Source organism: Bacillus sp. Brlt_9 (genome assembly GCF_051948935.1).
In the GTDB taxonomy this organism is placed as follows: domain Bacteria; phylum Bacillota; class Bacilli; order Bacillales; family Bacillaceae_G; genus Bacillus_A.
Window position 1 is genome coordinate 1 of sequence record NZ_JAYJLO010000015.1, and the last position, 55,578, is coordinate 55,578.

General features: G+C 36.6%; 66 protein-coding genes (1 of these 66 only partly in view). 39 read left to right on the top strand and 27 right to left on the bottom strand.

Annotated features, from left to right (window positions below; genetic code table 11):
• Positions 1-99: 99 nt before the first annotated feature.
• Both VF726_RS29150 and glpX read right to left on the bottom strand, forming a co-directional pair.
• On the bottom strand, positions 100-366 hold the full coding sequence (locus VF726_RS29150; protein WP_000392613.1) for a DUF3055 domain-containing protein: 267 nt from the start codon (positions 364-366) through the stop codon (positions 100-102).
• A 16-nt stretch (positions 367-382) separates the two neighbouring features.
• On the bottom strand, positions 383-1,354 hold the full coding sequence (gene glpX / locus VF726_RS29155) for a class II fructose-bisphosphatase (protein ID WP_000439090.1): 972 nt from the start codon (positions 1,352-1,354) through the stop codon (positions 383-385).
• A 147-nt stretch (positions 1,355-1,501) separates the two neighbouring features.
• On the opposite strand from glpX, the gene VF726_RS29160 reads away from it, so the two are divergent.
• The 4 genes from VF726_RS29160 to VF726_RS29175 all read left to right on the top strand — a co-directional run bounded on the left by VF726_RS29160 (position 1,502) and on the right by VF726_RS29175 (position 4,175).
• Positions 1,502-1,942 (top strand): DUF86 domain-containing protein, encoded by a 441-nt coding sequence (locus tag VF726_RS29160; protein ID WP_000274001.1) that lies wholly within the window; start codon positions 1,502-1,504, stop codon positions 1,940-1,942.
• A 79-nt stretch (positions 1,943-2,021) separates the two neighbouring features.
• Complete coding sequence (locus VF726_RS29165; RefSeq protein WP_000503346.1) at positions 2,022-2,654, top strand: helix-turn-helix transcriptional regulator; 633 nt, start codon at positions 2,022-2,024, stop codon at positions 2,652-2,654.
• Between the two features lie 109 nt (positions 2,655-2,763).
• Complete coding sequence (locus VF726_RS29170; protein WP_440173742.1) at positions 2,764-3,528, top strand: TIGR01457 family HAD-type hydrolase; 765 nt, start codon at positions 2,764-2,766, stop codon at positions 3,526-3,528.
• 116 nt (positions 3,529-3,644) lie between these two features.
• Complete coding sequence (locus tag VF726_RS29175) at positions 3,645-4,175, top strand: iron ABC transporter substrate-binding protein (RefSeq protein WP_440173744.1); 531 nt, start codon at positions 3,645-3,647, stop codon at positions 4,173-4,175.
• A 33-nt stretch (positions 4,176-4,208) separates the two neighbouring features.
• Here the strand turns inward: VF726_RS29175 and VF726_RS29180 are convergent, their stop codons facing one another.
• The gene (locus VF726_RS29180) at positions 4,209-4,790 is read right to left on the bottom strand and encodes an NAD(P)H-dependent oxidoreductase (protein WP_440173746.1); all 582 of its coding nucleotides are present in this window, start codon (positions 4,788-4,790) and stop codon (positions 4,209-4,211) included.
• 196 nt (positions 4,791-4,986) lie between these two features.
• On the opposite strand from VF726_RS29180, the gene VF726_RS29185 reads away from it, so the two are divergent.
• The 3 genes from VF726_RS29185 (at position 4,987) to VF726_RS29195 (ending at position 9,316) form a co-directional block, all read left to right on the top strand.
• Positions 4,987-5,775: an ABC transporter ATP-binding protein gene (locus VF726_RS29185; RefSeq protein ID WP_098662892.1), complete on the top strand. Its 789-nt coding sequence runs from the start codon at positions 4,987-4,989 to the stop codon at positions 5,773-5,775.
• Positions 5,759-8,332 carry an FtsX-like permease family protein gene (locus tag VF726_RS29190; RefSeq protein WP_440173747.1) on the top strand — a complete coding sequence of 858 codons (2,574 nt, stop codon included), beginning with the start codon at positions 5,759-5,761 and terminating at the stop codon, positions 8,330-8,332. Before VF726_RS29185 ends, VF726_RS29190 begins: the two co-directional genes overlap by 17 nt.
• A gap of 504 nt (positions 8,333-8,836) precedes the next feature.
• Entirely contained in the window at positions 8,837-9,316 is a 480-nt protein-coding gene (locus tag VF726_RS29195) for a GNAT family N-acetyltransferase (protein ID WP_440173749.1), read from the top strand.
• 23 nt (positions 9,317-9,339) lie between these two features.
• Here VF726_RS29195 and VF726_RS29200 read toward each other — a convergent pair whose 3' ends face one another.
• Complete coding sequence (locus VF726_RS29200; protein WP_087959426.1) at positions 9,340-9,831, bottom strand: phosphatidylglycerophosphatase A family protein; 492 nt, start codon at positions 9,829-9,831, stop codon at positions 9,340-9,342.
• A gap of 120 nt (positions 9,832-9,951) precedes the next feature.
• On the opposite strand from VF726_RS29200, the gene yutH reads away from it, so the two are divergent.
• A complete protein-coding gene (gene yutH, locus VF726_RS29205; protein WP_440173751.1) occupies positions 9,952-10,953 on the top strand; it encodes a spore coat putative kinase YutH in 1,002 nt (333 codons plus the stop codon).
• Between the two features lie 59 nt (positions 10,954-11,012).
• On the opposite strand, the gene VF726_RS29210 is transcribed toward yutH, so the two are convergent.
• Both VF726_RS29210 and VF726_RS29215 read right to left on the bottom strand, forming a co-directional pair.
• Entirely contained in the window at positions 11,013-11,228 is a 216-nt protein-coding gene (locus VF726_RS29210; RefSeq protein ID WP_001125487.1) for a hypothetical protein, read from the bottom strand.
• A gap of 436 nt (positions 11,229-11,664) precedes the next feature.
• Complete coding sequence (locus tag VF726_RS29215; protein ID WP_000431159.1) at positions 11,665-11,901, bottom strand: NifU family protein; 237 nt, start codon at positions 11,899-11,901, stop codon at positions 11,665-11,667.
• Between the two features lie 206 nt (positions 11,902-12,107).
• On the opposite strand from VF726_RS29215, the gene VF726_RS29220 reads away from it, so the two are divergent.
• From VF726_RS29220 to VF726_RS29240, 5 genes are all read left to right on the top strand, one after another.
• Positions 12,108-12,416 carry a YuzD family protein gene (locus tag VF726_RS29220; protein ID WP_426831345.1) on the top strand — a complete coding sequence of 103 codons (309 nt, stop codon included), beginning with the start codon at positions 12,108-12,110 and terminating at the stop codon, positions 12,414-12,416.
• Positions 12,385-13,263, top strand: a complete 879-nt coding sequence (locus VF726_RS29225) for a nucleotidyltransferase domain-containing protein (protein WP_440173753.1) — start codon at positions 12,385-12,387, stop codon at positions 13,261-13,263. The genes VF726_RS29220 and VF726_RS29225 overlap by 32 nt, the downstream gene beginning before the upstream one ends.
• Positions 13,264-13,361: 98 nt before the next feature.
• Positions 13,362-14,039, top strand: a complete 678-nt coding sequence (locus VF726_RS29230; RefSeq protein WP_440173754.1) for a lysostaphin resistance A-like protein — start codon at positions 13,362-13,364, stop codon at positions 14,037-14,039.
• Between the two features lie 64 nt (positions 14,040-14,103).
• On the top strand, positions 14,104-14,772 hold the full coding sequence (locus VF726_RS29235; protein ID WP_440173755.1) for a hypothetical protein: 669 nt from the start codon (positions 14,104-14,106) through the stop codon (positions 14,770-14,772).
• A 12-nt stretch (positions 14,773-14,784) separates the two neighbouring features.
• On the top strand, positions 14,785-15,588 hold the full coding sequence (locus tag VF726_RS29240; protein ID WP_440173756.1) for a leucine-rich repeat domain-containing protein: 804 nt from the start codon (positions 14,785-14,787) through the stop codon (positions 15,586-15,588).
• A gap of 2 nt (positions 15,589-15,590) precedes the next feature.
• On the opposite strand, the gene VF726_RS29245 is transcribed toward VF726_RS29240, so the two are convergent.
• Positions 15,591-16,199 (bottom strand): DUF4304 domain-containing protein, encoded by a 609-nt coding sequence (locus tag VF726_RS29245; protein WP_440173758.1) that lies wholly within the window; start codon positions 16,197-16,199, stop codon positions 15,591-15,593.
• A 24-nt stretch (positions 16,200-16,223) separates the two neighbouring features.
• Complete coding sequence (locus VF726_RS29250; protein ID WP_440173759.1) at positions 16,224-16,694, bottom strand: SMI1/KNR4 family protein; 471 nt, start codon at positions 16,692-16,694, stop codon at positions 16,224-16,226.
• Between the two features lie 86 nt (positions 16,695-16,780).
• On the opposite strand from VF726_RS29250, the gene VF726_RS29255 reads away from it, so the two are divergent.
• From VF726_RS29255 to phnA, 3 genes are all read left to right on the top strand, one after another.
• Positions 16,781-18,451 carry an outer membrane protein assembly factor BamB family protein gene (locus VF726_RS29255; RefSeq protein WP_440173761.1) on the top strand — a complete coding sequence of 557 codons (1,671 nt, stop codon included), beginning with the start codon at positions 16,781-16,783 and terminating at the stop codon, positions 18,449-18,451.
• Between the two features lie 225 nt (positions 18,452-18,676).
• Positions 18,677-19,459, top strand: a complete 783-nt coding sequence (locus VF726_RS29260) for a DUF2628 domain-containing protein (RefSeq protein ID WP_440173762.1) — start codon at positions 18,677-18,679, stop codon at positions 19,457-19,459.
• 235 nt (positions 19,460-19,694) lie between these two features.
• Positions 19,695-20,036 (top strand): alkylphosphonate utilization operon protein PhnA, encoded by a 342-nt coding sequence (phnA, locus tag VF726_RS29265; RefSeq protein ID WP_000212737.1) that lies wholly within the window; start codon positions 19,695-19,697, stop codon positions 20,034-20,036.
• Positions 20,037-20,251: 215 nt separating this feature from the next.
• Here the strand turns inward: phnA and VF726_RS29270 are convergent, their stop codons facing one another.
• The 4 genes from VF726_RS29270 to VF726_RS29285 form a co-directional block, all read right to left on the bottom strand.
• Positions 20,252-21,049, bottom strand: a complete 798-nt coding sequence (locus VF726_RS29270) for an ABC transporter permease (protein WP_440173765.1) — start codon at positions 21,047-21,049, stop codon at positions 20,252-20,254.
• Positions 21,033-21,692, bottom strand: coding sequence for an ABC transporter ATP-binding protein (locus VF726_RS29275; RefSeq protein ID WP_440173767.1), 660 nt, complete (start codon positions 21,690-21,692; stop codon positions 21,033-21,035). The genes VF726_RS29270 and VF726_RS29275 overlap by 17 nt, the downstream gene beginning before the upstream one ends.
• Positions 21,693-21,746: 54 nt before the next feature.
• Positions 21,747-21,920: an aspartyl-phosphate phosphatase Spo0E family protein gene (locus tag VF726_RS29280; RefSeq protein ID WP_073526319.1), complete on the bottom strand. Its 174-nt coding sequence runs from the start codon at positions 21,918-21,920 to the stop codon at positions 21,747-21,749.
• A 230-nt stretch (positions 21,921-22,150) separates the two neighbouring features.
• Complete coding sequence (locus tag VF726_RS29285) at positions 22,151-23,221, bottom strand: NAD(P)/FAD-dependent oxidoreductase (RefSeq protein WP_151626892.1); 1,071 nt, start codon at positions 23,219-23,221, stop codon at positions 22,151-22,153.
• Positions 23,222-23,571: 350 nt separating this feature from the next.
• On the opposite strand from VF726_RS29285, the gene VF726_RS29290 reads away from it, so the two are divergent.
• The 3 genes from VF726_RS29290 to VF726_RS29300 all read left to right on the top strand — a co-directional run bounded on the left by VF726_RS29290 (position 23,572) and on the right by VF726_RS29300 (position 25,318).
• Complete coding sequence (locus VF726_RS29290; protein WP_000595025.1) at positions 23,572-23,811, top strand: YuzB family protein; 240 nt, start codon at positions 23,572-23,574, stop codon at positions 23,809-23,811.
• 245 nt (positions 23,812-24,056) lie between these two features.
• The gene (dapF, locus tag VF726_RS29295) at positions 24,057-24,923 is read left to right on the top strand and encodes a diaminopimelate epimerase (protein ID WP_000077403.1); all 867 of its coding nucleotides are present in this window, start codon (positions 24,057-24,059) and stop codon (positions 24,921-24,923) included.
• Between the two features lie 41 nt (positions 24,924-24,964).
• Positions 24,965-25,318 carry a HesB/IscA family protein gene (locus tag VF726_RS29300; protein WP_000573830.1) on the top strand — a complete coding sequence of 118 codons (354 nt, stop codon included), beginning with the start codon at positions 24,965-24,967 and terminating at the stop codon, positions 25,316-25,318.
• A gap of 106 nt (positions 25,319-25,424) precedes the next feature.
• Here the strand turns inward: VF726_RS29300 and VF726_RS29305 are convergent, their stop codons facing one another.
• Positions 25,425-25,988: a GNAT family N-acetyltransferase gene (locus VF726_RS29305; RefSeq protein ID WP_440173770.1), complete on the bottom strand. Its 564-nt coding sequence runs from the start codon at positions 25,986-25,988 to the stop codon at positions 25,425-25,427.
• Positions 25,989-26,161: 173 nt separating this feature from the next.
• On the opposite strand from VF726_RS29305, the gene VF726_RS29310 reads away from it, so the two are divergent.
• The 4 genes from VF726_RS29310 to VF726_RS29325 all read left to right on the top strand — a co-directional run bounded on the left by VF726_RS29310 (position 26,162) and on the right by VF726_RS29325 (position 27,950).
• Entirely contained in the window at positions 26,162-26,350 is a 189-nt protein-coding gene (locus VF726_RS29310) for a hypothetical protein (protein WP_440173772.1), read from the top strand.
• 173 nt (positions 26,351-26,523) lie between these two features.
• Positions 26,524-26,865, top strand: a complete 342-nt coding sequence (locus VF726_RS29315) for a hypothetical protein (RefSeq protein WP_440173773.1) — start codon at positions 26,524-26,526, stop codon at positions 26,863-26,865.
• Positions 26,852-27,490, top strand: coding sequence for an O-methyltransferase (locus VF726_RS29320; protein ID WP_440173775.1), 639 nt, complete (start codon positions 26,852-26,854; stop codon positions 27,488-27,490). Before VF726_RS29315 ends, VF726_RS29320 begins: the two co-directional genes overlap by 14 nt.
• A 106-nt stretch (positions 27,491-27,596) precedes the next feature.
• Complete coding sequence (locus VF726_RS29325) at positions 27,597-27,950, top strand: YxeA family protein (RefSeq protein ID WP_440026122.1); 354 nt, start codon at positions 27,597-27,599, stop codon at positions 27,948-27,950.
• Between the two features lie 27 nt (positions 27,951-27,977).
• Here the strand turns inward: VF726_RS29325 and VF726_RS29330 are convergent, their stop codons facing one another.
• On the bottom strand, positions 27,978-28,439 hold the full coding sequence (locus VF726_RS29330; RefSeq protein ID WP_440173777.1) for a DUF523 domain-containing protein: 462 nt from the start codon (positions 28,437-28,439) through the stop codon (positions 27,978-27,980).
• A gap of 81 nt (positions 28,440-28,520) precedes the next feature.
• On the opposite strand from VF726_RS29330, the gene VF726_RS29335 reads away from it, so the two are divergent.
• A complete protein-coding gene (locus tag VF726_RS29335) occupies positions 28,521-29,402 on the top strand; it encodes a helix-turn-helix domain-containing protein (protein WP_440173779.1) in 882 nt (293 codons plus the stop codon).
• 17 nt (positions 29,403-29,419) lie between these two features.
• Here the strand turns inward: VF726_RS29335 and VF726_RS29340 are convergent, their stop codons facing one another.
• From VF726_RS29340 to VF726_RS29350, 3 genes are all read right to left on the bottom strand, one after another.
• The gene (locus VF726_RS29340; RefSeq protein ID WP_097817476.1) at positions 29,420-30,667 is read right to left on the bottom strand and encodes an MFS transporter; all 1,248 of its coding nucleotides are present in this window, start codon (positions 30,665-30,667) and stop codon (positions 29,420-29,422) included.
• A gap of 175 nt (positions 30,668-30,842) precedes the next feature.
• Positions 30,843-31,319: a GyrI-like domain-containing protein gene (locus tag VF726_RS29345; protein WP_440173780.1), complete on the bottom strand. Its 477-nt coding sequence runs from the start codon at positions 31,317-31,319 to the stop codon at positions 30,843-30,845.
• Positions 31,320-31,445: 126 nt separating this feature from the next.
• Positions 31,446-32,435 (bottom strand): NAD(P)/FAD-dependent oxidoreductase, encoded by a 990-nt coding sequence (locus VF726_RS29350; protein ID WP_166688319.1) that lies wholly within the window; start codon positions 32,433-32,435, stop codon positions 31,446-31,448.
• Positions 32,436-32,898: 463 nt separating this feature from the next.
• On the opposite strand from VF726_RS29350, the gene VF726_RS29355 reads away from it, so the two are divergent.
• The 5 genes from VF726_RS29355 to pepA all read left to right on the top strand — a co-directional run bounded on the left by VF726_RS29355 (position 32,899) and on the right by pepA (position 37,378).
• The gene (locus tag VF726_RS29355) at positions 32,899-34,107 is read left to right on the top strand and encodes an NAD(P)/FAD-dependent oxidoreductase (protein ID WP_440173783.1); all 1,209 of its coding nucleotides are present in this window, start codon (positions 32,899-32,901) and stop codon (positions 34,105-34,107) included.
• Between the two features lie 124 nt (positions 34,108-34,231).
• The gene (locus VF726_RS29360) at positions 34,232-34,738 is read left to right on the top strand and encodes an NUDIX hydrolase (protein WP_440173784.1); all 507 of its coding nucleotides are present in this window, start codon (positions 34,232-34,234) and stop codon (positions 34,736-34,738) included.
• On the top strand, positions 34,735-35,052 hold the full coding sequence (locus VF726_RS29365; RefSeq protein ID WP_000027015.1) for a YuiB family protein: 318 nt from the start codon (positions 34,735-34,737) through the stop codon (positions 35,050-35,052). Before VF726_RS29360 ends, VF726_RS29365 begins: the two co-directional genes overlap by 4 nt.
• A gap of 86 nt (positions 35,053-35,138) precedes the next feature.
• Complete coding sequence (locus VF726_RS29370) at positions 35,139-35,765, top strand: 3D domain-containing protein (protein WP_140386927.1); 627 nt, start codon at positions 35,139-35,141, stop codon at positions 35,763-35,765.
• 128 nt (positions 35,766-35,893) lie between these two features.
• Positions 35,894-37,378: a cytosol aminopeptidase gene (gene pepA / locus VF726_RS29375; protein WP_440173786.1), complete on the top strand. Its 1,485-nt coding sequence runs from the start codon at positions 35,894-35,896 to the stop codon at positions 37,376-37,378.
• 92 nt (positions 37,379-37,470) lie between these two features.
• Here pepA and cdaS read toward each other — a convergent pair whose 3' ends face one another.
• Complete coding sequence (gene cdaS, locus VF726_RS29380) at positions 37,471-38,076, bottom strand: sporulation-specific diadenylate cyclase CdaS (protein ID WP_105989947.1); 606 nt, start codon at positions 38,074-38,076, stop codon at positions 37,471-37,473.
• 143 nt (positions 38,077-38,219) lie between these two features.
• Between cdaS and VF726_RS29385 the strand changes: the two genes are divergently transcribed.
• Together VF726_RS29385 and galU are read left to right on the top strand one after the other, a co-directional pair.
• Complete coding sequence (locus VF726_RS29385; RefSeq protein WP_440173787.1) at positions 38,220-39,944, top strand: phospho-sugar mutase; 1,725 nt, start codon at positions 38,220-38,222, stop codon at positions 39,942-39,944.
• A gap of 108 nt (positions 39,945-40,052) precedes the next feature.
• Positions 40,053-40,940 (top strand): UTP--glucose-1-phosphate uridylyltransferase GalU, encoded by an 888-nt coding sequence (galU, locus tag VF726_RS29390; protein WP_000832653.1) that lies wholly within the window; start codon positions 40,053-40,055, stop codon positions 40,938-40,940.
• Positions 40,941-40,981: 41 nt separating this feature from the next.
• Here the strand turns inward: galU and VF726_RS29395 are convergent, their stop codons facing one another.
• Positions 40,982-41,575, bottom strand: a complete 594-nt coding sequence (locus VF726_RS29395; RefSeq protein ID WP_440173789.1) for a biotin transporter BioY — start codon at positions 41,573-41,575, stop codon at positions 40,982-40,984.
• A 50-nt stretch (positions 41,576-41,625) separates the two neighbouring features.
• Entirely contained in the window at positions 41,626-42,369 is a 744-nt protein-coding gene (locus VF726_RS29400; protein ID WP_440173791.1) for a DUF3298 and DUF4163 domain-containing protein, read from the bottom strand.
• 95 nt (positions 42,370-42,464) lie between these two features.
• Between VF726_RS29400 and VF726_RS29405 the strand changes: the two genes are divergently transcribed.
• On the top strand, positions 42,465-42,848 hold the full coding sequence (locus VF726_RS29405; RefSeq protein WP_001140608.1) for a hotdog fold thioesterase: 384 nt from the start codon (positions 42,465-42,467) through the stop codon (positions 42,846-42,848).
• Between the two features lie 40 nt (positions 42,849-42,888).
• Here VF726_RS29405 and VF726_RS29410 read toward each other — a convergent pair whose 3' ends face one another.
• Positions 42,889-44,265 (bottom strand): glycine--tRNA ligase, encoded by a 1,377-nt coding sequence (locus VF726_RS29410; protein WP_000287143.1) that lies wholly within the window; start codon positions 44,263-44,265, stop codon positions 42,889-42,891.
• A gap of 346 nt (positions 44,266-44,611) precedes the next feature.
• The gene (locus tag VF726_RS29415; protein WP_440173794.1) at positions 44,612-45,325 is read right to left on the bottom strand and encodes a DNA alkylation repair protein; all 714 of its coding nucleotides are present in this window, start codon (positions 45,323-45,325) and stop codon (positions 44,612-44,614) included.
• Between the two features lie 118 nt (positions 45,326-45,443).
• On the opposite strand from VF726_RS29415, the gene VF726_RS29420 reads away from it, so the two are divergent.
• Positions 45,444-45,911: a hypothetical protein gene (locus VF726_RS29420; RefSeq protein WP_440173796.1), complete on the top strand. Its 468-nt coding sequence runs from the start codon at positions 45,444-45,446 to the stop codon at positions 45,909-45,911.
• A gap of 109 nt (positions 45,912-46,020) precedes the next feature.
• On the opposite strand, the gene VF726_RS29425 is transcribed toward VF726_RS29420, so the two are convergent.
• Positions 46,021-47,346 carry an ArsB/NhaD family transporter gene (locus VF726_RS29425; protein WP_440173797.1) on the bottom strand — a complete coding sequence of 442 codons (1,326 nt, stop codon included), beginning with the start codon at positions 47,344-47,346 and terminating at the stop codon, positions 46,021-46,023.
• Positions 47,347-47,635: 289 nt separating this feature from the next.
• Here VF726_RS29425 and kapD point away from each other — a divergent pair, with 289 nt between their 5' ends.
• Entirely contained in the window at positions 47,636-48,259 is a 624-nt protein-coding gene (kapD, locus tag VF726_RS29430) for a 3'-5' exonuclease KapD (RefSeq protein ID WP_440173798.1), read from the top strand.
• A gap of 188 nt (positions 48,260-48,447) precedes the next feature.
• Here kapD and VF726_RS29435 read toward each other — a convergent pair whose 3' ends face one another.
• Entirely contained in the window at positions 48,448-48,831 is a 384-nt protein-coding gene (locus VF726_RS29435) for a kinase-associated lipoprotein B (RefSeq protein WP_440173799.1), read from the bottom strand.
• Positions 48,832-48,998: 167 nt separating this feature from the next.
• On the opposite strand from VF726_RS29435, the gene VF726_RS29440 reads away from it, so the two are divergent.
• A complete protein-coding gene (locus VF726_RS29440) occupies positions 48,999-49,175 on the top strand; it encodes a hypothetical protein (protein WP_255181860.1) in 177 nt (58 codons plus the stop codon).
• Positions 49,176-49,243: 68 nt separating this feature from the next.
• On the top strand, positions 49,244-49,783 hold the full coding sequence (gene sodC / locus VF726_RS29445) for a superoxide dismutase [Cu-Zn] (RefSeq protein ID WP_440173801.1): 540 nt from the start codon (positions 49,244-49,246) through the stop codon (positions 49,781-49,783).
• Positions 49,784-50,023: 240 nt separating this feature from the next.
• On the opposite strand, the gene VF726_RS29450 is transcribed toward sodC, so the two are convergent.
• On the bottom strand, positions 50,024-51,175 hold the full coding sequence (locus VF726_RS29450) for a MalY/PatB family protein (protein WP_440173802.1): 1,152 nt from the start codon (positions 51,173-51,175) through the stop codon (positions 50,024-50,026).
• Between the two features lie 117 nt (positions 51,176-51,292).
• On the opposite strand from VF726_RS29450, the gene VF726_RS29455 reads away from it, so the two are divergent.
• Entirely contained in the window at positions 51,293-51,544 is a 252-nt protein-coding gene (locus tag VF726_RS29455) for a YugE family protein (protein ID WP_000537644.1), read from the top strand.
• Between the two features lie 182 nt (positions 51,545-51,726).
• Here VF726_RS29455 and VF726_RS29460 read toward each other — a convergent pair whose 3' ends face one another.
• Entirely contained in the window at positions 51,727-52,566 is an 840-nt protein-coding gene (locus tag VF726_RS29460) for an alpha/beta fold hydrolase (protein ID WP_440173803.1), read from the bottom strand.
• Positions 52,567-52,675: 109 nt separating this feature from the next.
• A complete protein-coding gene (locus tag VF726_RS29465) occupies positions 52,676-53,668 on the bottom strand; it encodes a 2-hydroxyacid dehydrogenase (protein WP_440173804.1) in 993 nt (330 codons plus the stop codon).
• Positions 53,669-53,933: 265 nt separating this feature from the next.
• Between VF726_RS29465 and VF726_RS29470 the strand changes: the two genes are divergently transcribed.
• Both VF726_RS29470 and VF726_RS29475 read left to right on the top strand, forming a co-directional pair.
• Positions 53,934-54,431 carry an Lrp/AsnC family transcriptional regulator gene (locus tag VF726_RS29470; protein WP_440173805.1) on the top strand — a complete coding sequence of 166 codons (498 nt, stop codon included), beginning with the start codon at positions 53,934-53,936 and terminating at the stop codon, positions 54,429-54,431.
• On the top strand, positions 54,428-55,578 hold the 5' portion of the coding sequence (locus VF726_RS29475; protein ID WP_440173807.1) for an aminotransferase. Its footprint extends 40 nt past the window's final position; the window shows 1,151 of its 1,191 coding nt (coding positions 1-1,151); its start codon is at positions 54,428-54,430; the stop codon falls past the right edge of the window. The genes VF726_RS29470 and VF726_RS29475 overlap by 4 nt, the downstream gene beginning before the upstream one ends.

Here is a 55,578-nt window from a genome sequence, read left to right on the forward strand (position 1 = left end):
CCAAATAGATTTATTCTTAATTATAACACAAAAGATTGAAAATTCTAAACTCTTATAGTGAAAAAAACACCAGCTAAAAAAGCTGGTGCCTAAGATAAATTATATAAGTTCAAATAAAAATGAGCGTAGTTCTTCTGCAATTTCTTCAGTCATAGAAAATGCGTGCTCTAAGTAGCCTGGTTCGTTTAAATCGTCAGGACCGATGATTGCAAATTTATTACTTTGCATATCAAGGACAATTGTTTTACCGTAATGACGATCAGAGTATAAAAGCGCTAAATCATGACGCTCATTTTCTCCCATAAAGCTAACGAAACGCGTTTTTGTAGCGACAGTATCGTCGTACAGAAAGAAACGTTCTTCCATACACATGGCTCCTTTATTAAATATCTAAGTTTAAGTGTGGCTTATGATCTAAATGGTGATGCGTTTTAATGAATCGTACTGTTCTTGTTTTGTAACGCATTACGATAGAGTATGTTTCAGCTAAATCTCCGCCTAGGAATTTCACGCCATCTAATAACTCACCAGCAGATACACCAGTTGCTGAGAAGATTGCATCATCACCAGATACTAAATCGTCTAACATAAGAAGTTGACGAGGGTCTTCTAATCCCATTTCACGACAACGAGCTTCTTCTTCTTCGTTCATTGGAACTAAGCGAGCTTGCATTTCACCTTCAAGGCATTTTAATGCTGCTGCAGAAATAACGCCTTCTGGAGCTCCGCCAATACCTACGAATAAGTCGATACCCGTTCCAGGTAGTGCTGTTGCGATTGACGCACCAACATCACCATCACCAAATAATTTTACGCGTGCACCTTTAGCACGAACACGATCAATAATATCTTGATGACGTTCACGTTCTTGAACGATAACCGTTAGGTCACGAATCTTTTTATTGTTAGCTTCTGCTACAATTTCAATTGTTTTTTCAATTGGATCATCTAAGCTAATTTTACCAGCTGCTTTTGGACCAACCGCGATTTTTTCCATGTACATATCAGGAGCATGAAGAAGGTTTCCTTTATCTGCAATTGCGATAACTGCCATTGCATTTGCAAGACCTTTTGCAACGATGTTTGTACCTTCTAATGGATCAACGGCGATATCTACTTCTGGACCGTTACCTGTTCCTAGTTCTTCACCAATATATAACATCGGTGCTTCATCAAGTTCTCCTTCACCAATTACAACTGTACCTGCCATGTTTACTGAATCGAACATATCACGCATTGCTGTAGTTGCTGCATCATCTGCTTCATTCTTCTTTCCGCGGCCCATCCACTGTGCGGATGCTAATGCTGCTGCTTCTGTTACACGGACAATTTCTAGTGCGAGTTCACGTTCCAAGATTCCATTCCTCCAATTTCAAAAATCATACAAATATAACTATAACAAATAACGGAGAAAAGGTGAATTCGAAAAATTGTCGATTTTTTCAGAAGAAAGCGTTACAATTAAAATGTAAATGCTTTAATTTCCAGGTAGGTGACATTCATGTATTTTGTAGACAGAAAGAAAATAGAACAAATGCTAGTATGTTTAGAACGAGCAACAAGTACATTTCAAGAGAAAAAGATATATGAAACCGAGTTTGAATTTTACGCATTAGAACGTATAGCTCATCTAATTATTGATTGTGTATTAGATGTAGGGAATGCGATGATTGATGGATTTATTATGCGCGATCCAGGAAGCTATGAAGATATTATTGATATTTTAATGGACGAGCGAGTGATAAGTGCAGAAGATGGACAAGGAATGAAAGAAATTATCCTTCTTCGAAAAATGCTTACGCAAGATTATATTCAAATGAATCATGATGAATTATATAAGACGATTCAAAAACATATTGCAGTGGTAGAGAAATACCCAGCAAATATTCGCAGTTATTTAGAAAAGGAATTAGGGCCTGTATCTGCATTTGTACCAGAATAATTATGCTTATAAGATCCCCAAGGTACCTTTTTGGGGATCTTATATTGTATGTGAGAAAGAAAAGGGAGAAGGTTGAAGCATGGGGGAAGCACGTACGACGAAAGATGAAATTGTGCAATTGTTGAAAGTAAAGGGAGAGCACACGGTAGCGGAACTAGCTGATGTTTTAGAGATTACAGAAATGGCAATCCGAAGACATTTAAGTAATCTCGAGAAAGATGGTTTAATCTATTCTAAGATGGTAAGGCAACATGTCGGAAGACCAACTTATTTGTATGGATTAAGCGAAAAGGGAGAAGATACATTCCCGAAGGAGTATAAGCAATTTGCGATTGATATGCTAGAAGATTTAGCTCGAATGGGTGATGAAAAAATACTTCGTTACGTTTTAAAAGAGAGAACGAAGCGAATGGAAGAACAGTTGCAAAAGCGAGTGAGTAATCAAAAGAATTTAGCATATAAAGTGCAAGAGATAGCAGCTATGCAAGAGAAAAATGGTTATATGGTTCAAATTAAGAGAGACGGAGAGAACTCTTTTGTAATTGAAAAACAAAACTGTCCGTTAAAGGAAATTGCAGAGAGATTCCCGCAAGTATGTGAAGATGAAAAAGAAATGTATAAGCGTTTATTTGCAGGAGCAGATGTAAAGACGCTAGCAAACATGTGCGAGGGCGATTGTAGTTGTTCTTACCAAGTAAAAGAGAAAAAATGAACGTTATGGGGCGCTTTAAGGTAAAGCGTTTTTTTCTTTTGGAAAAGCGGGTAATATAAGAGTGGTATGATAAGGTGAGAACGTTAGCATAGAAGGAGAGACATAATCGATGTATAAAGGTTACTTAATTGACTTAGACGGTACAATGTATCGCGGAGAAGAACAAATTGAAGAAGCGAGCGACTTCGTAAAAGCATTAGGAGAGCGCGGCATTCCTTATTTATTCGTTACGAATAACTCAACGCGTAAACCAGAACAGGTGGCAGAAAAACTTGTTCGTTTCGATATTCCAGCGAAAGCAGAGCGAGTATTCACAACGAGTATGGCGACTGCAAACTTTATTTATGAACGTAAACAAGACGCAACTGTATATATGATTGGTGAAGAAGGCTTACATGACGCACTTGTGGAAAAAGGCTTTGAACTTGTGGATGAAAATCCTGATTTCGTTGTTGTTGGTTTAGATCGTGACATCACATATGAAAAATTAGCAAAAGCTTGTCTCGCTGTACGTAACGGTGCAACGTTTATTTCTACAAATGGAGACATTGCTATTCCGACTGAGCGCGGATTATTACCAGGTAACGGTTCATTAACGTCAGTTGTAGCCGTATCAACAGGTGTGGATCCAATCTTTATCGGAAAACCAGAATCAATCATTATGGAACAAGCTTTAAAAGTGCTTGGGATAGGAAAAGATGAAGCATTAATGGTTGGGGATAACTACGATACAGACATTTTAGCGGGAGTAAATGCTGGTATGCATACGCTTCTTGTCCACACTGGAGTCACAACTGTGGAGAAGTTAACAGAATATGAAATACAACCAACGCAAGTTGTGCATAACTTGACGGAGTGGATTGAGAAAATGTAATGAAATGCAGGTAACCGGAATAGGTTACCTGTTTTTTTTATGCATAATTGCATATTCGCTGTTGTTATGCAAAATGTAAAATTTATATGTAGTGATATTGAAGGGAGGGAATTAGAGTGTATTGGATGTCATGTATTATGTTTGTTTTTACATTATGTGTTTTGTTTTTTGTTCTATGGAAGATATATAAAATAAATGAAATGAAAAAAAGTGCAGGAAAACTCATTGCAATGTATCCTCGGGTGAAAAGACGTTGGATTGCATTACTTGGACCAGCATATTTCATTGGACAATGTATGTATATATATGCTCAGTACGTAAGTGGCGATATCGATACAGTTGAACAGTTTCTCATTCAGCTAGGTATTCATGCTGTAGCAAGTTGTTTTATGACTTTAATAGCTATCCATCTTATTAAAAGTGTACAAATATATGAAAAAGGTGTAGTAGATGGATTAAACTTTTATTCATACGAAGAGTTAAAAGGCTATAAAACATTAACATGGGAAAATCCAAAAGAAAATATATTTTTATATCGCGGGCGAGAAAAAATGAATGACAATGTGAATTTACTTATTAGACAGGAAGATATGAATGAATTAGAAAGCATTCTTCAAAGATATATTCCGAAATTAATGATGAAATAAAAAGCTCCGGTTTTAACAACCGGAGTTTTTTTGTTAAAATGCACGATTCACAACATTTTTCACTTCTTCAAGATATTGCTTACGCACACTATCATCCACAGAAGGAACACTTGTATAGAATGTATGCTCAATTGTTTCAATGCCTGTAAATTCAAAGATACCAACATCTGCTGTTTTCTTCATTGCTTCAAACATACCGCCGGCTAGGTATGCCTCTTTCGTATTTCCCATTGTAGATAATAACAATCCTTTTTTACCGCTTAATAACTTTTCAATGCCGTTTTCTCCGTAAGCATAAGCGAAGCCATGGCTAAATACACGGTCAACGTATCCTTTTAAAATAGCAGGAAGTCCCGCCCACCAAACTGGATAAATGAATGTAATACTATCAGCCCAAGAGATATGCTCTTGCTCTTCTTTAATATCTTCTGGTGTGTTTCCTTGAGAAAATGAGATGAAATCGGAAGCGCCTAATACTGGATTGAAGTTTAATTCGTATAGATCGCGAACGCGTACTTCATGACCTTTTTCTTCTAATTCACTTTTTACCGTTTCTAAAATCGCATGGTTGAAGCTCTCTGTATTTGGGTGTGCATAAACGATTACATGTTTCATTGCTCTTCCTCCTATTTGTGGATATGTGAATAGTTTTTTGTATTCGTGTAACTAGTATGGTTACTTTTTTGACGAGAGTCAATTTTTCAGACATGAGAAATGTTAGTATGTGACAAAAAAATACAAAATAGTAGGGATTTTGCATTTTTGAATAGAATATATAGATTGATAAATTGAGAGAGAAGGGGATATAGGGATGAATATTATTGAAATGGAGAGGTTAGAAAAATCGTTTGATATTGGGGATAGTAAAGTCAAAATATTAAAAGGAATTAATCTTCAAATTCAAAAAGGAGATTTTGTTTGTATTATGGGGGCAAGTGGATCGGGCAAAACGACGTTACTTCAGTTGTTAGGTGGATTAGATATTCCGTCGGTAGGTAGTATTCGAGTTGATGGTACAGAGATTTCAACATTAAAAGAAAAAGAGCTCGCTTTATTTAGAAGGCATAAAATCGGTTTTATTTTTCAGCAGTTTAATTTGATACCAGTTTTTAGTGCAGAGGAGAATGTGGGGTTGCCGTTGCTGTTAGACAATGTCTCGCAAAAGAAGGCAACAGTGACAGCTAACCGTTTATTAGATCTCGTTGGGCTAAAGGGAAAAGAAAAGCATTTACCAGCACAGTTATCAGGTGGACAACAGCAAAGGGTAGCGATAGCAAGAGCTTTTGCAAATGAACCGGCTATTATATTAGCAGATGAACCAACAGGGGCTTTAGATTCAGAAAATAGCAAAAATATAATCGCAGCACTCCGCAATGCATGTGATGAGTTAGGACAAACAGCTGTCATTGTAACACATGATCCATTCGTAGCGGCTCATGCCGATAAAGTCGTTTTCTTATTAGATGGGGAAGTGATTCATGAACATGCTGAAAGTAAAGGATGGAAATTTCGAAATATCCCGCAACAAGTTACTCACATTCAAGAGATTATGAATCGTCACTTTAAAGTAGGAGGTAAAGGTGATGCGATGGGTAATTAAATATGCAGTAAAATCGATGAAACAAAATTGGTTGCGAAATATGTTGATTGCCCTCGGTGCAGCTTTAGGTGTCATGTTAGCGACGATGTTATTACTAGGAAATCAATCAGTAGAGAAAAGTGTGAAGGAACAAGTCGTAAGTCGGTATGGAGATTATAATTTGCAATTTGGTTATATAAAAAATGATATGTATTTAAATAATGAAAGTTTAAAAGGAATAGATGGCTTAGAAAATGCTGAGAAAATATCAAAAGTACTTATACCATATCCTTTTCCAAATTATAAAGAATTATCGGGAAAACCATCCTATTGGGGTGTTGAGCAAGATTCTCCAGAAATGCATTCTTATAAAATAGTAGAAGGTCGATATCCGAAAGAAGGGGCTGAAGTAGCACTGACAAAAGGGTATACAGATCGTGAAAATATACGGATAGGAGATTCGATTAAGTTGCCATTCCCGCAGCATGGAGAAAAGACTGTGAAAGTTGTTGGGATTTTAAATCCGCCGTTAATGGCGGCAATGGGGCATGGTGCTTACTTTCCAATTCATTGGCTTCAAAAAGAATTAAACCTACCAAATCAATTCAATCTCGTTCAAGTGAAAACAACCGATGTAAATGTGAAGAGAGCAATTGCTCTTGACGTAAATAAGAAGATAGAAAATATAAAGGTGGATCAACGTACTTATGTTGATAAGGCATTTGAACGATTAAATGTAATGAAGCCGTTAATTTTTAGTTTAGGTGGTATTGCTTTATTTGTTGTAGCTCTTTTAATAATGGGAAGTTTCTTCTTATCTGTCAGAAGTCGATTTAAGCAGTGGGCATTATTACGTGCGCTCGGTAGTAACCCCAATCAAATTATATTAGTCGTTTTATTAGAAGCTTTATGTATCGGAGCAATTGGGTCGCTAGCAGGGGTTATTCTTGGGGCAGGTACACAAACAATTGCGGCATCATTCATTAACAAATGGGTAAATATTGAGGGGGCAGGGGAAGCATCATTCTCGATTTCAGGTGAGATTTTACTCATTACTTTTTTATTAGGAATTGTTATGTCTATCATAGGGGCCATTATACCAGCTTTCATGGTTAGAAAGATTCCACCAGTTCAAGCACTTCGGCCAGGTCTTCCTAGTAATGAGAAAAAAGAAAAGAGATGGAGTGTTGTTAGCCTTAGCATTTTAATCATTGGTACCGTTATTGGACTCACGGGTAGCATATTAGAACAGTATATCGGTTTTAATCCAAGTGCGATAGGAGCGCTTTTATTTGCAGTTGGTTTGTTATTTGCGATTCCGCTATTTATTCGCGTGATAGCACCAGTGATTGCAAAACCGTTTCAAATGATATTAAGAATTGAAACGACGATTAGTAGCCGGAATGTAATTCGTTATCGGAATAAGGCAGCTGTGTCGGTTGCTATATTAGCATTTGGTTTTATGTTAGCGCTTGTTGGAACGATGTATGTAAATTCTATGTATGAAGGTATGAAAAAAGGATTACAAAAACATTTACCAGCGGACTTAGTAATAAGAATTCCAGTAGAGTCGCAAGGAATAGAAATATTACCGTTTAGTTGGATGGAGAAGGTTAGAAAAATTAATGGTGTGGAATCGAGTGTTGGGAATGCTACTGACTTTACAGCAAAGCTTGTGAATTATGACTTTAAAAAAGCGAATCAAGAGTGGTATGAATTTATGAAAAAAAACAATTTGAACTCTGATTCAATGGAAGTTGTCGGTAATGATATTGTAGCGTACCAGAAAGTAACAAAGGCGAAAGTGATTGCAGGACAAGCTTTAAATAAGCCATTACAAGATGGTGAGGGAGTCGTTACGAAGGAAGTCGCTAAAAATTTAGGACTTCAGTTGCATGATACGATTGAAGTACAAGGAAAGGGGAAAGAAAAACAAACAATTAAAGTCGTTTCAATTATTGAGCAAGGATTAAGGTTAAGAGGGGTAGATATTTTTGTAAATGAACAATGGGCTCGTGATAAGTTTCACGTACAAGGATATGAAGCAATTCAAATTATGACTAATTCTAATCAATCATTTGAAGCGATTAAGAAGCAAGTAAAAGAAATTACAAATAATAAAGAGAATGTAGAAGTTATAAACAGTTATGATTTATTGAAAGAACAAGAACAGTTATTATCGCAAATGATGATGTTAATTCGCTTGTTAGTTGTAATTGTTTTCATTATTTCTGGCATAGGATTAATGAATGCGATAGTCGCAAGTTTGCATGAAAGACGGGCTGAAATTAGTATGATTCGTGCGGTAGGGGCTATCCCGAAGCAAATGAGAAGGATTGTTTTATTAGAGGGAACTTTACTTGGAGCGATAGCTGGTTGTATCGGCATTTTTGGTGGGATTCTGTTTAGCTATATCGTGTTATCAAGCTTAGAGTTAACGGTTATTATCATTCCGTATAATCAAGTTGTCATACTGGCTCTAGCTAGCGTGATGCTTGGAGCAGGGGCAGCACTGATTGCTTCCTTACAATTAAGAAAGTTTAAATTAAGTGACACTTTAAAGGAGTTATCGGCATAAAAAATTACTATACTCCGCTCATACAAAGAACAAAGAAAACAAATAAAATGATGACAATACCAATGCCGAAGTTAAATACGAGAGTACTATCCATATTATGTAACCTCCTTGTTTGAAAGTAAAAAGCACTCTAGCCAAGAGTGCTTTTTTATTTTGAGTCTACTTCACAATTTTTAGAAAGAGATTCATGGGTGTAAAGAATTACATTATTTTATGTGTTTATATTTTGAAATGAGTAAGTCCTCGTGAGATATAAAAAAAAAGACACTCTTTTGAGTGTCTTTCATGATGACAAAATGTGCCAATTGCTTGAGTTTGATAAGGCGCTAATATCCGTTTTAACGCCTTTTCTTTGATCAAGAAGTGTAGCAACAGCGATTCAAATAAAATTGTACCATTTGTTTCATAGGTGTGCGTATGCAATTATGCATATTACAATTAGAGGGAAATGAGGCGCGAAAAATGAATGAGTATATATAGAATATTTGATTAGGGGAGAGAAGGATGGATATACATAAGTTAACGGTAGCAGAAGCGAATGAGATAAATACGTGGACGTACGAAGAACCTTATAATTTGTATGATTTTTCAGGCGAGGAGGAAGTAATAGAAGAATTATTAGATGGGACGTATTATGGTTGCTGTGACGATAAGGGAGAGTTTATCGGCTATTTTTGTTTTGGGGAAAATGCACAAGTGCCAGGGGGAAGAGATGCTCATTTATATGGTGGAGAAGATGTAATTGATATCGGACTTGGCATGAAGCCAGCGTTAACAGGGAAAGGGCTGGGGAAAATGTTTTTTCAAGCTGGGATAGCCTTTGCAGCGAAAGAATATAAGCCGAAGACATTTCGACTTAGTGTAGCGACATTTAATACAAGAGCAATTACGCTATATAAAAATATAGGTTTTCAGCAAGGTCCTATTTTTCTGAGTCGCGGAAGAGAATTTATGCTCATGGAATACGAAAGACCGTCAGTATGAAACTGACGGTCTTTCATGTTTTATTATTCCGAATGCTCAGCTCTGTGCGCTAAGCGGCTTGAAGCAGCGGCAGCAATTCCGCCAACGATATCATCAAGGAATGTATGCACCTTTCCAGATGATTTATCATTTAAGTATTCTAAAATACCAGGTTTTAATTTATCGATATATCCAAAGTTCGTGAAACCGATAGAGCCGTACACATTAACGATAGAAAGTGCGATTACTTCATCAATTCCGTATAAGCCTTCATCACGTTTTACGATATCTTGTAATGGCTCACTTAACATTCCTTTTTCAGCAAGAACATCGAGTTCGATACCTGTAATTAGTGCATTTTGTACTTCACGTTTTGATAATACACGCTCAACGTTATAACGGCATTCTGACATCTCTAAATTTGGATGATATTTTTTTTGGAGAAAATGAACAAGCTCAGCAATATCGTCAATTGTTACACCGCGCTCTTGTAATAGTTGTAATGCTCTTTCTTGTAGTTGATTTGATTCTTTCATGTTTATCACCTTTTTTTCTTTTTAGTATTTGTATACGTTTCGTTGCTTTATCATGTGCATAGGAATGAAAGGCGAGCACAAGCTCATATATATAAAGAAAAACCATAGGTGGCGACTGCGATGATTCATCATATTTATGAGCATTATCACATGCATGTTAAAGAATTAATCCCCCTTGGCCCCTATAAAAGCTTTTGGATTCGCAACAAAATTTATGTACTTGTTCCAATTGGAGAAATGGAGGAAGAAGTACTTGTAGAGATGAAAAAGCTCAGTGACTATATGAACCAGCAAGGGGATATAACTGTAGCGACTTTCGTTCCGACTATACACGGCTACTATGTAAGTGAGATAGAAGAACAAAATTACTGCTTATTAAAAGGTATGCGTGCATTAGAACGACATGCTACATCATTAGGAAGTGAGCTTTCTATATTCCATAAACGAGGTGCTTTCTTTCCAGAAGAGATCGAGCAATTAAGCCGTATTGGTGAATGGAAGGCGTTATGGGAAAAAAGACTCGACCAATTAGAAAAGTTTTGGCAATCACAAGTGATGAACCACCCTACAGACGTATTCGATCAATTGTTTATTGAATCCTTCCCGTATTACTTAGGAGTTGCAGAAAATGCAATTCAATATGTTGTCGATACAGAGATGGATGATACGCCGCAACTAACTGATGCAGCAACAATTTGCCAAGAACGATTCACACCCTTATTATGGCATCAAACGAAGCGTCTCAAACTTCCTTTCGATTGGGTGTATGATCACCCAACCCGAGATATGGCAGAGTTAATCCGCTATATGATGATAGAAAAAAAGAAAGACTGGGAGCAAACAATCGCTCAATTTGTTACAGATTACGAACGAAATTATTCGCTATCCTCATTTGGTTGGCGCTTATTATTTGCGAGGCTCCTGTTCCCACTTCACTATTTCGAAACAGTCGAACGATATTACCAAACAGGAAACGAAGAACAAAAAAGCATATATAGAGATCGCTTAGAAGCCATTTTACACGATGTGAACCGCTCAGAGCAATTTATGAAGCATTTTTATGGCTCACTTCGTTTACCGGTCGATAAGTTAGGCATTAGGAAATTAGATTGGCTGTCTTAAAATGAAAAAAGAGACCGAGTGAGGTCTCTTTTTTATATACCACAATTGTATGTAATACATTATGCCCCTACCTGTTGATCTGCACAGATATTTAAAATGAATTGATGTTTTTCGATTTTTTCATTTACTTTACTCAATAATTCTTGCTGGATTTCTTTAAATAAAAATTGGTAGCTCGCATTCCATGTTGGTATAACGGATGAAAGATCTAATAAATACTCTTTTTTCTTTTCTAGTTCTTGAATTGTTAAAAAAGTGTTCCCCATTTTTGGCATGTGTCGTCCCCCTATGTTTTTTCTGTATATGTGTGAACGATTCTATAGTATTAATTATCTCATTTTTTGAGAAGGATTTCCAATTTTGTTTTATGATGTTAAAGGGGAAGTTTTGTTTGAATAAAAAAGAGACCCAAATGGGTCTCTTTCTAGGAAGCAATTCTGAACGAGCCGCTTCCGCTTTTAGATTCATATCTAGCTCCAGCGGCTAAAATGTTCGGTGGCTTCGCTTCTTCCGCCGAGGCAAAAAGCGCCTCTATGTCAGAAGCTCCATCCCCCTCACATTTTGAACGAGCCGCTTCCGCTTTTAGATTTATATCCAGCTCCAGCGGCTAGAACAGTCGGCCATTTCGCGCCTTCCTGTGAGGCAAAAAGCGCCTCTTCGTCAGGAGCTCCAATGACCTCCTGTTCTGAACGAGCCGCTTCCGCTTTTAGATTAAAATACTTGTTCTACTTCAATAACGCCTGGTACTTCTTCTAGTAATGCGCGTTCGATACCAGCTTTTAGTGTGATTGTAGAACTTGGGCAGCTTCCGCATGCACCCATAAGGCGTAATTTTACGATACCTTCTTCAATGTCTACTAATTCAACGTCTCCGCCATCGCGAAGTAAGAATGGACGTAATTTATCTAATACTTCTAATACTTGTTCTTGCATATGTGGGTTTTCCATTTTTATCGACTCCTTTCATCAGTTTTATTATAATCAAGATAGAGGGGAAAATCTATTTTTTCTGTTCTTGTTTTAATGTCGAAATTTTTTATCATGTTTACAACGTGTTTTTTCAGTATAGGGGTATGAAATAAGTTTGTAAAATGATGTGCTTATGTACTAAGACATCTGAATATACTGTTGAAACAAGAAGTGGGGGAGAAGAAATGGTTAATGTGCAAGTGTATGGGACGAAAGTAATTTGTGCGAGCTGCGTTGGAATGCCATCTTCAACAGAAACGTTTGATTGGTTACAAGCGGCGATTGGTCGTAAATATGAAGGACAAGAAAATAAATTTAATTTCGAGTATATCGATTTTCAAGAAGAACAAGAAGATGAAGATAAGAAAGCATTCGCAGAGCGCGTAGTGGAAGAAGATCTATTTTATCCGGTCGTTCTTGTAAATGGAGAAATTGTTGGAGAAGGAAATCCTCGTTTGAAGGATGTTTACGAAGAAATCGAGAAATATTTATAAAGCAGGAAGTCTTTGCGAATTCGCAAAGACTTTTTTTATTGGAGGGATAGTTGTGAAAAATGGAGTGAAGCATGCGTTACCAACGGAAGTACAACAGTTAATGGAACGATACACAGTAGAATTAAAAGAAATTTTTTTAGATGAAAAAATAGTCGGCGTATATATTTACGGGTCCATCGCACTCGGTGCATTTCATGCAGAAACGAGCGATGTTGATTTTGTTACGGTAGTAAGTGATTCCGTGAATGAAGCTGAAAAACAGCAACTTGTTGAACTTCATAAGAAACTTAGTGGTAGTACGTTAGGAAAGAGAATGGATGGTATGTATATTCCGCTTGCTGATTTAGGGAAATACAATGATGAAATGGATGAGTACATGTATTGTGCAGATGGTAAAGCGAATATAGGTCACTGGGATATTAATGCAGTCACATGGTGGACATTGAAAAATCAAGGTATTACAGTTACCGGGAAAGAAGCTGAAGATCTTTCGTTTCAAATAAGTTGGGATGATGTAGTAAATACGATGAAATACAACGTAGAACAGTACTGGAGTGAAAAAGCGAAGCAGCCATATTTATTTTTCGTAGAAGAATGGGTAGAATCAGCAGTCGTTACGATGGGTCGTATTTTATATACACTGGATCATAAAACAATCGTTTCAAAAGACAGAGGATTGCAATACTTGTTAGAACGTTCGGGTGAAGAATGGGAGCTTTTATTAAAAGAAGTAGCGAGAATACGGCAGAATCCAAAAGAGAAGCGAATGCTTTCAAGGTGGAGAAGGGCAGATATGACGAAGAGGTATTTACTGTACTTAATTGAGACGTGTAGAGAGAAATGGTAGGGGGAAAACAGACGATGCAGTAGATTGTATCGTCTGTTTTCGTTTTAAAAAATGGTATATAATGGTTTAAAAGGTTTAATTATACTGGAGGGGATAAGATGAATACAGAATTAGCTACATATGAAAAAAAGAATGTAGTAATGAGTATGCGCGAAGTAATTAGCATGATAATAATTATTTTTGGGGTAATGTATGGTATTGATTTTTTGAACCTTATATATGACTCTTCCTTATATCCATGGTATGTAGATTATCTTATTCCGCCTTTAACATTTCTTGCTATTATTTTAATATATGCACCAGCAAGAAATTACTGTGTACAGTTAGTAAAATCAATGCAATTTAACAATTTTAAACATTATGTAGCAATAGTAATGACGATGATTGTACTGCTTATATATCTTGCGGTATTAAATTTAGTTTTACCACATGGGCTTCGTGTGGATGAAACTAATATAGTAATAGAGCCAACTAAAAGTGAAATTATTTTATACGTAGTTGTACTCACGATTTTTGCACCGATTTGGGAAGAGCTTTTATTTCGGGGGATATTTTTCACGAAATTATCTCAGCGCTTCTCTACACTTAGTAGTGCCGTTATAAGTGCTTTTATATTTACTTTAGGTCATCCCCTTACAGTAGGAAGTGTTTTATATATTTTTGGTATAGGTTTATGTTTAGCTTATACGTATAAGAAAACAAATAACTTACTCGTCCCATGGGGGATTCATTTATTAAATAATGCATTTTTTATATTAGTAAATTTTCAACTGTAAAAAGACTTTACAAGTATTATGTAGAGGAAAGATAATAGAAAAAATTTGTGTATGGGGGAAGTTGATGAGTAAATATAAATTACATATAAATAAAGAACAACTATGGAAAGGTTGCATCTTAAAGTCGATTGCAGATGCAATTTTTGTAGCACATGCTCCTGATTTCTCGCATGAAAGTTCATGGGATGGATGTAACTATAATATGCAAGATGGTCAGGGTGGAAGAGGGACAATTACGTTTTATCCGGATTATACGATCGTATGTCTGCAAGATTTGAATAGTGAAAGAATGGATGAGTGGATTGATGCGGCGAATTATTTTGAAGGAGCACCTTCGGAAGTGTTAGAAATTGCGAAAGAGGAAGCACTTCAATACGTATTAGAAGAAGTAGATGGGGAAAACGTTCCTTTCATTACAACAGCATTTTGGATTGAGGATAGTGGTGCATATTCAATTGATTCATTTGAAGAGATGGAAGAGCATGGTGGATTTTTATTAGAAATCCCACTATTTGATCAGCAATCCGCGATAGAAAGATTAGAAGAAGAATATGAGCTGACAGAAGAGCAAATAGAGCTTTTACAACTCGTGTATGAGAGAAAAATTAAAAATCCAAACGAGGAAATGATGTTGTCTAAAGAAGAAGTAGCGATGATTGGAACGGATGATAGTGAAGGCTTAGAAGTTAGTAAAGCGTCGTTTGAAGAGATGAATATTATTTGGGAGTTGTAGGAGAAGGATAAAATGTTCCCGATTGGTGATCAGCCGAGGATTATAAAGGATTTGGAAAATGTTACTGCTAATTTAGAAGAATTAGCGATTGAGGGGAAAACAAAAAATATAGAACGACTAGCATCTTTAAACGTTAAGAAATTATGGATTTTCGCAGTAAATCAAAAACAGTTTGAACATATTCTTTCGTATGCTCGTCCCGATATATTATATGTTTACGAAATGCGGGTAGAGGATTTAAGTTGCCTTCAGAATTTATCAGATTTACAACAGTTGTATATGTGCTGGAATACAAAAGCGAAGACGTTATGGGATATCACGTATAATAAAAAACTCAAATCCTTACTAATTGATGATTTTTCTAAGCTAGACGATTTAAGTGCTTTAAGTAAGTGTCCGCAACTCAATACTTTTTACATGGGCGGTGGGATAAATACAGCGATGAAAGTACAAACTTTAGAACCACTCGCTGCATTACAGCATTTAAAAAAACTTACTCTTATGAACTTAAAGGTTAAAGATGATTCGTTAGAACCTTTAATACAATTAAAAAATTTACGGGAGTTAAGTTTATCTAATCAATTTAAGGTGGAAGAGTATGCAAAGTTATCTGTAGCATTGCCATATACGGAATGTGAATTTTTTAAACCATACGTATATATGAACGGTGCAATAGAAGGAAAAAATATAATGGTGATTGGGAGAAGAAGACCACTCCTTAATTCTAAAACGGATACGGTAAAGATACAAAAGTATGAAGATCGATTTAAAAAGTTACAAGAGGAATATAAAGCACTAGTAGAAGGTGCAATGTAAAATTACATTGCACCTTCTACTAGTTTTTTCATATACATATCAACTTCACGAAAGAATACTTGCTCTTTTTTCTCGGTATTAAGATGTACAGTACAATACAAATATTGCTGTAAGTAGCGGTTAGCTTGTTCGTACTGTTTTAAGTTGTAGAAAGAAAAACAAGTAAGAAGCAGAAAGGCTTTTTCTTGTAATATTGGAACGACAGCTAGTACCGGAGTAATAGCGTGTATATTTGTTTTTGCTAAATTTTCATAAGACGCCCACGTTTGAAACCAGTCGAAAATAGTAGAAAGGTAATTCGGAATGTCGATAGTTTCATGTGAAACATTATGCAATAACTGGTTCTGTTTCATATGTATAGGCTCTATTCTTGTTCGCAGAATGCAATCGAATATTGAGATGTTTTCTTTTATTTGTAATTGGTTCGTTATAAGCTGCGGGAGACCGATAGGATGAACTCCTATATTTATATAGAAAGCATCTCCAAACTGGCTTTTTTGTATGTTAATGAGCTTATAAAATCCGTTTTCAGCTTTGGAAAATGTGTTCCTTTTTTTCTTAAATCCAAGTGGTTTTAAAGCAGTGTGTAAATTAATAATGAAATCTTGCACTATTGCGTACTCCTTTAGAGAGAATTACTCTTCGTCATAATTGTACGTAGTTAAATTTTGTAAGAAGCTTTCAAAGTTAGGTGCTAATTCAATAATTTGCTCCACCTCATTATCGATAAATATAACTGGAGGATTTTCAGCAACATTTCGATAGTCTAATGCGATCCACGTATGTCCGTCCCCAGATAAGAGTACGAGATTCTCAGGCATTTCCCATTCCTGAATTAAATAACAGCTCTCTAAAATACTAGATTCATTTTCATCAAAAGAAATGCCATATAAGCCAGAAACATTAACGTGATCGTCTGCCCAAGAATTCGGCTCTGAAGTAGGGTGAGCATCAAGGCGAAGTGTTCCTCCATTTTGTTCTTTTAGAAGGTTTATGTACGATTCTGGAAGCTTTACGTTCAGTACTTCTTCTGCTTTTTTGATTAGTTCGTCGTTAATAGGTGCTAGTTTTAAATAATCATCTTCTGCCCAAATTGTAGTCTTCATATTGGATCACCTCAAATAATAGTTTTAAGAATCTTATGTCATATATTATAGTTAGTTTGAATAACGAGCAATAGAGGGAGGAAATAATGAAAAAGTTTCAAATCGAACTAAATAAACTGCCGACAGAAAATGCCGGAGAAATAGTAATTAGTATAGATGAGAGTATTGTGTTGCAAGAAAAAACAGACATAATCGGCCCGATTTGTCAGTTGTTTGACGCTTGGGTCGAATTGTTTAAATATGATGATGCTACAATTTTCTTAGATGAATATGAAAAAAAGGTGGAGTTTAAGAAGAAGGATGGGGACTTTCTCATTATTAATCAGAGAGGAAAAAAGTTAGCTAGTGTTGATAGAGAGCAATTTTTACGAGTAATCTTTTCGTTTCTTAAAAAGGAGATAGAGCAGATTTACATAAGTGGATTTGATTCTTTTCGAATAAAAGATGCGTATCATAGAATGTTAGAAATTGAGCCATTTCTTTCTGAACTTGTACATGGAAATAACGCAATTATGTACCGAACATATCATTCTACAAGTGGTAAGTATGAATTAAACTGGAAGTATTTAAAAGGGATAGAAGTTGAACCGATATTTATTCCGGTACTATCTCATGATGAGAAGAGTATCTTTTATGTGGAGGAAAATAACCACGAAATTCGTAAACTAGATAGTGAAACGAAAGAAGAGATTTGGCAGTGTCATATTCCACTAGTAGAAGATTGTAATTGCATAACTGTGAATGGTGTCATAATTATTTGGCATGCAAATAGATTTGGAGAAAATATTACGAAATTGTCCGTAATTTCGTCAAGTTGTGGGGAGCTTCTATGGGATTTAGAAATAGAAGGGCATGTCATACAAGAAGTAAAAGCTACGAGGGAAGAGTTACCACGTCTATTAGTTATTACACAGGAAGGCTACAATGTTTTATTAGAGCTTGAAAGTGGAGTAAAAGTATGGGAAAAGAATGTTCGAGTCGGAGGAGAAAAATTGCAGTGCCATCTTGGCCCAGATTACTATGTATTAGCAGGGAATCCTTTTGATGAAGATGGAGAACTGGATGCATATAGTAACGCTGTAAGTGTAATTCAATTATTAGACGCTTCTATACTGTGGAAACAAATAATTGAAGAGTGCAATCCAAATGAACCAGTTACTTTAACTAATGAACATTTTATATGTGTAGCAATGGAGGTATTACAAAAGTGGGAATACGGAAAAGAGGGGTGTAACTTAATTTTTGAAAAAGCTCTTGATGAGGCCTGGTATTCTCACATTGCATCAGATGAATCAAAAATACTATTAACAAGAACAGAGTACGGATATGAAGATATAAGTAGACAAATACAATGTTATGATCATAAGAATAGTCAAAAATTATATGAAGTAAATGTGCCGTCTGAAATTGAATTGCCTCCATTTCTTATTGGAGAGATGATGGTATTGTCTTTAGGAGAAGGCAGAATTTGTGGTATTCATATTCGAACGGGTAAAGTGATTTGGAACAATACTACTTTACATGATATTGTAGAAGTTCTGTTATATAGAGATGGTGAAATTTACATTGCTACTTCAAATTTAGAATTAATAATACTTGATGCTGAATGTGGTGAAGTAAAAGATATAGTGAAACTGCCTAAAAATGTAGTCAACATAGATTTTATTGTATCAATTGAGGAAGTGAATGGTAGATTATTTATTAGTTGTGTAAATGGGAATATGTTTGAAATAGTAAAAAAAGATGTTCCAAAATGATTTTGGAACATCTTTTTTTATGACTATGTAAAATGTTTAACTTAGTGTATTAAACGTATCATTCATAAGTATTCTAATATATTTAAAAGTAAAATGGAATAAGAAACAGGTAATTGTCGGAATATATTCGATTTACGTTCATTTTTGTGGAATATATGTCTTTTTTGTTAGATTCCTTTGTTTTGTGTGTATACAATAAAGTTATATAGAAATAAGAGAAGGATGATGTACGTGAAGGACACTGTTTTACAAGAAACAATTTCTACGCAAGATTTACATAAAGTTGTTAAAAAGAATACAGCTTATTATGACTTTAAATGGGGAAAAGTAGAAAATCCAGCGCAAGGAAATACGTGGAATTGGGTAGCCTTTTTCTTCCCAACTTTTTGGTTAGCTTATCGTAAAATGTATAAGTTGTTTATTATACTTACGTTATTGGCGATACCTACTTTAATTATAGCTACTTTTATTGATATACCAATGTGGATAGATTTTATCATATATGCTGGAACGATGCTGTTTACTGGATGGCAAGGAAATCGATTATATTATAAGCATGTTATCCGTATTTTACATAAGGGAGAAAATATGCCTGATCATGAGAAGGCGTATTACTTACAATCAAAGGGTGGCGCTAGTTTTGCTGGCATGATTGGTTTACAAGTTATAGTGACGATAGTATTTGGTGGAGCTATGTTTGGATTGTCCCTTTTACCGACTGAGCCGAACATTAAAAATGTTGTTCGTTCAAGTAGTGAAGGTGTTACTTTAGAGATTATGACAGATGATCCAACTTGGAAGTTTGTGAAGAAAGAAAAAGATTATGATGTAGTAGAGTTTACTGGTTATGATTATACAGAGAAGAAAAACGTGAAAATAAAATTTGCTGTTTATTTTAGTGAAGACTATTTTGAATGGAAAGAAGTATATGAGAATAATAAGAAATTGAGTGAAGATGAGTTAGAAGAGTATCAATTTTACATTGAAGAAAATGGTTGGGGATTCTAGTCAGAACTCGTTCATTTTGAAAAGGAGAATCTTGTGAAGGTTCTTCTTTTTTACTTGGAAACACCATACGAATTGAAATTTTGTAAAGTACAATAAAAAATGAGAATTCCAGGTAGGCTTGTCAATAACGTGAGACTATGGCACTATAAAGAAATGCTGTACAAATTTTATTTATCGAGATGTAAACATCAATTTTGATTTTTACGTATAAATAATGAACGGAGGAAATGAATTTATGGCTACTTTACCAAATTGTCCAAAATGTAATTCAGAATATACGTATGAGGATGGCGTTCTTTTCGTATGTCCTGAGTGTGCTCATGAGTGGGGCCAAGAAGCAGAAGCTGAAAATAATGATGGTGCAAAAGTTGTAAAAGACGCGAACGGAAACGTTCTTCAAGACGGCGATGCTGTTACTGTTATTAAAGATTTAAAAGTAAAAGGAACGTCTTCAGTTGTGAAGATCGGTACGAAAGTAAAGAGTATCCGTCTAGTTGATGGCGATCACGATATTGATTGCAAAATCGACGGTTTCGGAGCTATGAAGTTAAAATCACAATTCGTTAAGAAGGCGTAAGTAAAAAGAGGAGGCGAGTAGCCTCCTCTTTTTATTGTCATTTTTTGTCGGTAAATCGATATTCTTTGTCGAATCGCCGATATAATTTGAGTTACGATCGATATATTTCAAAAATCGCCGATATAATTTGAGTTACGATCGATATATTCGAAAAATCGCCGATATAATTTCATTCATCGAGAACGGTGCATCATTTGCTGAGCGAGAGGTACGTTTCACCGCACACCATAATCTACTTCTTTCAACTGACACCGTTTATTAAAGAATGTTTTATATCCAAGCTGCAAGAAGATAATGACGGCGAAAGCGGTACTTCCTGAAATACCGAGTATGATGGCGATTTGATATTGAATCGCTGTGAATGGTGATACACCAGATAAGATTTGACCAGTCATCATGCCTGGTAAGCTTATAATCCCCATTCCGACCATAGAGTTGATCGTTGGTAAAATAGCAGAGTCAAAAGCGTCGCGTATGAGCGGAGCAACGGCTTCTTTCGGTGTTGCTCCGAGCATAAGTGCTCCTTCAATTTGACCTCTTTGCGATTTCATATTGTTTAAGAACGTATTTGCACCGAGAGAAACACCTGTCATCGCATTCCCGACTAACATTCCCGTAATTGGAACGATATATTGCGGCGCGTACCAAGGGTCGTGTCCGATAATAACAAAGATAAATAATAGAAGTGGCCCAATTGATCCGGCAACCATGGAAAGAGCGGCTACTCGTTTTAAGTCTTTTGACATTGGGATGTTGACTCGTTTATAAATATTAAAAATTGCAAAGGTAGTAATAGAAGTAATAAGAGCAATTGTATAAAATGGATTACTATTTTCAAATACGTATGTTAGGACGTAAGCAACGAGTACGAGCTGAATTGTCATACGGAACGTTGCGAGCGCAATTTGTTTTTCGCGAGGTATTCCTTTTAATTTTACAAGACCTATTAAAATAAGAATAAAAATATATGCAGCGGCAAGTTGCCAAATTTGGAGTTCAATAACGCCCTTCAACTGAGAGCACTCCCTTTCTAGTTGCACCGTTTGCTTTGCTAATTTCAATAATATCGTCTGCAATTTCTTCTGGAAGTTGTTGTGAGTGTGTGATGAAGATAACTGTTTTGTTCTTTTCTCTTGCTAGCGTAGTAAATTGTTTCATAACGCGGCATTCTGTATCGCTATCTAGTGCCGATGTTGGTTCATCTAATAAATAAACAGGTGGATCCATAAGTACGATACGTGCAAAAGCAAGTCGTTGTTTTTCTCCGCCTGATAAGGAATCGGCGTTGTCTTCAAAATTTTTTTCTAAGCTAACGGTCGTTAATGCACTTCGCAGGGCATCATCATTTGGAAATGGTTTTTCAGAAAGACGAAGTCCCATTAATAGATTGTCTTTAATCGTTCCATCAAAAATAGGTGGCGTTTGCCCAAGCATGACTACGTCACGTCGTAATTGAATAGGGGGGTAATCAGAAATTAGTTTTCCGTTATATTCAATTGTGCCGGATGTTGGAGATTGTAAATCATTTAGCATGCGGAGCAATGTACTTTTTCCGCTCCCGCTTTCACCGATAATACATGTGATTTTTTCTTTTTGAATCTGTAAATAAGGAATGCTTAGTATATCTTTATATGTAACGTCTTTTAATATAAACATAAATGGCTCCTTTCTGATTCTAGTTCTATCGTATCAAAAAAGAGAAGATAACGGTTATAAAGAGCAACGTTTTTTCTTCGTTTTGAGTTCTATTAATAAGTTAAGTAAACGATCTAATTCTTGGCTGAAAGAAATTACTTTATCATGAGTGAATCCGTACTTTTCAACGAGATAGATCAATTCTTTCTTCTTCGCCTCTATTCGATCGTTTAGTTTCATTACGTTCATAAGTGAAATGGAATGCCTCCTGTAAAAGTATTTATAACATAAAAAATAAGACCGAATGACTTCGGTCTTAAAGGAAATAAAACAACTTATAAATAGCATACACTGTTTATCAATAGTTTTTAATATGAAAATGAAAAATAAAACATGATTCATGTTGAGAAAAATATGTCTGATAATTATTTTTGGTAGATGCAAAAAGGCTGCCTACATTGTAGACAGCCTCTAAAGTATTAACCTTTATGATATTTGTACATCCAAAGAAGACCAGATTTTAATAATCTCGGTACACGTCCCATTAATGGTTGGTTTGCAAGTAAACCGAAGCCGTGCTTCTTTCCAAGAGAACCGAGAACACCTTTTAATTTAATTACAGGTAGTTCGTCAGGAAGTGGTTCATTATTCCAACGTTTTAATAATATTTGGACAATTTGTTCTCCTTGACCTTCAGCAAGTTGTGCAGATGGAGCGTGTGGAAGTGCTGCGCAATCTCCTACAACATACACGTGCTCGTTATTCGGAATATTGTGATATTTTGTTAAAACAACCCGTCCGCTACCATCTTGTTCAACTGGAAGGTTTCGAACAACTTCATTTGCTTGAATACCAGCTGTCCAGACGATTGCATCACATTCAAGTGGTTCATCATGGTTGTACACAATATTTGGTTCTACTTTTGTAATGTTAGAGTTTCTTATAATGTTAACTTTATGCTTTACAAACCATTCTTCTACATATCTACTTAATTTCTCTGGATATGGGAATAAAATTCTATCTTTTCGATCAAATAAATAGATTTTTAAATCAGAACGGCTTTCACGAAGTTCACTTGCAACTTCAACGCCACTTAGGCCAGCACCAACAACAGCAACTGTTGCATTCGGTTCTAGGCCATTTAATTGTTCATATGTCTTACGTGTTTGTTCAATCGATTGTAGACTGTGTGTATATTCCTTTGCTCCAGGAACGTTATGATATTTATCTTCACAGCCAAGTCCGATAATTAAATCATCATATTGGATTGCTTCGCCGCCATCAAGATGAACAGCTTTTTCTTCGAGATCAATATTTGTTATTGTGCCGTATTGAATATTAAGGCGTGGGTGCTCAGGAAACGGTATACGAATATGTGTTTCTGAAATTGTACCCGCTACTAATGCATAATATTCAGTTTTGAAACAATGGTATGGTACTTTGTCGATTAATGTCACTTGTACATCATCCGGAAGTTGGTTGCTTGGAAGTAGCCGTTGCAGAATTCTCATTCCACCGTAGCCGCCACCTAGTATTACGAGGTGTTTCATGATGGATTACCCCTTTTCTGTTGAAATATCCCCTAATCACACAATTTTATATTAATAAAATATTTTGACTTTACTCAATCAAATTATATCGAATTTGTGAACAAATAACAATGCATGAATGAATACTCTGTTGTACAATAAGAAGAAAAGTAAAGTAAACTGTTTTGCCTTTTTAGTTACTATTTCATTGCAAGTAGCATGTTATATAAAATAAGACCATCTACTTTGAAGTGAAATAGTGAAGTAACTAAATAGTTTAGAATGTATAACAAAAACAACAAGAGACAGCTTAGTTTTCTTCTTATAGATAGTCAGAAGGTAATTTGTTTTGTAGTACAGGGGGGAGAATTTTGATTAAACCATTAATTGAATTTTGTGTAGGTAACCTTGCGAGTGGTTCACAAGCAGCTTTAGAGAAATTAGAAAAAGATCCGAATTTAGATGTAATGGAGTATGGTTGTTTAGGATATTGTGGCATTTGTTTTGAAGGACCATTTGCACTTGTAAATGGTGAAGTTGTACAAGGTGCTACAGTAGAAGAACTGGTCAATAATGTATATGATTATTTGGATGAAAATCCAATGTTTTAAGGTGTTGCAATCGGCAGCACCTTTTTCTTTTTCTTATGAGATAAAATTTTGTTTCGCAGGGGAGGATAATATTGTATATAAATAAAAAAAGGCCCTTTTAGAAGGGCTTTTTTCTTACACAACTTGTGCAAGAATGGCTCATCGCCAAATGTTGTCAAATATGAGAAACGGGGGACATTCATATTGTGTTCTAAAAGCGTGCATTTTATACTTGAAATAACAAATTATTTTTGGAGTGAATACAAATGAGCCAATTTTCTTTTACAAAAATGCATGGTCTTGGCAATAGTTATATATATGTAAATATGTTTGAAGAACAAATTCCGGAAGAAGATTTAGCTCTTGTGGCGGAAAAAGTTTCAAATATTAATACTGGTATTGGAGCAGATGGAATGATTTTAATTTGTCCTTCTGACGTAGCTCCGGTGAAAATGCGCATGTTTAATAATGATGGATCAGAAGGAAAGAGCTGCGGTAACGGTCTACGCTGCGTAGCGAAATATGCGTATGAGCATAAACTAGTAGAAGAAACAGTCTTCACAATTGAAACGTTAGCTGGCATTGTAACGGCGGAAGTAACGGTAGAAGAAGGGAAAGTTACGTTAGCGAAAATCGATATGGGAGCACCGCGTTTAACACGTGCCGAAATACCGATGCTTGGTGAAGGTGAAACACCATTTATTCGTGAAAACTTCTTATACAATAATCATCGTTATGCATTTACAGCTGTTTCAATGGGAAATCCGCATGCGGTTATTTTTGTGGATGATGTAGAACAAGCACCTCTTACAACACTTGGACCAGTTCTTGAGACGCATGAAATGTTCCCAGAGCGAGTAAATGTTGAATTCATCGAGATTTTGAATGAGGAAGAGATGAACTTCCGTGTTTGGGAACGTGGATCTGGTGTAACACAAGCTTGCGGAACAGGGGCGTGTGCTGCAGTTGTAGCCTCTATTTTAAATGGGAAAATGGAACGTGGTAAGGAAATTACAGTTCATTTAGCTGGCGGCGATTTAATGATTGCATGGACAGAAGAAGGCAATGTGTTAATGAAAGGACCTGCGGAAGTAATTTGCCGCGGAGTGTATGAGTACAAGATAGAAGCGTAAAGATGTATAATAGAATGAGAACAGAAAGGATGGTGTATTTCATGATTGAAGTTACAGAACAAGCAGCTTTTCAAATTAAAGATATGTTAAAAGATGCTGAAGATGGAGAGAAGTACGTGCGCCTTGCTGTACATGGCGGCGGATGTACTGGCCTTTCTTACGGCTTAGGATTTGAAGTAGAACCAAAAGAAGACGACACAGTTCTTGAGTTTTTCGGTGTTGAATTTGTTATCGATACAGAAAGTGCTCCAATTGTTAAAGGAGTAAAAATTGATTATAAACAATCGATGCTTGGCGGCGGATTCACAATCGACAATCCAAACGCAATCGCATCATGCGGATGTGGATCATCTTTCCGTACAGCGACGAATGCTGGTAAGCCAGAAGAGTGCTAAGCTTTTAGCCAAAATAGAAAAAGACCTTTTTAGCGATAGAATAAAATCGTTAAGGAGGTCTTTTCTTTTGCCGGAAAAGCCCGATTAGCGAGGGCTAATCAAAATTTCACTTTATCTTTGCATAGATGTAAGTATCAGTTAGTTGTTTGCCGTCAGCTGAAAAATCTTCATTACGTAATATCCCTTCAAGTTCAAAGCCTAGTTTTTCAGGGAGTGCACGACTTTTCGTATTATTACATTCACATCGTATTTCAATCCTTCTAAATTTGAATAACTGAAATCCAAGGTTTGTTAACGCGCTTACTGTTTCTGTCATATATCCACTGCCACTAAATTGTGTGTTAACCCAGTATCCAATTTCACATTTAGAAACCTTCCAATCAACCCCGTGAAGACTAGCCGTTCCAATAAAATCATTCGTCTCCTTATGATAGATAAGATAGCGAAAGCTTTCTCTTTTCAAAAAATCTATATGTGCATTTCTTAGAAGAATTTCCGTTTCTTCAACAGTAGGAATGGACTGGAATAGAGACAACCATTGCTTTAATTCATGAATTGAATCTTTAATAGCTTCATGTACTATATTCCCTTCACCAGCTTGAAGTGGTGCTCTAAGAATGAGTCTGTCTGTTTCTATTTGTAACGGAACATCTAATAAAATAGGGTTCATATTATTTCTCCTCTCAAAAGCTAGAAAACAATAAATATATATTCCATTCATTATTTAGAAATCCCTTTGCACATATTGAAAATGAAACTACCAGTTAGTACAAAAAATAGCTGCCGAAGTAGCTTTAAGTTCTCTTTTTTCAGTTATAATGGAAGGGTAGAAAGAGGGGATATATGCTGGAAGATATTTTTGAATTTATATTGAAGCACGTTATAGGTCCTATTTTTAGATTTATAAGATACCTTGTGATAGATATTATAATAGAATGCATAATAGAAGGTGTAATAAACGGTATAAGGAGATTACGTGATAAAATCCGTGATAAGTGGCGAAACTGGCGTGAAAGACGTTATTGGCGGTAATAGGTACAATAGAAAAATTGCTAGTAAAGAGATAGCGGATAAAAAGTCTTAAGGGAAATGAATTATATAATTCATTTCCCTTAAGGCTTTTTATTTTGACAATATGTATACAAACGTATACAATTTGAGATATAAAATAAATGTATACATTTGTATACAAAGGGGGATTTGAAATGAGAGAAGATAAGTTTATGAAAGAAGGTCGAAACCGTGGTGAGCGTCATAGAGGGAGAGATGGATCTCATCATCGCGGGCCGAAAACATTTCGCCGCGGGAGAGCAATCGCCTTTTTAGAAATGATGAATTTGAAACGAGCGACAATTAAACAACAGTTAAGTGAGCCGGAATTCCAGTCCATTCAGCAAATTTTAATTGGGGAATTAAAGGCGATTGATATGGTTATTAATGAATTTACACAACTATTTGAAATACATGAGAGTGAAACAGAAGAAGCGCCTATGTTAGATGAGAAGGCAGATCTAGAGAAAGGGACTGCATCTGATGAAACAAATTAATCGTTATATTGATTCTGTATTCTGTGGTCAAGATACGTTTTTGGATGAAGTGATTACTTCCATAAAAGAAAACGAAATGCCGCCGATATCGGTATCACCTTCTTCGGGTAAACTTTTAACGATGTTAGTTTCCATTTCTGGAGCGAAAGATGTTTTAGAAATAGGTGCATTAGGTGGATATAGTGGTATTTGTCTTGCAAGAGGTTTTGGAGAAGAAGGTACGTTAACTTCACTTGAACTTGAAGAGAAATATGCAGAGGTAGCGCATCGTAATTTACATAAAGCGGGACTTGGAAAACAAGTGTCGTATATGACTGGTGCTGCGTTACAAAGTCTTGAAAAATTAGCTGCAAGTAATAAGCGATTTGATTTCTTCTTTATCGATGCGGATAAGGAGAATTATGAAAATTACTTAACGTACTGCATTAAGCTTGCAAAGCCAGGTGCTTTAATTGTTACAGATAATGTTTTAGCTGGTGGTAGTGTAGTAGATGAAAGTGCGAAACAAAAACGTTATACAGAAGTTATGAAGAAGTTTAATGAAGTAGTAGCAACTCATCCAAGTTTAGAATCCGTACTCATTCCAATTGGTGACGGGATGACGGTTTCTAGAGTGAAGAAATAATTATTATCTTACAAAAGTGTAATGTTCATGTCATGTTTTTGAATTTCTTCTTTAAGCTCTGGGCTTTAAGATAAGAATATAAGAAAAAACATATGAGGTGAAGGAAATGAAAAGATACATTGCACTGTTTAGTATTTTAGTTGTATTTGCAAGTTTGTTAGTCGGTTGTGATTTAAACCGTATGGGTAAAGATGAGTATTACGTTCAAATTACAACTGATGGAATTGAGAAGAATGAAAAAGCTGATAACGGTGAGCCACATAAATCATTCGAGTATAAGTTACCTGCATTTGATAAAGAAGGTAAAGAAAAAGAATTAGAATTTACAGCTGTGAAAAACCTTCGTAAAGAAGCGTTCTTACGTGTATATCACTCAGATAAAAAAGGTGTAACAGCTTGGGAAGAAGTGAAGAAAGACGAGCTTCCAGCGAAAGTGAAAGAAAAATTAGGTGCGAAATAAGAAAGAAAAAGGAATTGACGAACAGGGTCAATTCCTTTTTTTATTTTCAAAATCTTCTTCTGAAATGACTGTAAAGCCATGTCTTTTAAATAAAGCAGTTGTTACCCCGTAACCAGTTTGTTTATTTCCGTTAAATTCTCCAGTGTAAATGGTAGCACTACCACAAGATGGACTACGTTCTTTCAAAATAATATATTCTGGGTGTAAATTTTTAATTTGTTCTAGCGCTTTATAAGCACCATTCACGAAAGATTCTGTGACATCTTCACCGTCTTTTGTCATCACTTTTGCTGTTCCGTCCAAAACGTCATCGCCATTCCCGCCAATAATTTCAGCTGAAGGACGAGGTGTTGGTAGTCCTCCTAATACTTCAGGACAAATGAGGATTGTATCTTCATTTTGCAGTAGTTCCTCTATTTTTGAAACAAGATTGTCATTCCCATCATACCGACAAGCGATACCACCTAAACAAGCGCTAATTACGATCATATTTTCATCTCCAATAAAAAAATATTAAATTCTACGCCAATTTCCCGTCCTGCTTCTTACTTATAAATGAGGTGATACAAATTGGGAAGCTTATATAATTTAATGAAACCATATAGTGAATTTCAAAGTAAAGAAGAGTTTAATGCATATCAAAAACAAGTGTTGAAATATTATCGATTTCAATTAAATAAAACGGATGCTACCATTATTCATTTTTTAGGAAAGTATGCAGTGAATGAGAAACAGAAAACAGTGGGGGTTGCCTGTCCGTTAATGGAGACGATTGCTATAAATGTTGAAAAAAGTATTCGTACAGTACGCCGCTCCATTGCCAAGTTAGAGGAATTAGGAATTATAAAGCGTGTTGCGACAAAAGAAAGGCATAAGCGCGGCGGGTATAGTGCGAACTTATATGTATTTCTTGCATCTGCAATTGACCGCATGGATGACCGTATGAAAATGTCCGCATGTGAAAGTGAGGATGATGCAGCTGGCTGTAGTGGAAAGGAGCAAAAAAGCGACGGGGAAACAATTCTTTCTAAAAACATTCCACAAATAAAAGAGAAAAGAAAAGGAACGTACGAGCTTGATGAGACGTATTGTCGTCACGATATACCAAAGCCTTTTATATACGCACTTGTGCCGATGACGCGTAATCCGAAGAAAATTAATATATTTTGGAGTAAGGTGGAACTTGCTTATAAAAAGAGCGGGTTACTAGAGCAAGGTGTTTTGCTAGATCAAATATTAGCTGATGAAGAAGTGTATGGAAACCTCATTTGGCGTGTGAAGAGTGTTGTGAGAGCGTATAAATACGGAGAAATCCGTAAAAATGTGAGGGCACTTTTATATAGTACAGTGCGGGATTTATTTTTAGAGGTTGGACTAGAGTGGGGAGCAGCTGTGAGAAGAAGTAGGGGGAAACCGTTATTTGATCCGTTTAAAAAGGAGCCATGCGTATAATACATGACTCCAAGTAGCTAGTCGAACTTTCTTACAACTGGAACACGAATCGCTACAAATAGTACGAAGACGATAACAGCGATTGCACCGCTTTTCATAACGGTTACGATTGGAATTCCTATTGCAAGTGCGATTGATGTGAATGCATAAGAAAGCGGGATAAAGCCCATTGATGATAGCATAAGTAAACTCATTACGCGTCCCATCATTTCTTCTTTTACTGTCGATTGAATCATCGCCATAAGAGGAACGATAGCCATTGCAATTGTAATACCGTAAAACATGCCAGCTAATAATGCTTGCCAAAGTACGGTGCTAAAGTTAATGGATAAGAAGAATACACCAGACAGTAGCATCATGATAATGCAAAATAGACCACGTCTACGATTAATATTTTTTAAACCGACAATGACAGCACCTATTGCCATTCCACCGCCCACAGATGCTTCTAAGTAACTAAACTGAAGAGAATCACCGTGCAGAACATTTTTAACGAAAAGCGGGAAACCGACTTGCATCGGACCAATTAAAAATAAGTTTAAAAAGGCACTACAAAGAAGGAAAGTTGAAAGGAATGGTGATTCTTTTACATATAAGATTCCTTCTTTAATAGAAGTGAACATGCCTTTGTCTGTATTTTGCTGTTCTGGCATCGTAAATTGTATTTTTTGAACGAGTATGGCTGCGACGATTAGTAATAAAATCGTGATCGAAAAGATCGTTTCATAGTTCGTAAATTTGATGAGAATGCCGCCAAGTACAGGACCTAAGATGACCGATGCTTGGTTTGTCATTTGTGTAAGTGAGTTTGCTTGTGTTAAACGGCTTTTTTCTACAAGTTCAGGTAAGATAGATCCGTCAGCTGACCAGAAAAAAGCATCAGCAAGTCCAAAGAATAAAGCGAATAAAGCAAATGTATACAGTGTTACATCACCTACGATGAACCATGTAAGAATGGTCGCGACGAGAATAGCACGAATAATATTAGAGTAAAACATAATGTTTTTTTTCGGGAATTTATCAGCTACAGCGCCGCCGATAATCATAAAAATAAGTCTTGGAACACTAAGAGCTACGAAAACAACACCGAGTGAAGCCTCAAGGTTTAATGTTTTTGCTATGTACCACGTTTGTGAAAAAGTAAAAAAGGCTAAAGCAAAACTTGAAAAGAGTGTAGCTGCCCAAAGAAAAAGGAAATTCGTATTTTTTAATAACGGTTTTCCGCTTCCCTCTAAAGCAGATTTATTTTGTTGTAGTTCCTCCATATTGCTTCCTTTCTATGTGACAAATTTAAACTAAAAAACCTGTTAACAATCGTTTTATACAGTTTCTAATATTTCTATACTGCACTTTCTCATTGTAGACAATAATGTTGGGTTTGCACAGTGGCTATTTAACGACAAAAAAGAAGATACCATTTGGTATCTTCTTTTTTGTCGTTCAGGCTAATGCAATATAAATATCCAATTGAACGTTGTTTGGATCTAACGCTCTTTCATCATAAAGCTCAAAGTCAGTTGTAAAAGCACGTTTGTTTTCTTTTGACCATTTCCAAATATATTCCCAAGCTTCGCAAACGACTTCAGCAACTGGTCCTTTTCTTGTTGTAAATACCGCATACGTAGCAGCAGGTATTGTCAAAGTTGTCATATTTTCAGGAACGTCCTCTAATGAAGAAACGGGCATGCCGATTGTAAATTGATATGTACCAGTTTCATCTGATTCGTAATTTGAATAGAAAGCGAATGTTTCTTTCGTTTGTTGATTTGGGATGTGATGCATGGTTTGTTCTTGGAAGTATCGGTTCCAGAGATGTGGGATTTTACCTTCAGTAGATGCCTCTATTTCATTTGTCGTCGTAATCGAAACGCCGATTGCTTGGAAAGCTTCTTTTTTTACGATAATCGGTTCTTTCATTTTAAAATCTCCCCCTTATTATATAGAACGTTTGTTCTTGTTTATTGTAACATATTTTGGAAGGGGGAGGTAGCGCAATAACAAAAGAACTCCTTTTGCGTAAAAGGAGTTCTTATCATTTCTATATTAAAACATACTAGAGCTGTGCATCGGTTGCAGTTTTGCGCTTGGATCGAAGTAAGCTTTTGCATTGTTTACTGCTGTTGGTGCTTCACCGAAGCCGCAAGCAATGAGTTTTACTTTTCCTTCATATGTACAAATGTCACCAGCAGCGTAAATGCCAGGAATATTTGTTTCCATTTTCGAGTTCACGAGAATGCTGTTTTTTTGTATATCTAAGCCCCAGTTTTTAATTGGTCCAAGGGAAGAAACGAAGCCGTAGTTTACGATTACATCATCAACATCGATAATAATTTTTTCTTCCGTTTTTACATGCTGAAGAACGACTTGTTCAATTTTGTCATCACCAATGAGTTCTACTGGAACGTACGGTGTACTTACTTCTGCACGAGAATTCATTAAGCTTTCTACGCTATGTTCATGCGCACGGAATTTATCACGGCGATGAACGATTGTAACTTTGTCAGCGATCGGCTCTAACATCATTGTCCAATCAACAGCTGAATCGCCGCCGCCAAATACTACGACGCGCTTACCAGCAAATTTATTCATATCATCAACGAAATAATGTAAGTTTTTCTTTTCATACTTTGCTGTACCTTCTAATTCTAAACGGCGTGGTTGGAAAGCACCATTGCCGGCAGTAATAATAACTGATTTAGAATAGTGGGTTTGCTTATTCGTAACAAGTTTAAATATACCGTCAGCTTGTTTCTCAAGCGTATCAACAGCTTCTTCTAAACAAACGGTTGGATCAAATTTCTTCATTTGCTCTTTTAAGTTATCAACTAACTCTTGTGCGCGCACTTTTGGAAATCCAGCTACATCATAAATGTATTTTTCAGGGTAGAGTGCGGATAATTGTCCGCCAAGTTGAGGTAAGCTTTCAATGATTTTTACACTTGCTTGTCTCATACCGCCATAAAATGCTGTGAACAGCCCTGTCGGACCACCACCAATAATTGTTATGTCGTAAACTTTTTGATTTTCTGCCACTTTCATTCCCCCTATAGATGGAATTTTGATATTGATTTCATATATTGTTCATATGTACACGAAAATCCTGCAAATGATGACACTTTCAAATAAATGATAGCATATTTGAGTTCATAATACTTCTGAAAACGACTGAATTGTGTGTAAGTTTTCGCATAGATGCTTTTTTAATTGTATAAAATAGGGTGAAAGGAAAATACATGAAAAAAAGGCTGAAAAACCCTTGAAAACGCTATGTTATTTTAAAATATTGATAATTCTCCAGACGCTTGAATTCTGGAATAAAACCGACTAATATAGGGAAGTATTATGTTAAATTTCTATGACAAAATTCGTACGATTTTTTGACTGCGTTTTGTTATGATATAGAATGTGATAAATTCCACATTCTTGACAAATAGAGTTTTTTGGTACTTGGTATTATTTTTCATTACTATTATATAAAGAAAAGGGTTGTGATTTGGTGAAGACTCCAAAAATCGTAGTTTTAGGTGCAGGTTATGGCGGGATGATTACGACTGTTCGTCTGCAAAAAGCATTATCTGTAAATGAAGCTGAAATTACGTTAGTAAACAACAACAGCTATCACTACCAAGCGACTTGGTTACACGAGAGCGCAGCTGGTACATTACAAGATGAAAAAATCTGTCTAGATATTCAAGACGTTATTGATACAAATAAAGTGAACTTTGTACAAGATACAGTAGTAGAAATTAAAGCTGCTGAAAAACGCATTATCTTAAAAGACGGCGAGTTAGAGTATGACTACTTAGTAATCGGTCTTGGTTTCGAATCAGAAACATTCGGAATTACAGGATTAAAAGAGCATGCATTCTCAATTGCTAACATTAATGCAACTCGTGAAATTCGTGAGCATATGGAAGCTAGTTTCGCTAAGTATGCAACTGAACAACGTGATGAGTTAGTAACAATCGTTGTTGGTGGTGCAGGATTTACTGGTATCGAGTACGTAGGTGAGCTTGCGAACCGTGTTCCTGAACTTTGCAAACAGTATAATGTACCACGTGAAAAAGCACGTATCATCTGTGTAGAAGCTGCTCCAACAGCACTTCCAGGTTTTGATCCAGCATTAGTAGAATACGCTGTAAAACAACTTGAGAAAAAAGGCGTAGAATTCCGCATCGGTACAGCAATTAAAGAAGCAACTGAAGAAGGTATTATCGTTGCAAATGGCGATGATACTGAATTAATTAAGTCTGAAACAGTAGTTTGGGCTGCAGGTGTTCGTGGTAACGGTATCGTGGAAGAGTCTGGCTTTGAAGCAATGCGCGGACGTGTAAAAGTTGATGAGTACATGCACGCTCCGGGATACGAAGAAGTATTCATGGTTGGTGACGCAGCGTTAATCATTAACGAAGAAATTAACCGTCCATACCCACCAACAGCACAAATCGCAATTCAACAAGGTTACAACATTGCACACAACTTAACTGTGTTAGTTCGTGGCAAGGGCGAGATGAAGAAATTCGCTTTCGATAATAAAGGATCTGTATGTTCTTTAGGTCATGACGATGCAATGGGCGTTGTTATGGGCAAAAAGTTAACAGGTTGGAAAGCTTCTTTCATGAAGAAAGTTATCGATAACCGTTACCTATTCTTATTAGGTGGACCTTTATTAGTTCTTAAAAAAGGTAAATTAAAGTTCTTTTAATATATAGTAGAGAAAAGCAGAAACGGCTAAGAGCTGTTTCTGCTTTTTTCATTTAAAAAATATAGTATAATATATAAAAAAGAAAGAATATTCTGTCCGTTCTAGTAGAGGAGGTTATTACATCATGGAGAAGCGAGGGAAAGTGTGGTTAGCTGTCAGTGGCCTAGTAGCTACAAAAGATGGCAGGTGGTTATTCGTTAAGAAGAAATACAGTGGATTAAAAGGGAAATGGTCTTTGCCGGCTGGTTTTGTAAATGAAGGTGAGACGGTTGATGAAGCTGTGAAACGTGAAGTGTTAGAAGAGACAGGCATTGTCGCTCATGTGAAGGGGATCATTGGTGTTCGATCGGGCGTGATTCGAAATGAGATTAGTGATAATATGATTATTTTCCTTTTGGAGCCTGAAGGAGAAAACATTATTGTACAGGAGAAAGAATTGTCTGAAGTAGCATTTCTACATCCAGATACGATTGCGGACGATCCGAATACGTCTGTACTTATTAAATATTTGTTAGAAAGAAAATCAGAATTACATCTTGAGATGGACAAAACATTAAATCCAGGAGAGCAATTTGGTTATACAGCCTATCATGTATTTACGGCGCATACGAAGGAGAGGGAGAAAGAGTGAGTATACCGGTACTACTTATTTCAATGATGTTATTTTTCATTTTGTTTTTTGGAATTGGATTTTTACTCAACATGATATTGCGAGCAACATGGGTAATGGTTATTGTGTATCCGATTGTTTGTATGCTTATTATTAATAAGGCGAGTATGTGGGATTATTTTTCAAAGCCAAAAGAAACATTTTCTTCATTTGGGACAAGTGTATCGCATTTAGGACAAGCGGATGTATTTATTTTATCGACTGGATTAGTAGGTGCTGCTTTAGCTGGAATTGTCATTAAGAAACTTCGGAAAAGCGGATATCAAATGTTTTAATCTCCAATTCATTTGGAGATTATTTTTTTGCATATTCCTTCATTGTATAGGGAATGATTAACGATGAAGGAGTGTGGAATATAAAAATGTTAAAACGATATTGTATTCGCATTATGATGACTTGTTTACTTGTATCCGCATTATGCGTAACATGGAATGCTTTCACAGGAGTTTCTTTATTAGAGATTGTAAAGAAATATGAGGGAACGAGTGCAAAAGAAGTACATGCAGCAGAAGTTAAGAGAAATGTTGCTCCGAGTAAAGAAGTGATAAATGCTTTAGAGCAGGCAAATGACTGGTCTAAATATCGTTCAATTGAAATGACCGCAACAGGTTATACATCGGGAATTGAGTCAACTGGCAAGAGGCCGGGACATCCGGAGTATGGTATTACATATTCAGGTGTTAAGGCGAAAAGGGATTTATATTCCACAATCGCTGCGGATTTACGTGTATTCCCGATTGGAACGATTCTCTTCGTTCCAGATTATGGGTATGGTGTAGTAGCTGATAAGGGCGGTGCTATAAAAGGAAACCGTCTCGATTTATATTATGATACGGTGAAAGATGTTTATAGCCAATGGGGTAAGAAAAAAGTAAATGTATACGTAGTGAAAATAGGAAATGGTAAGTTTACAGAAGAAGAGTTAACGATGTTAAATGAAGACGAAACGATGCAAGTGTTCCGTGGTCAATATTTAAAACAAAGATAGTCTAGTGGTAATTACGCTAGACTTTTTTTATTTCATAATAGAGATAATAGTAGAAGTTAGAATTGTCGCATTTTATCGAAAATAAAGTTATAATAAAGGTAGAGTAGAGAAATTTAGGGGGTCTGAACATGTTTCAAGTACAAAAAGAATTAGCAAGCCATGAAGCGGTAATTGTTGCCTTATTTGAAGAAGAGAAAACGAGTAGTTTTGTACAAGAACTGGACAAAGCGTTTGAAGGACAATTACAAGTTTTATTAGAAGAGAAAGAACTTTCTACTAAGAAGAAAGCTATTTCAAAAGTACATAGTTTAGGAAAAACAAATGTGAAACGTTATTATTTCGTTGGTTTAGGTAAGAAAGAATCTTATACGACGGAAACGTTACGTGCAGCTCTTGGTAAGGCTTTTAAAACACTGCAAGCAGCAAAAGTACAAGATGCAGCAATCTTACTGGATTCTTTCGTAACAGAGAAACTAGACGTGATTGATGTAGCTCACATTGCAGCAGAAGTACAAAATCTTGGTACATATGAATTAGAAACGTATAAATCAGATAAAAAAGATCGTGTGGAATTAGAGAAGTTCACGGCTATTACAGCGGAAGATGCACAAGAAATCGAAGCGGCATTAACAGTTGGTTACGTACATGGACATGCGACAAATTCAGCTCGTACACTTGTAAATATGCCGCCAAACGTATTAACAGCAACAAAGCTTGCCGAGTATGCTGTTGAGTTAGCGGAGAAGTATGATATGGATTATAAAGTTCTTGAGAAAGAAGAGATGGAAGAGCTTGGTATGGGTGCATTACTTGCAGTAAACCAAGGTAGTACAGAGCCGCCAAAAATGATTGCTCTTATTTATAAAGGTAAAGAAGAGTGGACAGATGTCATTGGATTTGTTGGAAAAGGAATTACATACGATACAGGTGGTTATTCTTTAAAACCGCGTGAAGGCATGGTCGGTATGAAAGGTGATATGGGCGGTGCAGCTGCTGTATTAGGTGCGATGGAAATTATCGGTGAACTTCGCCCAGAGCAAAATGTGATTGCTATTATTCCATCAACGGATAACGTTGTAAGTGGTACAGCATTTAAGCCAGACGATGTAATTACATCTATGAGCGGAAAAACAATTGAAGTATTAAATACAGATGCAGAAGGTCGTCTAGCATTAGCTGACGGTATTACGTATGCGAAAAAATTAGGTGCAAACTATTTGATTGATGTTGCGACATTAACAGGTGGAGTAATTGTTGCACTTGGAAATCATACGACAGGCGCAATGACAAATAATGAAGAACTGTTTGAGCAAGTGCTAGAGGCATCTATGGAAACAGATGAATCAATTTGGCAATTACCGATTTTTGATCGTGATAAAGAGCGCGTTCGAAACAGTAAGTTTGCTGATTTAAATAACTCACCAGGCCGTGAAGGACATGCGGTTATGGCAGGTACATTCCTAGGTGAATTCGCTGAAGATACACCGTGGGTACACTTAGACATCGCTGGAACATCTGAATCATCAGGAGCGCATGATTTAGGACCAGCTGGAGCAACAGGTGCGATGGTACGTACACTTGCAACACTTGTTGAACGTTTCGGAGAAGAATAAGATCATAAGAGAAGGCTGTTCCAACATTTTGGAACAGCCTTTTTTTATTGGTATGACTATGGTTGTCTTCTCACACAGTAACTCGTTTCATTTTACAAGGAAATCGTATATAAAGTCCCGTTTAAAGCAAATGAAGTGCGTCCCGTTTCTTCAGAGACAACTAAAATAAGTGCATCGCTTTTCTCTGATAAGCCAATTGCAGCTCTGTGACGTGTTCCTAGCTCAGGATCAACTTCTGTACTTCTTGTTAATGGAAGAATATTAGCAGCTGAAACAATATGATTATTTTTAACGAGAACGGCTCCGTCATGGAGAGGGTTACCTGGATAAAAAATCGATTCGAGCAGTGGTGCGGTTAAATGAGCATTTAATGTTGTTCCAGTTTGAATACAAGATTCAAGTGTCTCGTTTCGTTCCACAACAATAAGAGCACCGTGTTTTCTGGCGCTTAAATGTTGGACAGCTGTTGTAATGAACTGTGAGCTTTCCGTATAAGGTGATAAATACGCTTGAATATAGTATGTAGCTGCCAGTGTTTGTACATTTGCTAACATATGATGAATATCTTCCATCTTGCACAAAATACATTCATCTTCTTTATCAATTGCTTTTCTCATAATTGATAATTCTTTTTCAGCAATTTCAATCATTTGCTTTGTTTGTATTTTGAGCTCTTCTGACAAGCCCCATTCCTGCATAATCCTCATTCCCTTTAGTGGAGTATTTAGTCATAGTGTATACAAATATTCCTAGTAAAATCCTGTTAGATTGTAAAAAATATTGAGATACAGGTTGTTTTTTTCATATAATAAAGGTATGACAAGCGAGAGGAGATAGAAGTATGAACTGGAAACAAGAATTTAGTCGCTGGCTTTCATATGCAGAGTTAGACGCAGAACTAAAAGAACAGTTAGAAAACATGAAGCAAGATGAGAAGAAAATTGAGGATAGCTTTTATAAAAATCTAGAATTCGGCACAGGTGGTATGCGTGGTGAACTTGGTGCTGGTACGAACCGTTTGAATGTATATACAGTTCGTAAAGCAACACAAGGATTAGCGAAGTTTATTAAAAAGTTAGGTGAAGAAGCGAAGAAGCGTGGTGTTGTGGTAGCGTATGATTCTCGTCATAAATCACCTGAGTTCGCAATGGAAGTAGCTGCTACACTTGGTGCGCATGGTATTACAACATATGTGTTTGAAAGCTTACGTCCAACGCCAGTGCTTTCTTTCGCAGTTCGTCATTTACATACAGTGAGTGGAATCGTTCTTACGGCAAGCCATAATCCGCCGGAATATAACGGTTATAAAGTATACGGTGAAGATGGTGGGCAATTGCCTCCAAAAGAAGCTGATGAATTAATTAGCTACGTAAACGCAGTAGAAGATGAGTTAACAGTTGAGGTTGCTGATGTGGAGCAATTAAAAGCTGACGGTTTATTACATATTATTGGACAAGAAGTAGATGATGCATATGCTGCAGAATTGAACAATGTCATTATTAATAAAGAAATGGTACAAAAGGTTGGGAAAGACTTAAAAATCGTCTTCACACCACTACACGGAACATCAAATCTTTCTGTACGCCGTGGTTTAGAAGAAGTTGGATTTACAGATGTAACAGTTGTAAAAGAGCAAGAGTTACCAGATCCGAACTTCTCTACAGTAAAATCACCGAACCCGGAAGAACATGCTGCATTTGAGTATGCAATTCGTGACGGTGAGAAGGTAGGCGCAGATGTGTTAATCGCAACGGATCCTGACGCAGACCGCCTTGGTGTAGCAGTTCGTAATCACGATGGTGAGTTCCAAGTATTAACTGGTAACCAAACAGGTGCATTAATGCTTGATTACTTATTATCTCAAAAGAAAGAAAACGGAACACTTCCAGAGAACGGTGTTGTATTAAAAACAATCGTAACGTCTGAAATTGGCCGTACAATCGCGAAAGCATACGGTTTAGATACAGTTGATACGTTAACTGGATTTAAATTTATCGGTGAGAAAATTAAACAGTATGAAGAAAGCGGACAATACGAATTCCAATTCGGTTACGAGGAAAGCTATGGTTATTTAATCCGTCCATTCTGCCGTGATAAAGATGCAGTACAATCTGTTCTATTTGCATGTGAAGTAGCTGCATACTACAAATCACAAGGCAAAACGTTATACGATGGTCTATTAGAAGTATTTGCGAAGTACGGTTTCTTCCGTGAAGATCTTGTATCGTTAACACTAAAAGGAAAAGATGGAGCGGAACAAATTCAAGAAATGATGGCAACATTCCGTGAAAATCCTCCGAAAGAAGTAGCGGGCTTAACAGTTGTAGCAGTTGAAGACTATAAAGCGAGCATCGTTACATCTTTACAAGATGGACATAAAGAAGAGATTCACTTACCGAAATCAAATGTGTTAAAATATCAGTTAGAAGATGGTTCTTGGTTCTGCCTACGTCCATCTGGAACTGAACCGAAGATCAAATTCTACTTTGGTGTACAAGATAGTTCTTTACAAAATAGTGAACAAAAGTTACTTACTATTAAAGAAGATATTATGAATCGTTTATAATATAAAGTAATTTTAAGTAGTAGAGAACAAAAGGGAGTGAAGCCTCCCTTTTGTTCTATGTAAGGAAATAATGGTTATTGATTCTGACAGAAGAGAGGGTATTTTGTGATGAAAAGAGTAAGAAAAGCGATAATCCCAGCAGCTGGATTAGGAACACGTTTTTTACCAGCTACAAAAGCAATGCCAAAAGAAATGTTACCGATAGTAGATAAACCAACTATCCAATACATTGTAGAAGAAGCAGTAAAATCAGGAATCGAAGATATTATTATCGTTACTGGTAAAACGAAGCGTTCTATTGAAGATCATTTTGATAATGCATTTGAGTTAGAGCAAAACTTATTAGAAAAGAAAAAGTATGAGTTACTTGAAAAAGTACAGGCTTCTTCAAAAATGGTAGATATTCACTATATCCGTCAAAAAGAACCAAAAGGATTAGGACACGCCGTTTGGTGTGCACGTAAATTCATCGGTGATGAGCCATTCGCTGTTTTATTAGGGGATGATATCGTTCAGGCTGAAAAACCATGTTTACGTCAATTAATTGAAGAATATGATAAAACGCTTTCTTCTGTTATTGGTGTACAAACGGTTCCAGAAGATGAAACACACCGTTACGGAATTATTGACCCATTAGAGCAAGAAGGACGCCGTTACCAAGTTCGTAATTTCGTTGAGAAACCAGCAGCAGGTACAGCACCTTCAAACTTAGCAATTATGGGGCGTTACGTTTTAACACCTGAAATCTTCATGTTCTTAGAACAGCAACATGTTGGTGCTGGTGGCGAAATCCAGTTAACAGATGCTATTCAAAGCTTAAACGAAATTCAACGTGTATTCGCTTACGATTTCGAAGGAAAGCGCTATGATGTAGGTGAAAAGTTAGGATTCGTTCAAACAACAATCGAAATGGCACTGCAACACCCAGAATTACGTGATGACATGGTTGTAATGATGAAGAAAATTTTAGAAGAACATACGAATCAAGAGTCTTAATATAAAAAAGGAGTTGTTCCAGTAGGAACAACTCCTTTTTCTTATGAAATCGTCGAATGAGAATGCTGATAAGCAGAACGACGTACAGCGTAGTATATGCGAGGTGCGATAATAGCACCGATAATTGTAAATACAATATCTTTTACTGCGAACCACATCATAATCATCCAAGCAGCTTTATAGCTCATATTACCACCCATGAAGAGATTGACTGCCCCGTACATATAAGTAGTACCGATAATATAAGTTAAAATGATTCCTGTGAAAGAGGCAATTGCAAATGTAATGAATGTTGGTTTTTCCTTTTGTTCTACGAGTTTCCCTGATACGTAAGCAACGATAATAAATGCGATAATAAAACCACCAGTAGGATCTAACAGTGCTCCAAATCCAGCTTTGAAGTTAGCGAAGATTGGTGCACCTGCTACTCCAACAAGCATGTAAACCGTCATTGATAATGCGCCAAGTCTACTTCCAAGAAGAAGCCCTGCTAAAATTGCGAAAAATGGTTGCATAGATAATGGGATACCCGCTACTTGTAAGAATGGTGCCCAAGATACAATATTTGCACCAATGGCCATAAGAGCAACGAACATGGCAGCTAATGCTAAATCTAAAACATGAAGTCTTCTCATAATGTTAACCTCCTGTTGTTTTTAGGTTAACATTATCGTAGCGAAAATATTTACTTCTTGTCAATCAAAATATTTTGATAAGAAGGCTTCAAATAATCTCTTAGCAACGTATACGGAATACGAAATTGCGGAATTCCGCTAGAATAAGGAGCAATCTCATATAAAGGGAAATAAATGACTAGATTGTCCGGTTCTAAAAAGAAGTGGAACTTTTTCGTGCTCATGACCTTTTCAGTTGCATCGGGAAAATAAATGCTTTCATTTTGTTTAATTTGTCTTACAATCTCAGCACGAATTACTTCTTTATATGTATCTTCTTGTTGAAATAAATCATTTAAGCGTAGTAACTTTTTTTCGTTTAAATCAAATGTGTTTGCTTTCCACGTATAAAGACCGTGCGCACCACCTGTATATTGATAGTAATTCAAATATAGGCTGAGAAAAGGTGGCTTATTTAAGGAGACTTTATAATCAACATTCGCCACGTAAGGATGAAATGGCGTACTAGATCCTTCTGTTTCTTTATAATATTTTTTTGCGTCTTTTTCTAATTTGTTTTTAAATTTGTCAGTAGATTTTTTGTAATAGAAATTGAGCTTATTTTGAAATTTAGAATCGGAAAAATTGTGAAAAGAAGGTCTGTTAATTTGATATTCTATATAAGGCTTCTTACCTTTTTGCGTTACAGTCTGAACATCGATTGTCAGATTAGATGTTTTGGCGGCTAGTGCACAATTTGGTACAATAGTCAGCAAGGAGAACATAAGTAATAGTATATAAAATTTCTGTTTCATTTAAGTGAAACCTCCTTATATAAGTGTTATACGTAGTTTGAAAAAAAACAGGTAAAATTATACATTTAATTACAGTGAGAGAAGGGGGAAGCGATATGGCAAAAACTTTAATGGATTCACTTGGAATTGAGTTGTTAGAGATGACAGAAGATAAGGTGGTTGCTACGATGCCTGTTGATGAGCGTACGCATCAGCCGTTTGGTTTTCTACACGGTGGTGCATCTCTTGCATTAGCAGAAACAGTAGCAAGCGTTGGCTCATACAATTTAATTGATCAAGAGAAATGCATCTGTTTTGGTCTAGAAATTAATGCAAATCACATTCGCTCAAAGAAAGATGGAATTGTAACAGCAATCGGGACACCGATACATAGAGGAAATTCAACGATGGTTTGGGATGTGCGTATTATTGATGAGAATGACGATTTATTATGTATCTCAAGATGTACAGTAGCAATTAAAGAAAAACGTGAAAAGTAAAAAAGAGGCGGCTCTCATGAGCAGCCTCTTTTTCTTATAATTAGAACTGGATTTTCTTCTCTAAGAAACCTTTTAGTTCGCTAATTGGCATACGAACTTGTTCCATTGTGTCACGGTCACGTACTGTAACAGCTTTGTCTTCAACTGAGTCGAAGTCGTAAGTGATACAGAATGGTGTACCGATTTCGTCTTGACGACGGTAACGTTTACCGATAGAACCAGTTTCGTCAAAGTCTACCATGAAGTCTTTAGCTAATTCTGCGAATACTTCAGTAGCACCTTCAGATAGCTTTTTAGATAATGGTAAGATAGCTGCTTTGTATGGCGCTAAAGCAGGGTGGAAACGAAGAACTGTACGAGAATCGTTTTCTAATTGCTCTTCTTCATATGCATCACATAAGAATGCTAATGTTACGCGGTCAGCACCTAAAGATGGCTCGATGCAGTATGGTACGTAACGCTCATTCGTTTGTGGATCAATATAGTTAAAGTCTTCGTTAGAGTGTTCCATGTGACGTTTTAAATCGAAGTCTGTACGAGATGCTACGCCCCATAGTTCGCCCCAACCGAATGGGAATTTGAATTCAATATCAGTTGTTGCGTTACTGTAGTGAGATAACTCTTCTTCACCGTGGTCACGAAGACGCATGCTTTCTTCGTGCATACCAAGTGAAAGTAACCAGTTCTTACAAGTTTCACGCCAGAATGCGAACCACTCTAAATCTTCACCAGGCTTACAGAAGAATTCAAGTTCCATTTGTTCGAATTCACGTGTACGGAATGTGAAGTTACCAGGCGTGATTTCGTTACGGAAGCTTTTACCGATTTGGCCAATACCAAATGGAAGCTTTTTACGCATAGAGCGTTGTACGTTTTTAAAGTTTACGAAAATACCTTGTGCTGTTTCAGGACGAAGGAAGATTTCGTTTGTGCTAGACTCTGTAACACCTTGGAATGTTTTGAACATTAAGTTGAACTGACGGATTTCAGTGAATTCTTCACTACCGCAATCAGGACATTTTACTTCATGTTCTTTCATTAAGTCAGCCATTTGGTCGAAAGTAAGACCGTCAACAACCATTTCGATGCCTTTTGCATCTAATGCATCTTCAATTAATTTGTCAGCACGGTGACGCGCTTTACATTTTTTACAGTCGATCATTGGATCGTTGAAGTTACCAACGTGACCAGAAGCGATCCAAGTTTTTGGGTTCATTAAAATAGCTGCGTCTAAACCAACGTTATGTGGAGATTCTTGAATGAATTTTTTCCACCAAGCTTTTTTAACGTTATTTTTTAATTCGATTCCAAGTGGACCGTAATCCCAAGTGTTTGCAAGACCACCGTAAATTTCAGAACCAGGGAAAACAAAACCGCGATGTTTCGCTAAGTTTACTACTTGTTCCATTGAATACATAAGAAAATCCTCCTTTTGAAAGTTAACGTATTGGCGATGACGTGCTCAGGTGCTGGTGAAACGAACAGTATATGCTTTGAAAAACATAAAAAAACGCTCATCCCAAGGCTTAATTGCCTAGGGACGAGCGTTTGCCCGCGGTTCCACCCTAGTTGATACACAAAAGGTGCATCCACTTTATCACGTATTGCTCGAGACTGCCGTTTCCTTGCAGCTTCAGGCTTTCACTATCCCTGAATCGCTTTTTGTGCAAGTACTTATAAGTCCGTCATCGCTACTTATATTAATAATAATGAACATATTCTAACACGTTCTTTTTTAAATCTCAATAGAGGAACGCGTCTATCTATGATAGAGTCTCGCCTATTTTTTCGTTATTTATTCCGTAATTTTGTTTAATGTGCTTAATTGCTTCACGTTTACTGAGCGGGGCAAGTTCGTTATTTTGCACGTATTCCCATACTACATCGGGCTTTGTTTTTGCATATTCGCGAAGGACCCAGCCAATCGCTTTTTGAATGAAAAATTCTTTTGAAGAATGTAGTTGTCCAATAATCCAGAAAAGAAGTTCTTCATCCATCTTTTGTTTATATTTTAGCTGGAATAAAATAGCGGCGCGTTGTAACCATATGTTATCTGATGCAATCCATTTTGGAATATAGGCAGAAATTAATTCTGGATGTTTTAAAAAGATACCACCTAAAAATGTAGGAACGATGCTATCAACAGTATCCCACCAAGACTTCGTAACAATCAGTTCTTCTAAGAAGGGGATATGAGTTTCGTTAATATGCTTTTTATATTTTTGCATAATATCGAGTGCTACTGCCTGAAATTCACGTTCTGGTAAATCCCAAAGTTCACGTACGATAATTTGGAAGTCTTTTGGATCTGGGAGAGTATGTATTTGAATAACGTCTTTTAACAACTGTCTTCTCTCGGGAGTTTGAATACCGAGAAACGGGAAGTGATTTTTCATATAACGTGCCATCGGTTCTGCTTTTTTAGGATTTTGATTTGCTGTGAAGTGCTCTTGTAAAGCTTTTACAAATGGGTGCATAAGTAGGTTCTCCTCTCTTATTATCTTGCTTATTTTATTATACAGAGAGTTTGGATAAATTTTAAAACATAACTTGCAATGCAACGAAATATGTTGAGAGTAGAGAGGAGAGGATGAGATGGAAGATCAGGGTTTACTAGCAGGTTTCTTTGCTCTTAGTTTTGCGTTTATTCTTGTTGTATTGATTTGGGCAATTATTGCGTATTTATTAACGGCTTTTGCACTGTATACGATGGCGAAAAATGATGGTGCAACGGATGGTGCTCTTGCGTTTATTCCTTTTGTAAATAGTAAGATATGGGGCGACTTAGCGAAAGATAAATTACCAGACTTCTTAAAAGAAGAAGCAGGATGGAAAGTATTCGGCATATATGTCGCGTGTTTCATTTTTAACTTCGTACCAATTCTATATTTAATAGCAACAGCTGTATCGATTGTACTATCTATTTATCTTATCTACGCAATTTTAGATAGGTACGGAACGAACTCTATATTATTTACAATTATTCATACAATCACGTTTTCGGTTTTCTTACCGATTCACTTATTTATTATTCGGAATGAGCCGGTAAGGTATAACGAGTAGATATATGTGGGGAGCTGTTCCGAAGATGTTTTGGAACAGCTTTTTGTTGGTAAAGTGATATTTCGTTGACTAAGAAAAAAGGGCTGCCACATAGGACAGCCCTTTTTTACTACATAAGGTAGCGTACATAAATATAAATATGAGAAATGATTAATGAAACGATCATAATTGGGAAACCAACTTTTAGGAAGTCCATGTAGCTAAACTTATGTCCTTCGCGGCTTGCGATACCTGCAACGATTACGTTAGCAGAAGCCCCGATTAATGTTCCGTTTCCACCCAGACAAGCACCTAATGCTAATGCCCACCATAATACGTCGATTTGTGCGTCAGAAGGTGATAATCCTAGCCCAACTGCCATATCGTTAATAAGTGGGATCATTGTTGCAACGAATGGAATGTTATCAATTGTTGCTGAGGCGATACCAGATACCCATAAAATAAGGATAGATGCGTAAGAAATATCTCCGCCCGTTATGCCAATTACTTTTTGAGCTAACATTTTGATAAGACCGATATCGATAAGTCCTCCAACGAGTACGAATAGTCCTGCGAAGAAGAAGATTGTTACCCATTCAACACTTGCGAATACTTCTTCAATTTCATGTTCTTTCACACCAATTAGCATAAGAACAGTAGCACCAGTTAAAGCGATGATAGCTGCATCAACGTGGAAGATTGAATGAGTCATGAAACCTACAATCGTAAGTCCAAGTACTGTTAAAGATTTTTTCATTAATAATGGATCTTTAATGTATTGCTTTTCATCGAGGCTCATTAATTTTTTAACTTGTACAGGATCAGCAATTAATTGTTTGCGATACTTAAAGTAAAGTATTGTCGCTGTCACACCAATAATAATGATTACGATAGGTGCTAAGTTAAATAAGAACGCATTGAAATCTAAATGCTTATTTGCAGAACCGATCATAATGTTAGGTGGATCACCAATTAATGTTGCTGTTCCTCCAATGTTTGAAAAAATAATTTCAGAAAGTAAATAAGGAACAGGATTTACTTGCAGTATGCGCGTAATAGATAAAGTAACTGGAACAACAAGAAGTACAGTTGTAACGTTATCTAAAAATGCGGAACCAAGCGCAGTAAGTAAGGAAAGTGAAATTAAAATTTTAATTGGATTTCCTTGTGCTCCTTTTGCTGCTTTAATGGCAACGTATTGGAAGACACCCGATTTACTCGTAATGTTCACTAAAATCATCATACCGATGAGTAGTGTAATCGTCCCCCATTCAATATGTTTCGTAAAGGCGTTGTGTAAATCAACGACCCCCATAATTACCATGAGTGCTGCACCAAGAAGTGCGATGACAGCGCGATTAATTTTTTCAGAAATAATAATGGCATATGTAATTAAAAAGACTGCGATAGCAAAATAATACTGCCAGTTTGCGAGCTCTTGCGTTGTTTCGTGCAAAACTCTCATCTCCTTTCATTCACTTTTATTAGTGTGTCAAAAATTAACTAGATGAAACACACATAACGTCATTATAAATTAGAAAAATGTCGGATGTAAATGAAAGGGCTTATTTTGTTATATTTTCTGCAAAGGTCATTTTTTCGTATTTTTAAAAATATTTGCGGGCATTTGACATATATATAAGATACATCCAATCTGAATATTTAAAATGGAATTAGCATTCGAGCTTGTTCGTGTAGGAGTGTCAAATAGAAAGGAATGACAAAGATGATAAGGAAGGGATCGTATGGATGAACAACGATTTTTATTTTTGGATTTTGAGTTTACGATGCCCCAGCACAGAAAAAAACCAAAAGGATTTTTCCCGGAAATTATTGAGGTAGGACTCGTTTCGGTTGTTGGCTGTAAGGTAGAAGACACATATTCAGCTCATGTTAGGCCGAAAACTTTTCCTTCTTTAACGGATCGATGTAAGAAATTTTTAGGAATTAAACAAGAAGCTGTAGATAAAGGAATTTCGTTTCCAGAACTTGTTGAAAAACTTGTAGAATATGAAAAGAGATGTAAACCAACCATTGTTACGTGGGGAAATATGGATATGAAAGTGTTGAAGCATAATTGTGAAATGGCGGGAGTCGACTTTCCTTTCTTAGGACAGTGCCGTGATTTATCAATGGAGTATAAGAAGTTTTTTGGTGAGAGAAATCAAACAGGATTGTGGAAAGCGATTGAGGCGTATGGAAAAGTTGGGACGGGTAAGCATCATTGTGCGCTAGATGATGCGATGACGACGTATAATATTTTTAAATTAGTAGAAAAAGATAAAGAGTATTTAGTGAAACCAGCACCTCCAACATTAGGAGAACTCATTGATTTTTCAAAAGTGTTAAAGAAAGTGAGTACACAGTAACGACCAAATTGCACAGTATGTAATTTGGTCGTTTTGTTTTTTATCCCGCATTAACGGGCAGTAAGACCCCCACCTCAAAATTCAGCGAAAGCAAAGAAGTTAGGTGGGGGTCGGGCTGCCCGTAAAAGCCCGATTGGTTCAACTAATAATCAGTGGGGGATGAAACCCCCACTGATTAAAGTTTCACTTTATAGTTTGTAGTCTTTTTTTAACTGCTCTAATGTTTCTAGACTACGAACCGCAAAAGGTGAATCATCTTCAGAAAATGAATTCATTTGAGTTTCTAATGACAATTTGAGTGACTCTGTATACTCCGGAATTTCTCCTTCATATTTCTTCACCATTTGCTCTGGAATGTTCGTCTGTTCACGGAAAGCTAAAGCGCGTCTTTCATGGAAAAATGGTACGTCCGCTTGTTTTACGTTATGTAAGTCACCTTGCACTGGATGTTTTAAAACAGCTAATACTTTTACGACGTAACTGCCAGGACGGCTATTTGTAACTTCACCGATGTATTTTCCAGTCTTATAAATACCAGTAACGATCTCACCAATTTCAATTGTTTCTCTCATATTTTTCACCTCAAGTTTATAGTAAGGAAAGTAAGAGGAGGAGTCAAAGAAATCATTCGCTTTCGGAACGACCCCTTGAGAATATGAATCGGTTCAACTATAATTTTAATAATATAACAGAAAATTCTGATGTTTTTTGAATCCTATAATAAGGAGTGGTGTTCCGTATGATGCCTTTATATTTTCCGGAAGATAAAACAGAATATATTATTCCAGGGATTGTTTGTGTTCTATTTATTATTGGCGCGATTGCTACGTGGCGCATGTTCATTCGTGTATCAAAACGAGAAGCAGAGCAATTACAGAAAGTTGAAGAAAAACTGTTAGCTGAAAAGAAACAGTAACTCATTTTTGTATGTTTCCCTCTATGCTCGGACAATCTAAGGACAGAATGTATTTTGGAGGGAATAGAATGAAAAAACGGCTTTTTTTCAGTTGTTGTTTATTATTTCTGATGGCAGGTTGTGACCAAGGAAAGCCGAAAGAAATCGACGTGAAATTACATAATGCTTCAGGCGATGAAGTGGGGACTGCGAAAGTAGTGCAGCAAACAAGCGGAGTGAAAATTACGATTAAAGGGGAAGGGTTCGCACCTGGCCCGCACGGCATACATGTACACGAAATTGGTGAGTGTAAAGCACCACGTTTTGAATCAGCTGGGAATCATTTTAACCCTGATAATAAAAAGCATGGCCTTCTTAATCCGAAGGGCCCAGAAAACGGTGATTTACCGAACGTAATCGCAGACGGTTCTGGAAAAATTAAGGCAGAAATCGATGCGCCGCACATAACGCTTGAAGAAGGAAAAACGACAATTCATAGAAAAGATGGAGCGTCTATTATTATTACAGAAAACGCTGATGATGGGATGACACAACCGACAGGTAAATCAGGTGATCGAATTGCTTGTGGTGTTATTGTAAAAAAAGCGTCGGATATGAAGAAAAAGTAAAAGCTACCGTGCGCGGTAGCTTTTTTTGTGAAACGATTATATCAGCGATTATTGGAATATATCGACCGCAACTCAAAATATATCGGCGATTATTGGAATATATCGACCGCAACTCAAAATATATCGGCGATTATTGGAATATATCGACCGTAACTCGAAATATATTAGCGATTTTTAAAATATATCGACTTACCGACAAAATATAAGAAAGGAGGATAGCCAAAATAGCCTCCTTTCTTATCATGAAAACGTATGGCGCAGTCTATTTAAAATTTCTTCTAAAACAGATCTTGGACAGCCGATGTTAATTCGAATATGTTCTTCGCCGCCTAATCCGTATTTTTCACCAGGCTCAACGATGATTTTTCCTTTTTCCTCAAGTAATGTGGTACGTTCGTCTTGAGAAAGCTGTAGGCGAGAGCAATCAATCCACAATAAAAAACTACCTTCTGGTTTCGTTACAGAAAGAGCAGGTATGTGATCATTAATATATTTACAAGCGAACCTAGCGTTATCTTCTATATATAATCGAATTTCATTTAGCCAATCGTTACATTCTGTATAGGCACTTTGCATCGCTGTATAGGCAAATGTATTTAATCCGTGGAAACCTTGTCTATATTGGATAGATGTGAAGGCTTGACGGAGTTTTTCGTTTGGAATGATAATGATCGATGCTTGTAATCCAGCGATATTAAATGTTTTACTCGGAGCCATACAAGTAATCGTACGTGCTGCTAATTCTTCTGATAGAGAAGCAAATGGTGTATGAGTACGATCTCCGTAAATAATATCGGCATGAATTTCATCTGAGACAACAATTACATTATATTTTGTACATAATGCTCCGAGCTTCGTTAGCTCGTCTTTCGTCCAAACGCGTCCGATAGGATTGTGAGGACTACAAAGAAGCATGAGTTTCATACCTTGTTCAAATTGTTTTTCTAAATGATCGAAGTCTATCATATATGCGCCATCTTGTTTATATAATGGACTCACGCATAATTGTCTATTGTTTGTTGTAATCATTTCGAAAAATGGTGGATAAATAGGTGGTTGTACGAGAACGGATTCATTTTCTTTTGTGAAGGCCTGTATGCTCGTACTAAGAGCTGGAACGATTCCCGCGCTAAAGACAATCCATTCTTTTTGAATATCCCAGTTGTACTGTTTTTTTGTCCAGTTACAAATAATATCTCCAATATTTTCGGGAGGAAGTGTATAGCCGAAAATAGGATGCTCGATACGTTTCTTTAAAGCAGTTTGAATTGGTTGTGGTACTTCAAAATCCATATCAGCAATCCAAGCATGGATAAGTTCTTCGTTTTTATACGTATCCCATTTTGTACTATGAGTTCCACGTCGATTGACTGTTTTATGAAATAGTTGCATAAGTTTGCCCCCTTCTTCTGTAAAACCGTTAAGTTATGAAAGTACTCTCTCTTCTTATAGAATAGCTGATGTGATAGGATAAAGAAAAGTATTAAAAAGTGAAAAGGCGGGAAGCGAATGGGTACATATGAAAAGATGATAGAGGTTGTGAAGAATTGGGATCCGTTTCAAATGGGACCGGAGTTTTATGAAACAGAAGCGAGCGATGTTGTGAACGTCGTCAGTGTGTTTGACGATTCGAAATATATCGCAAAGAAGATTCAACATATATACTTTATGTCTTTTGAGGAAGTACCTGCGCTTGAAAAATGCGAGAAGTTAGCTGTGGAATTACTTGTAATAAAAGAAGGCGGAAGTTGTTCATTGTAGGCTGTCGGAATTTCCGACAGCCATTTATCCCGCGTTAACGGACAGTAAAACTCCTACCTCAAAATTCAGTTGGAGCAAAGAAGTTAGGTGGGAGATTAACTGTCCGTAAACGTCCGATTGGTTCAACTAATAATCAGTGGGGGATGAACAAAACCCCCACTGATTAAAGTTTCACTTTATAATTATTGCGCAGAAAAAGCGATGATTTCTTCATAAACATGTTCAGGTTTTTCTTCAGGTAGTAAATGCCCTGTGTTTTCGTAAGAAATGAATTTCGAATTCGGTAAATCTTTGTGTAGACGATGACCTACATCTACTGGGACGACACGATCTTTTTCACCCCAAATGAGTAGTGTAGGTGTTTCGATTTTTTGTAATTCAGTTGAAGATAAGTCACCTTCACGATCTCGTATCATACGAGTCAAAGCGGGGAAGATACGGTTGTCATAAAAAGGAGCGGAGTAACCTTCCTTCATCTCATCATCAATTAAGGAGTGATCATGAACGACATTCATTAAGTTATGAACGATGCCGCGCCTTATAATCCAGTTCTTTACGTACAAATGAAAGAACGGTAAATAAGAAGAGTACAGTAAAGGTAAAGCTGCGCGTGCTAAATAGCTAGAGCTGCATAGTAAAATTGTCTTTGAAATTAATTCAGGGCGTATACGGTTTACATAAAGAGAAATTTGGCCACCCATAGAATGTCCAACTAACACAATATTGGAGAGAGATAAGTGTTCAATTAAATCGATAATAACCGTTGCTAAATTGTGATAAGAATATTTAAATAGATGCGACTTATCACTTTTTCCGAACGGTGGTAAATCAAGAGCAATTACTGTTCCTTCCTTCGATAGTAAAGGGATAAGACGGCGGTAACTGAATGAAGAAGATAAAAAGCCGTGAACGAGTACGAAAGTAGGACGTTCTGTTTTATTGTCATGTTCATACAATTCGTAATGAATAGTAGTGCCGCGAGTGGAAAAAGTGAAATAAGGACAAGTATATTCGTGATTCATTTTTTGTCACTCCATTGATTTTTGTTCATATCATCTCCAAGGCAGAAAAAAATATGTTAACAAAAAAAGGCAAGATGACGGTGTCATCTTGCCTTTCGCTTATTCATCATTACCCGCGAACAATATGAGGCGGTGTTTTTCCTTGTAACCCTGCAACTAAATTTTCAGCGGCTGTCATAGCCATTTGCTGCCTCGTTTTTAATGTTGCAGATCCAATGTGTGGTAAAGTAACAACATTTTGCAAGGATAAGAGCGGATTGTCTTTTTGAATCGGCTCTTGTGTAAAAGTATCGATGCCTGCTGCAAAGATTTTCTTTTCTGTTAAGGCATGAATTAACGCTTCTTCATCGACTGTTTTCCCGCGAGAAGCATTGATGAAGATTGCCGTTTCTTTCATTAATGAAAATTCCTTTTCTCCGATAAGATGATACGTTTCATCTGTTAATGGAGTAAGAAGAACGATAAAGTCAGATTGCTTGAGTAGCGTCTGTAAATCACAATATGTAGCATCGAATTTTTGCTCCGCTTCTTCTTTACGGCGACGGTTATAATAAAGAACATCCATATCAAATCCGAATTTTGCTCGTTTTGCAACGGCTTCTCCAATTCGGCCCATGCCGATAATGCCGATTGTACTATGGTGTACATCTAGCCCGAAGTGCTCTTTTCCAATTTCGGCATTCCATTCACCATTTTTTACGTAGGAGTCAAGTTCGCAAACACGGCGACCAGCAGATAACATAAGAGCAAAAACGAGGTCAGCTACTGTATCATCTAATACGTATGGTGTATTCGTTCCGATAACATTGTGCTTTTCCATCGCTTGTAAATTAAAATTATCGTAACCGACAGAAATGTTGCTCACTACTTTTAAGTTAGGAGCTACCTCTAATAATTCTTCATTAATAGCAGATCCAAAATTTAATAAACCATCTTTATCTTGTATTTTCTCTAATAGGACATCACGAGGTACTTTCTCATTTTTCTCCCATTTTTCATAATCGCAGTGCTCTGATAAATATTTTTCTACAAATGTTGGAACTGGCTCGGCAATATAAACTTTTGGTTTCACGGTTCCATCCCCTTTCGCTTTATCACGCATTTTTCGGCTGATTAAAGTTTCACTTTACCCCGCTTTAACGAGCAGTAAGACTCCCACCTAAAAGACGATTGAGGCAAAGAAGTGAGGTGGGAGATCAACTGCTCGTAAAAGTCCGATTGGTGTAGGCTAATAATCAGCGGGGTAAAGCATTCCACTGATTAAAGTTTCACTTTATTTTGACATAATTCACTAAAAAAATCTTCTTTTCAAAATGGAAAGGGTATTTGTATAATTTAGACACAAACGAAAAGGAAGGATGATTTATATGGTGACGGAAAAGGAATTAGAATTATTAGCTTGTCTTGAAAAAAATAGTCGATTAACTGTAGATATATTAGCGAAGCTGTTAAATATAGAAGTAGAAGAAGTAAAGAAAATGGTTGAAAAATTAGAAGCGGAAAAGATTATCGTGGATTATGTAACACATATCGATTGGACGAAGGTGAAAGAACATACAGGTTTAACGGCGATGATCGATGTGAAAGTTACGCCAAAGCACGGCGTTGGGTTCGATGCGGTTGCTGAACAAATTTATCGCTATTCAGAAGTAAAGTCTGTGTATTTAATGTCAGGGACATACGATCTTTCTATTACATTAGAAGGAAAGACAATGGGAGAAGTCGCGATGTTTGTTTCTGAGAAATTAGCAACAATTGAATCTGTCGTTTCTACGACAACGCATTTCATTTTGAAGAAGTATAAGCATGAGGGAATTATTTATGAAAAAAACGATGATGATAAGCGAATTGTGGTGACACCATGAAGCAATTTGAACTATCTAGAGCAGCAGAATCGTTACAACCATCTGGTATTCGAAAGTTTTTCGATTTAGCAGCAAATATGAAAGGTGTTATTTCTCTTGGAGTAGGAGAGCCTGACTTCGTTACACCTTGGAATGTGAGGCAAGCGTGTATCCGTTCTTTAGAACAAGGATATACGTCATATACAGCAAATGCAGGATTATTGGAGCTCCGTCAAGAAATAGCAAAGTATCTAAAAAAACAATTTGCAGTATCTTATGATCCGAACGATGAAATCATTGTTACAGTTGGAGCGAGTCAGGCGTTAGATGTAGCGATGCGTGCCATTATAAATCCTGATGATGAAGTAATCATTATTGAACCGAGTTTCGTTTCGTATGCACCGCTTGTAACATTAGCTGGAGGAGTTCCGGTTCCGGTCGCGAGTACTTTAGAAAATGAGTTTAAAGTGCAACCAAAGCAAATTGAAGCAGTTATTACAGCGAAAACAAAGGCAATTTTACTTTGTTCACCAAATAATCCAACAGGTGCAATGCTAAATAAAAGCGAGCTTGAAGAAATAGCATTGATTGTTGAGAAGTACAATTTAATCGTATTATCTGATGAAATTTATGCAGAACTTGTATATGACGAAATATATACAAGTTTCGCGAGTATTAAAAATATGCGCGAGCATACGATTTTAATTTCAGGATTTTCAAAAGGATTTGCGATGACAGGATGGCGCCTCGGTATGATTGCAGCTCCTGTTCATTTTTCGGAATTAATGCTTAAAATTCACCAGTATTCCATGATGTGTGCACCGACGATGTCTCAGTTCGCAGCACTTGAAGCGTTACGCGCGGGGAATGATGAAGTAATTCGGATGAGAGATAGTTATAAGAAACGCCGTAATTTTATGACGACATCTTTCAATGAAATGGGATTAACATGTCATGTGCCTGGCGGAGCATTTTATGTCTTTCCTTCTATTTCTTCAACTGGTCTATCTTCGGCGGAATTTGCAGAACAGTTATTATTAGAAGAAAAAGTGGCTGTTGTACCTGGAAGTGTATTTGGCGAAAGTGGTGAAGGATTTATTCGTTGTTCGTATGCAACATCGCTTGAACAGCTTATGGAAGCAATGAAGAGAATGGAACGGTTTATAGA

Bases quoted from the DNA above. Each gene is read 5' to 3' on its own strand.
- VF726_RS29150 (WP_000392613.1), bottom strand. From the start codon at position 366: ATGGAAGAACGTTTCTTTCTGTACGACGATACTGTCGCTACAAAAACG.
- VF726_RS29160 (WP_000274001.1), top strand. From the start codon at position 1,502: ATGTATTTTGTAGACAGAAAGAAAATAGAACAAATGCTAGTATGTTTA.
- VF726_RS29165 (WP_000503346.1), top strand. From the start codon at position 2,022: ATGGGGGAAGCACGTACGACGAAAGATGAAATTGTGCAATTGTTGAAA.
- VF726_RS29170 (WP_440173742.1), top strand. From the start codon at position 2,764: ATGTATAAAGGTTACTTAATTGACTTAGACGGTACAATGTATCGCGGA.
- VF726_RS29180 (WP_440173746.1), bottom strand. From the start codon at position 4,790: ATGAAACATGTAATCGTTTATGCACACCCAAATACAGAGAGCTTCAAC.
- VF726_RS29185 (WP_098662892.1), top strand. From the start codon at position 4,987: ATGAATATTATTGAAATGGAGAGGTTAGAAAAATCGTTTGATATTGGG.
- VF726_RS29190 (WP_440173747.1), top strand. From the start codon at position 5,759: ATGCGATGGGTAATTAAATATGCAGTAAAATCGATGAAACAAAATTGG.
- VF726_RS29195 (WP_440173749.1), top strand. From the start codon at position 8,837: ATGGATATACATAAGTTAACGGTAGCAGAAGCGAATGAGATAAATACG.
- VF726_RS29200 (WP_087959426.1), bottom strand. From the start codon at position 9,831: ATGAAAGAATCAAATCAACTACAAGAAAGAGCATTACAACTATTACAA.
- yutH (WP_440173751.1), top strand. From the start codon at position 9,952: ATGATTCATCATATTTATGAGCATTATCACATGCATGTTAAAGAATTA.
- VF726_RS29210 (WP_001125487.1), bottom strand. From the start codon at position 11,228: ATGCCAAAAATGGGGAACACTTTTTTAACAATTCAAGAACTAGAAAAG.
- VF726_RS29215 (WP_000431159.1), bottom strand. From the start codon at position 11,901: ATGGAAAACCCACATATGCAAGAACAAGTATTAGAAGTATTAGATAAA.
- VF726_RS29220 (WP_426831345.1), top strand. From the start codon at position 12,108: ATGGTTAATGTGCAAGTGTATGGGACGAAAGTAATTTGTGCGAGCTGC.
- VF726_RS29225 (WP_440173753.1), top strand. From the start codon at position 12,385: ATGTTTACGAAGAAATCGAGAAATATTTATAAAGCAGGAAGTCTTTGC.
- VF726_RS29230 (WP_440173754.1), top strand. From the start codon at position 13,362: ATGAATACAGAATTAGCTACATATGAAAAAAAGAATGTAGTAATGAGT.
- VF726_RS29235 (WP_440173755.1), top strand. From the start codon at position 14,104: ATGAGTAAATATAAATTACATATAAATAAAGAACAACTATGGAAAGGT.
- VF726_RS29240 (WP_440173756.1), top strand. From the start codon at position 14,785: ATGTTCCCGATTGGTGATCAGCCGAGGATTATAAAGGATTTGGAAAAT.
- VF726_RS29250 (WP_440173759.1), bottom strand. From the start codon at position 16,694: ATGAAGACTACAATTTGGGCAGAAGATGATTATTTAAAACTAGCACCT.
- VF726_RS29255 (WP_440173761.1), top strand. From the start codon at position 16,781: ATGAAAAAGTTTCAAATCGAACTAAATAAACTGCCGACAGAAAATGCC.
- VF726_RS29260 (WP_440173762.1), top strand. From the start codon at position 18,677: ATGTACGTGAAGGACACTGTTTTACAAGAAACAATTTCTACGCAAGAT.
- phnA (WP_000212737.1), top strand. From the start codon at position 19,695: ATGGCTACTTTACCAAATTGTCCAAAATGTAATTCAGAATATACGTAT.
- VF726_RS29275 (WP_440173767.1), bottom strand. From the start codon at position 21,692: ATGTTTATATTAAAAGACGTTACATATAAAGATATACTAAGCATTCCT.
- VF726_RS29280 (WP_073526319.1), bottom strand. From the start codon at position 21,920: ATGAACGTAATGAAACTAAACGATCGAATAGAGGCGAAGAAGAAAGAA.
- VF726_RS29285 (WP_151626892.1), bottom strand. From the start codon at position 23,221: ATGAAACACCTCGTAATACTAGGTGGCGGCTACGGTGGAATGAGAATT.
- dapF (WP_000077403.1), top strand. From the start codon at position 24,057: ATGAGCCAATTTTCTTTTACAAAAATGCATGGTCTTGGCAATAGTTAT.
- VF726_RS29300 (WP_000573830.1), top strand. From the start codon at position 24,965: ATGATTGAAGTTACAGAACAAGCAGCTTTTCAAATTAAAGATATGTTA.
- VF726_RS29305 (WP_440173770.1), bottom strand. From the start codon at position 25,988: ATGAACCCTATTTTATTAGATGTTCCGTTACAAATAGAAACAGACAGA.
- VF726_RS29310 (WP_440173772.1), top strand. From the start codon at position 26,162: ATGCTGGAAGATATTTTTGAATTTATATTGAAGCACGTTATAGGTCCT.
- VF726_RS29315 (WP_440173773.1), top strand. From the start codon at position 26,524: ATGAGAGAAGATAAGTTTATGAAAGAAGGTCGAAACCGTGGTGAGCGT.
- VF726_RS29320 (WP_440173775.1), top strand. From the start codon at position 26,852: ATGAAACAAATTAATCGTTATATTGATTCTGTATTCTGTGGTCAAGAT.
- VF726_RS29325 (WP_440026122.1), top strand. From the start codon at position 27,597: ATGAAAAGATACATTGCACTGTTTAGTATTTTAGTTGTATTTGCAAGT.
- VF726_RS29330 (WP_440173777.1), bottom strand. From the start codon at position 28,439: ATGATCGTAATTAGCGCTTGTTTAGGTGGTATCGCTTGTCGGTATGAT.
- VF726_RS29340 (WP_097817476.1), bottom strand. From the start codon at position 30,667: ATGGAGGAACTACAACAAAATAAATCTGCTTTAGAGGGAAGCGGAAAA.
- VF726_RS29345 (WP_440173780.1), bottom strand. From the start codon at position 31,319: ATGAAAGAACCGATTATCGTAAAAAAAGAAGCTTTCCAAGCAATCGGC.
- VF726_RS29360 (WP_440173784.1), top strand. From the start codon at position 34,232: ATGGAGAAGCGAGGGAAAGTGTGGTTAGCTGTCAGTGGCCTAGTAGCT.
- VF726_RS29370 (WP_140386927.1), top strand. From the start codon at position 35,139: ATGTTAAAACGATATTGTATTCGCATTATGATGACTTGTTTACTTGTA.
- pepA (WP_440173786.1), top strand. From the start codon at position 35,894: ATGTTTCAAGTACAAAAAGAATTAGCAAGCCATGAAGCGGTAATTGTT.
- cdaS (WP_105989947.1), bottom strand. From the start codon at position 38,076: ATGCAGGAATGGGGCTTGTCAGAAGAGCTCAAAATACAAACAAAGCAA.
- VF726_RS29385 (WP_440173787.1), top strand. From the start codon at position 38,220: ATGAACTGGAAACAAGAATTTAGTCGCTGGCTTTCATATGCAGAGTTA.
- galU (WP_000832653.1), top strand. From the start codon at position 40,053: ATGAAAAGAGTAAGAAAAGCGATAATCCCAGCAGCTGGATTAGGAACA.
- VF726_RS29395 (WP_440173789.1), bottom strand. From the start codon at position 41,575: ATGAGAAGACTTCATGTTTTAGATTTAGCATTAGCTGCCATGTTCGTT.
- VF726_RS29400 (WP_440173791.1), bottom strand. From the start codon at position 42,369: ATGAAACAGAAATTTTATATACTATTACTTATGTTCTCCTTGCTGACT.
- VF726_RS29405 (WP_001140608.1), top strand. From the start codon at position 42,465: ATGGCAAAAACTTTAATGGATTCACTTGGAATTGAGTTGTTAGAGATG.
- VF726_RS29410 (WP_000287143.1), bottom strand. From the start codon at position 44,265: ATGTATTCAATGGAACAAGTAGTAAACTTAGCGAAACATCGCGGTTTT.
- VF726_RS29415 (WP_440173794.1), bottom strand. From the start codon at position 45,325: ATGCACCCATTTGTAAAAGCTTTACAAGAGCACTTCACAGCAAATCAA.
- VF726_RS29420 (WP_440173796.1), top strand. From the start codon at position 45,444: ATGGAAGATCAGGGTTTACTAGCAGGTTTCTTTGCTCTTAGTTTTGCG.
- kapD (WP_440173798.1), top strand. From the start codon at position 47,636: ATGGATGAACAACGATTTTTATTTTTGGATTTTGAGTTTACGATGCCC.
- VF726_RS29435 (WP_440173799.1), bottom strand. From the start codon at position 48,831: ATGAGAGAAACAATTGAAATTGGTGAGATCGTTACTGGTATTTATAAG.
- VF726_RS29440 (WP_255181860.1), top strand. From the start codon at position 48,999: ATGATGCCTTTATATTTTCCGGAAGATAAAACAGAATATATTATTCCA.
- sodC (WP_440173801.1), top strand. From the start codon at position 49,244: ATGAAAAAACGGCTTTTTTTCAGTTGTTGTTTATTATTTCTGATGGCA.
- VF726_RS29450 (WP_440173802.1), bottom strand. From the start codon at position 51,175: ATGCAACTATTTCATAAAACAGTCAATCGACGTGGAACTCATAGTACA.
- VF726_RS29455 (WP_000537644.1), top strand. From the start codon at position 51,293: ATGGGTACATATGAAAAGATGATAGAGGTTGTGAAGAATTGGGATCCG.
- VF726_RS29460 (WP_440173803.1), bottom strand. From the start codon at position 52,566: ATGAATCACGAATATACTTGTCCTTATTTCACTTTTTCCACTCGCGGC.
- VF726_RS29465 (WP_440173804.1), bottom strand. From the start codon at position 53,668: ATGCGTGATAAAGCGAAAGGGGATGGAACCGTGAAACCAAAAGTTTAT.
- VF726_RS29470 (WP_440173805.1), top strand. From the start codon at position 53,934: ATGGTGACGGAAAAGGAATTAGAATTATTAGCTTGTCTTGAAAAAAAT.